General features: G+C 63.2%; 51 protein-coding genes. 30 read left to right on the top strand and 21 right to left on the bottom strand.

Annotation, left to right across the window (positions count from 1 at the left end; translation table 11 throughout):
- Positions 1-2 precede the first annotated feature (2 nt).
- Positions 3-1,004 (bottom strand): GlxA family transcriptional regulator, encoded by a 1,002-nt coding sequence (locus GR167_RS01365; protein ID WP_212769790.1) that lies wholly within the window; start codon positions 1,002-1,004, stop codon positions 3-5.
- Positions 1,005-1,175: 171 nt separating this feature from the next.
- Between GR167_RS01365 and GR167_RS01360 the strand changes: the two genes are divergently transcribed.
- The 11 genes from GR167_RS01360 to phoB all read left to right on the top strand — a co-directional run bounded on the left by GR167_RS01360 (position 1,176) and on the right by phoB (position 12,288).
- Complete coding sequence (locus GR167_RS01360) at positions 1,176-2,543, top strand: class II 3-deoxy-7-phosphoheptulonate synthase (protein ID WP_160971643.1); 1,368 nt, start codon at positions 1,176-1,178, stop codon at positions 2,541-2,543.
- Between the two features lie 192 nt (positions 2,544-2,735).
- Positions 2,736-3,614 (top strand): YicC/YloC family endoribonuclease, encoded by an 879-nt coding sequence (locus GR167_RS01355; RefSeq protein WP_160971642.1) that lies wholly within the window; start codon positions 2,736-2,738, stop codon positions 3,612-3,614.
- Positions 3,615-3,623: 9 nt separating this feature from the next.
- Positions 3,624-4,265 (top strand): guanylate kinase, encoded by a 642-nt coding sequence (gene gmk / locus GR167_RS01350; RefSeq protein WP_160971641.1) that lies wholly within the window; start codon positions 3,624-3,626, stop codon positions 4,263-4,265.
- The gene (locus GR167_RS01345) at positions 4,262-4,792 is read left to right on the top strand and encodes a gamma carbonic anhydrase family protein (RefSeq protein ID WP_160971640.1); all 531 of its coding nucleotides are present in this window, start codon (positions 4,262-4,264) and stop codon (positions 4,790-4,792) included. Before gmk ends, GR167_RS01345 begins: the two co-directional genes overlap by 4 nt.
- Positions 4,793-4,799: 7 nt before the next feature.
- Positions 4,800-5,843: an ATP-binding protein gene (locus GR167_RS01340; RefSeq protein ID WP_160971639.1), complete on the top strand. Its 1,044-nt coding sequence runs from the start codon at positions 4,800-4,802 to the stop codon at positions 5,841-5,843.
- A gap of 251 nt (positions 5,844-6,094) precedes the next feature.
- Positions 6,095-7,135 carry a substrate-binding domain-containing protein gene (locus GR167_RS01335; protein WP_160971638.1) on the top strand — a complete coding sequence of 347 codons (1,041 nt, stop codon included), beginning with the start codon at positions 6,095-6,097 and terminating at the stop codon, positions 7,133-7,135.
- 77 nt (positions 7,136-7,212) lie between these two features.
- A complete protein-coding gene (gene pstC / locus GR167_RS01330) occupies positions 7,213-8,673 on the top strand; it encodes a phosphate ABC transporter permease subunit PstC (protein ID WP_160971637.1) in 1,461 nt (486 codons plus the stop codon).
- Positions 8,670-10,025, top strand: coding sequence for a phosphate ABC transporter permease PstA (gene pstA, locus GR167_RS01325; protein WP_160971636.1), 1,356 nt, complete (start codon positions 8,670-8,672; stop codon positions 10,023-10,025). The genes pstC and pstA overlap by 4 nt, the downstream gene beginning before the upstream one ends.
- A 22-nt stretch (positions 10,026-10,047) precedes the next feature.
- On the top strand, positions 10,048-10,845 hold the full coding sequence (gene pstB, locus GR167_RS01320) for a phosphate ABC transporter ATP-binding protein PstB (protein ID WP_160971635.1): 798 nt from the start codon (positions 10,048-10,050) through the stop codon (positions 10,843-10,845).
- A 31-nt stretch (positions 10,846-10,876) separates the two neighbouring features.
- Positions 10,877-11,593 carry a phosphate signaling complex protein PhoU gene (gene phoU / locus GR167_RS01315; RefSeq protein ID WP_160971634.1) on the top strand — a complete coding sequence of 239 codons (717 nt, stop codon included), beginning with the start codon at positions 10,877-10,879 and terminating at the stop codon, positions 11,591-11,593.
- Between the two features lie 5 nt (positions 11,594-11,598).
- On the top strand, positions 11,599-12,288 hold the full coding sequence (gene phoB, locus GR167_RS01310) for a phosphate regulon transcriptional regulator PhoB (protein WP_160971633.1): 690 nt from the start codon (positions 11,599-11,601) through the stop codon (positions 12,286-12,288).
- A 6-nt stretch (positions 12,289-12,294) separates the two neighbouring features.
- Here phoB and GR167_RS01305 read toward each other — a convergent pair whose 3' ends face one another.
- Positions 12,295-13,203: a LysR family transcriptional regulator gene (locus tag GR167_RS01305; RefSeq protein ID WP_370741223.1), complete on the bottom strand. Its 909-nt coding sequence runs from the start codon at positions 13,201-13,203 to the stop codon at positions 12,295-12,297.
- Positions 13,204-13,309: 106 nt separating this feature from the next.
- Between GR167_RS01305 and GR167_RS01300 the strand changes: the two genes are divergently transcribed.
- The gene (locus GR167_RS01300) at positions 13,310-14,530 is read left to right on the top strand and encodes an acyl-CoA dehydrogenase (RefSeq protein ID WP_160971631.1); all 1,221 of its coding nucleotides are present in this window, start codon (positions 13,310-13,312) and stop codon (positions 14,528-14,530) included.
- Between the two features lie 68 nt (positions 14,531-14,598).
- Here the strand turns inward: GR167_RS01300 and GR167_RS01295 are convergent, their stop codons facing one another.
- From GR167_RS01295 to GR167_RS01280, 4 genes are all read right to left on the bottom strand, one after another.
- Positions 14,599-15,945 carry a ferredoxin reductase family protein gene (locus GR167_RS01295; RefSeq protein ID WP_160971630.1) on the bottom strand — a complete coding sequence of 449 codons (1,347 nt, stop codon included), beginning with the start codon at positions 15,943-15,945 and terminating at the stop codon, positions 14,599-14,601.
- A 386-nt stretch (positions 15,946-16,331) separates the two neighbouring features.
- Complete coding sequence (pcaF, locus tag GR167_RS01290) at positions 16,332-17,537, bottom strand: 3-oxoadipyl-CoA thiolase (protein ID WP_160971629.1); 1,206 nt, start codon at positions 17,535-17,537, stop codon at positions 16,332-16,334.
- On the bottom strand, positions 17,537-18,214 hold the full coding sequence (locus GR167_RS01285) for a 3-oxoacid CoA-transferase subunit B (RefSeq protein WP_160971628.1): 678 nt from the start codon (positions 18,212-18,214) through the stop codon (positions 17,537-17,539). The genes pcaF and GR167_RS01285 overlap by 1 nt, the downstream gene beginning before the upstream one ends.
- Positions 18,214-18,933 carry a 3-oxoacid CoA-transferase subunit A gene (locus GR167_RS01280; protein ID WP_160971627.1) on the bottom strand — a complete coding sequence of 240 codons (720 nt, stop codon included), beginning with the start codon at positions 18,931-18,933 and terminating at the stop codon, positions 18,214-18,216. Before GR167_RS01280 ends, GR167_RS01285 begins: the two co-directional genes overlap by 1 nt.
- A gap of 106 nt (positions 18,934-19,039) precedes the next feature.
- On the opposite strand from GR167_RS01280, the gene GR167_RS01275 reads away from it, so the two are divergent.
- From GR167_RS01275 to GR167_RS01265, 3 genes are all read left to right on the top strand, one after another.
- Complete coding sequence (locus GR167_RS01275; protein ID WP_160971626.1) at positions 19,040-19,798, top strand: IclR family transcriptional regulator domain-containing protein; 759 nt, start codon at positions 19,040-19,042, stop codon at positions 19,796-19,798.
- A 215-nt stretch (positions 19,799-20,013) separates the two neighbouring features.
- Positions 20,014-20,769, top strand: a complete 756-nt coding sequence (locus GR167_RS01270) for a helix-turn-helix transcriptional regulator (protein WP_160971625.1) — start codon at positions 20,014-20,016, stop codon at positions 20,767-20,769.
- A gap of 246 nt (positions 20,770-21,015) precedes the next feature.
- Positions 21,016-21,771, top strand: coding sequence for a helix-turn-helix transcriptional regulator (locus GR167_RS01265; protein ID WP_160971730.1), 756 nt, complete (start codon positions 21,016-21,018; stop codon positions 21,769-21,771).
- A gap of 426 nt (positions 21,772-22,197) precedes the next feature.
- On the opposite strand, the gene tsf is transcribed toward GR167_RS01265, so the two are convergent.
- Complete coding sequence (gene tsf / locus GR167_RS01260) at positions 22,198-23,073, bottom strand: translation elongation factor Ts (protein ID WP_160971624.1); 876 nt, start codon at positions 23,071-23,073, stop codon at positions 22,198-22,200.
- A gap of 81 nt (positions 23,074-23,154) precedes the next feature.
- The gene (gene rpsB / locus GR167_RS01255; RefSeq protein ID WP_160971623.1) at positions 23,155-23,922 is read right to left on the bottom strand and encodes a 30S ribosomal protein S2; all 768 of its coding nucleotides are present in this window, start codon (positions 23,920-23,922) and stop codon (positions 23,155-23,157) included.
- Between the two features lie 327 nt (positions 23,923-24,249).
- Between rpsB and GR167_RS01250 the strand changes: the two genes are divergently transcribed.
- From GR167_RS01250 to GR167_RS01240, 3 genes are all read left to right on the top strand, one after another.
- The gene (locus GR167_RS01250; RefSeq protein ID WP_160971622.1) at positions 24,250-25,143 is read left to right on the top strand and encodes a PfkB family carbohydrate kinase; all 894 of its coding nucleotides are present in this window, start codon (positions 24,250-24,252) and stop codon (positions 25,141-25,143) included.
- A complete protein-coding gene (locus tag GR167_RS01245) occupies positions 25,140-26,045 on the top strand; it encodes a pseudouridine-5'-phosphate glycosidase (RefSeq protein ID WP_160971621.1) in 906 nt (301 codons plus the stop codon). The genes GR167_RS01250 and GR167_RS01245 overlap by 4 nt, the downstream gene beginning before the upstream one ends.
- Positions 26,046-26,150: 105 nt before the next feature.
- Positions 26,151-26,858 (top strand): DUF502 domain-containing protein, encoded by a 708-nt coding sequence (locus GR167_RS01240; protein WP_160971620.1) that lies wholly within the window; start codon positions 26,151-26,153, stop codon positions 26,856-26,858.
- Between the two features lie 141 nt (positions 26,859-26,999).
- On the opposite strand, the gene GR167_RS01235 is transcribed toward GR167_RS01240, so the two are convergent.
- Positions 27,000-27,773 (bottom strand): 3-hydroxybutyrate dehydrogenase, encoded by a 774-nt coding sequence (locus GR167_RS01235; protein ID WP_160971619.1) that lies wholly within the window; start codon positions 27,771-27,773, stop codon positions 27,000-27,002.
- A 265-nt stretch (positions 27,774-28,038) separates the two neighbouring features.
- On the opposite strand from GR167_RS01235, the gene GR167_RS01230 reads away from it, so the two are divergent.
- Together GR167_RS01230 and GR167_RS01225 are read left to right on the top strand one after the other, a co-directional pair.
- A complete protein-coding gene (locus tag GR167_RS01230; RefSeq protein WP_160971618.1) occupies positions 28,039-29,853 on the top strand; it encodes an extracellular solute-binding protein in 1,815 nt (604 codons plus the stop codon).
- A 4-nt stretch (positions 29,854-29,857) separates the two neighbouring features.
- The gene (locus GR167_RS01225) at positions 29,858-29,971 is read left to right on the top strand and encodes an entericidin EcnA/B family protein (RefSeq protein WP_160971617.1); all 114 of its coding nucleotides are present in this window, start codon (positions 29,858-29,860) and stop codon (positions 29,969-29,971) included.
- Positions 29,972-30,100: 129 nt separating this feature from the next.
- On the opposite strand, the gene mntR is transcribed toward GR167_RS01225, so the two are convergent.
- Positions 30,101-30,526 (bottom strand): manganese-binding transcriptional regulator MntR, encoded by a 426-nt coding sequence (gene mntR, locus GR167_RS01220; protein ID WP_160971616.1) that lies wholly within the window; start codon positions 30,524-30,526, stop codon positions 30,101-30,103.
- A gap of 168 nt (positions 30,527-30,694) precedes the next feature.
- On the opposite strand from mntR, the gene GR167_RS01215 reads away from it, so the two are divergent.
- The gene (locus GR167_RS01215) at positions 30,695-31,984 is read left to right on the top strand and encodes an Nramp family divalent metal transporter (protein WP_160971615.1); all 1,290 of its coding nucleotides are present in this window, start codon (positions 30,695-30,697) and stop codon (positions 31,982-31,984) included.
- 7 nt (positions 31,985-31,991) lie between these two features.
- Here the strand turns inward: GR167_RS01215 and GR167_RS01210 are convergent, their stop codons facing one another.
- On the bottom strand, positions 31,992-32,618 hold the full coding sequence (locus tag GR167_RS01210) for a helix-turn-helix domain-containing protein (protein ID WP_160971614.1): 627 nt from the start codon (positions 32,616-32,618) through the stop codon (positions 31,992-31,994).
- Between the two features lie 62 nt (positions 32,619-32,680).
- Between GR167_RS01210 and GR167_RS01205 the strand changes: the two genes are divergently transcribed.
- The 5 genes from GR167_RS01205 (at position 32,681) to GR167_RS01185 (ending at position 37,452) form a co-directional block, all read left to right on the top strand.
- Positions 32,681-34,198 carry a class I adenylate-forming enzyme family protein gene (locus tag GR167_RS01205; protein WP_160971613.1) on the top strand — a complete coding sequence of 506 codons (1,518 nt, stop codon included), beginning with the start codon at positions 32,681-32,683 and terminating at the stop codon, positions 34,196-34,198.
- A gap of 114 nt (positions 34,199-34,312) precedes the next feature.
- Entirely contained in the window at positions 34,313-34,957 is a 645-nt protein-coding gene (locus GR167_RS01200; RefSeq protein ID WP_160971612.1) for a DsbA family oxidoreductase, read from the top strand.
- 136 nt (positions 34,958-35,093) lie between these two features.
- Complete coding sequence (locus GR167_RS01195) at positions 35,094-36,308, top strand: multidrug effflux MFS transporter (protein ID WP_160971611.1); 1,215 nt, start codon at positions 35,094-35,096, stop codon at positions 36,306-36,308.
- Positions 36,309-36,425: 117 nt separating this feature from the next.
- Positions 36,426-37,040 carry a YitT family protein gene (locus tag GR167_RS01190; RefSeq protein WP_160971610.1) on the top strand — a complete coding sequence of 205 codons (615 nt, stop codon included), beginning with the start codon at positions 36,426-36,428 and terminating at the stop codon, positions 37,038-37,040.
- 76 nt (positions 37,041-37,116) lie between these two features.
- On the top strand, positions 37,117-37,452 hold the full coding sequence (locus GR167_RS01185; protein WP_160971609.1) for an SMR family transporter: 336 nt from the start codon (positions 37,117-37,119) through the stop codon (positions 37,450-37,452).
- Between the two features lie 18 nt (positions 37,453-37,470).
- Here GR167_RS01185 and GR167_RS01180 read toward each other — a convergent pair whose 3' ends face one another.
- Positions 37,471-38,343 (bottom strand): NAD(P)-dependent oxidoreductase, encoded by an 873-nt coding sequence (locus tag GR167_RS01180; RefSeq protein WP_160971608.1) that lies wholly within the window; start codon positions 38,341-38,343, stop codon positions 37,471-37,473.
- An 80-nt stretch (positions 38,344-38,423) separates the two neighbouring features.
- On the opposite strand from GR167_RS01180, the gene GR167_RS01175 reads away from it, so the two are divergent.
- From GR167_RS01175 to GR167_RS01165, 3 genes are all read left to right on the top strand, one after another.
- On the top strand, positions 38,424-40,889 hold the full coding sequence (locus GR167_RS01175) for a penicillin acylase family protein (protein WP_160971607.1): 2,466 nt from the start codon (positions 38,424-38,426) through the stop codon (positions 40,887-40,889).
- 318 nt (positions 40,890-41,207) lie between these two features.
- Entirely contained in the window at positions 41,208-43,148 is a 1,941-nt protein-coding gene (locus tag GR167_RS01170) for a hybrid sensor histidine kinase/response regulator (RefSeq protein WP_160971606.1), read from the top strand.
- Positions 43,149-43,249: 101 nt separating this feature from the next.
- Positions 43,250-44,086 (top strand): alpha/beta hydrolase, encoded by an 837-nt coding sequence (locus GR167_RS01165; RefSeq protein ID WP_160971605.1) that lies wholly within the window; start codon positions 43,250-43,252, stop codon positions 44,084-44,086.
- Positions 44,087-44,102: 16 nt separating this feature from the next.
- On the opposite strand, the gene hflX is transcribed toward GR167_RS01165, so the two are convergent.
- The 4 genes from hflX to trkA all read right to left on the bottom strand — a co-directional run bounded on the left by hflX (position 44,103) and on the right by trkA (position 48,660).
- Complete coding sequence (hflX, locus tag GR167_RS01160; protein WP_160971604.1) at positions 44,103-45,380, bottom strand: GTPase HflX; 1,278 nt, start codon at positions 45,378-45,380, stop codon at positions 44,103-44,105.
- A gap of 2 nt (positions 45,381-45,382) precedes the next feature.
- Positions 45,383-45,619, bottom strand: a complete 237-nt coding sequence (gene hfq / locus GR167_RS01155) for an RNA chaperone Hfq (protein WP_058242056.1) — start codon at positions 45,617-45,619, stop codon at positions 45,383-45,385.
- 146 nt (positions 45,620-45,765) lie between these two features.
- A complete protein-coding gene (locus GR167_RS01150; RefSeq protein ID WP_160971603.1) occupies positions 45,766-47,280 on the bottom strand; it encodes a TrkH family potassium uptake protein in 1,515 nt (504 codons plus the stop codon).
- Between the two features lie 3 nt (positions 47,281-47,283).
- Entirely contained in the window at positions 47,284-48,660 is a 1,377-nt protein-coding gene (trkA, locus tag GR167_RS01145; protein WP_160971602.1) for a Trk system potassium transporter TrkA, read from the bottom strand.
- A 124-nt stretch (positions 48,661-48,784) separates the two neighbouring features.
- Between trkA and GR167_RS01140 the strand changes: the two genes are divergently transcribed.
- Positions 48,785-49,255 (top strand): hypothetical protein, encoded by a 471-nt coding sequence (locus tag GR167_RS01140; RefSeq protein WP_160971601.1) that lies wholly within the window; start codon positions 48,785-48,787, stop codon positions 49,253-49,255.
- Here the strand turns inward: GR167_RS01140 and ntrX are convergent, their stop codons facing one another.
- The 5 genes from ntrX to dusB all read right to left on the bottom strand — a co-directional run bounded on the left by ntrX (position 49,256) and on the right by dusB (position 56,497).
- On the bottom strand, positions 49,256-50,668 hold the full coding sequence (ntrX, locus tag GR167_RS01135) for a nitrogen assimilation response regulator NtrX (RefSeq protein WP_160971600.1): 1,413 nt from the start codon (positions 50,666-50,668) through the stop codon (positions 49,256-49,258).
- A 21-nt stretch (positions 50,669-50,689) separates the two neighbouring features.
- Positions 50,690-52,948 carry a sensor histidine kinase NtrY-like gene (locus GR167_RS01130; RefSeq protein WP_160971599.1) on the bottom strand — a complete coding sequence of 753 codons (2,259 nt, stop codon included), beginning with the start codon at positions 52,946-52,948 and terminating at the stop codon, positions 50,690-50,692.
- 101 nt (positions 52,949-53,049) lie between these two features.
- Positions 53,050-54,420: a response regulator gene (locus GR167_RS01125; protein ID WP_160971598.1), complete on the bottom strand. Its 1,371-nt coding sequence runs from the start codon at positions 54,418-54,420 to the stop codon at positions 53,050-53,052.
- Positions 54,420-55,517, bottom strand: coding sequence for a two-component system sensor histidine kinase NtrB (locus GR167_RS01120; RefSeq protein ID WP_160971597.1), 1,098 nt, complete (start codon positions 55,515-55,517; stop codon positions 54,420-54,422). The genes GR167_RS01125 and GR167_RS01120 overlap by 1 nt, the downstream gene beginning before the upstream one ends.
- The gene (gene dusB / locus GR167_RS01115) at positions 55,514-56,497 is read right to left on the bottom strand and encodes a tRNA dihydrouridine synthase DusB (protein ID WP_160971596.1); all 984 of its coding nucleotides are present in this window, start codon (positions 56,495-56,497) and stop codon (positions 55,514-55,516) included. The genes GR167_RS01120 and dusB overlap by 4 nt, the downstream gene beginning before the upstream one ends.
- Between the last annotated feature and the right edge of the window lie 107 nt (positions 56,498-56,604).

The raw sequence follows: 56,604 nt of genomic DNA, 5'->3' as shown, positions 1-56,604 counted from the left end.
GCTCACCCGGCCGGCGAGGCATGGCTGCCGCGTTCGCGGTAAGGCGTGGTGTTGTAATGCGCCCGGTAGCATTTGGAAAAATGCGACGGCGAGGCGAAACCGCAGGCCAGCGCCACGTTGATCACGCTCATGTCGGTCTGCATCAGCAGGTTGCGCGCCTTCTGCAGACGCAGCTCCATGTAATAGCGTTTCGGGCTGCGGTTGAGGTACCGGCGGAACAGCCGCTCCAGCTGCCGCGTCGACATGCCGACCTGCTGCGCCAGAACCGAGGGGCTGATCGGTTCCTCGATATTGGCCTCCATGTCGCGGATCACCCGGCTCAGCTTGGGGTGGCGCACGCCGATGCGCGACGGCACCGACAGGCGCTGCGTATCCTGGTCGGTGCGGATGGTGGAATAGATCATCTGGTCGGCCACCGCATTGGACAGGTCCGCGCCGTAATCGCCGGCGATCCTGTTCAGCATCATGTCGATCGCCGAGGTGCCGCCGGCGGCGGTCATCCGGTTGCCATCGACCACGAAGACCGACTTGGTCAGTTCCACCTCGTCGAATTCCTCGATGAAACTGTCGTGGTTTTCCCAGTGGATCGTGGCGCGCTTGCCGTCCAGCAGCCCGGCCTTGGCCAGCGCATAGGTGGCGGTGCAAACCCCGCCGATCATGATTCCCTTGCGCGCTTCGCGGCGCAGCCAGGACAGCAGTTTCTTGCTGGTGGCCTTCTGCACGTGTTCGCCGCCGCACAGGATCAGCGTGTCGTCGCGGGTCAGTTCGTCCAGCCCGCCATCGAGCTTGAATTCGGTTCCCGCAGAACAGCGCACGCTGTCGCCACCTTCACCGATCAGGATCCAGTCATAAAGCTGCTTGCCCGACATCCGGTTGGCAAGGCGCAGGCATTCGAGCGCCGCAGAGAAGCTCATCAGCGTGAAATTTTCCATCAAAACAAAGACAAAGCGACGGGGCCTGCTGGTGACGCCCGACACTTCGACGGCCTTGCGAGATGTATCCATGGCTGCGATCCTTTGCCAGAATGGGGGTGAGCACAGCAGCTTTTTGAACGCCGCGCAAGGGCCGGGGCCCCGCGACCATGCCATATATGAAGTTTTTGAATCGGTTATGGTCAGGGACCGACGGGTTCTATATAGGAAAACGACATTAGTTGACGAACCGGAGTTACGACCATGAGCGAGTGGCAAAAAACCAATTGGCGTTCGAAGCCTAGGGTTCAGATGCCCGATTATACGGATCAGGCCGCGCTGAACGCCGTCGAGGCGCAGCTGTCCAAATATCCGCCGCTGGTCTTCGCCGGTGAGGCGCGCAAGCTGAAAGCTGCCCTTGGCGCCGCCTCGCGCGGAGAAGCCTTCCTGCTGCAGGGCGGCGACTGCGCCGAAAGTTTTGAGCAATTCAGCGCCAACGCGATCCGCGACACTTTCAAGGTGATGCTGCAGATGGCGATGGTGCTGACCTATGGCGCCAAGGTGCCGGTGGTGAAGGTCGGCCGCATGGCCGGTCAATTCGCCAAGCCCCGGTCTGCGCCGACCGAAACCGTGGGCGAGGTGGAACTGCCCAGCTATCGCGGCGACATCATCAACGAACTGGCCTTCACCCCCGAGGCGCGGATCCCCGATCCGAACAAGATGCTGCAGGCCTATACCCAGGCCGCGGCGACGCTGAACCTGCTGCGCGCCTTTTCCACCGGCGGCTATGCCGATGTGCACCAGGTGCATTCCTGGACGCTGGGCTTTGCCGAGGGCGAAAAGGCTGCAAAATACCGCGACATGGCCAACCGGATCAGCGACACGCTCGATTTCATGAAGGCCGCCGGGCTCGACAGCGACCGTGAACCCTCGCTGCAGACGGTGGATTTCTACACCAGCCACGAAGCGCTGCTGCTGGAATACGAAGAGGCGCTGTGCCGGATCGATTCCACCTCCGGCAAGTGGCTGGCGGGCTCGGGTCACATGATCTGGATCGGCGACCGCACCCGGCAGCCCGACGGCGCCCATGTGGAATTCTGCCGCGGCGTGCTGAACCCGATCGGGCTGAAATGCGGTCCCACCACCACCGCCGAGGACCTCAAGGTGCTGATGGCCAAGCTGAACCCGGAAAACGAAGAGGGCCGTCTGACCCTGATCGCCCGTTTCGGCGCCGGCAATGTCGGCGATCACCTGCCGCGGCTGATCAAGGCGGTGCAGGAAGAGGGCGCCAAGGTGCTTTGGACCTGCGACCCGATGCATGGCAACACGATCAAGTCGGCCACCGGCTACAAGACCCGGCCGTTTGAATCGGTGCTGCGCGAGGTGCAGGAATTCTTCGCCATCCACCGCGCCGAGGGCACCATCCCGGGCGGCGTGCATTTCGAAATGACCGGCCAGGACGTGACCGAATGCACCGGCGGCGTGCGCGCGGTGACCGAAGAGGACCTGTCGGCGCGCTACCACACCGCCTGCGACCCGCGCCTGAACGCCAGCCAGTCGCTGGAACTGGCTTTCCTGGTAGCCGAGGAACTTTCGGCGCTGCGCGAAAACAGCCAGGCCAAGGCGGGCTGAGTAATCGGGGCGCGCCCTTGCCGGGCCGCCCCCACTTCTTCTGTTCAAAAATATCCCGGGGTGAATTGGCCAAGGGCCAAGAGGGGCAGCGCCCCTCCATTCCCCCACCGCCGGTTGCGCTGGCCTCACGGGGCAAACTGGGCTAAGCCCAAGGAAAATCTCACGCGGGGGGAGGGGCCTTTGATACAGTCGATGACAGGGTTCGCGTCCGGCACCGGCGCCCATGCGCCGTTCAGCTGGACCTGGGAAATGCGGTCGGTCAACGCCAAGGGGCTGGACCTGCGGCTGCGCGTACCCGACTGGATCGAGGGGCTGGAAACCGCCTTGCGCGCTCGTCTGGGCAAGGCATTGGGCCGCGGCAACGTCACCCTTACGCTCAGGGTGCAGCGCGAAGAGATGGGCAGCGAATTGTCGGTCAACGACGCGGTGCTGGCTTCGGTCCTCTCGGCTTTGGCGACGGTCGAACACAAGGCCAAGGAACGCGGGCTGTCGCTGGCCCAGACCACGGCGGCCGATCTGCTGTCGGTGAGGGGCGTTTTGGAACAGACCTCGCCCGAGCAGGAAACCAAGGAGCTGGCGGCGGCGCTGATCGCGGATTTCGAACCGCTGCTGGCGCAGTTCCTGGCGATGCGCGCCTCCGAGGGCGAGGCGCTGCACGCGGTGCTGACCCGGCAGACCGGCGAGATCGAAACGCTGGTCGCACAGGCCGAGGAAGCGGTGGCGGCGCGCCGGTCGGAAATGGCGGCGGCGTTGCGCAATGCGCTGGACCGGGTGACCCAGAACACCGACGCGGTGGATGAACAGCGCATCGCGCAGGAACTGGCGCTGATCGCGGTGAAATCGGACGTGACCGAGGAACTCGACCGGCTGAAGGCCCATATCGGCGCGGCGCGCGGGCTTTTGCAGGAACGCAATCCGGTGGGGCGGAAAATCGATTTCCTCATGCAGGAATTCAATCGCGAAGCCAACACGCTGTGTTCCAAGTCGCAAAATGCCGATCTTACGCGGATCGGGCTGGACCTGAAGACCGTGATCGATCAAATGCGCGAACAAGTGCAGAATGTGGAGTAACCCCGGACAATGAGCCAGCGACGCGGCCTTCTGATCATCCTGTCCTCGCCTTCGGGCGCGGGAAAATCGACCCTGACCCGCCGGTTGCGCGACTGGGACCCGACGATCCGGTTCTCGGTCTCGGCCACCACCCGCGATCCGCGCCCGGGCGAAGTGGATGGGCAGGATTACCATTTCCTGACCGAGGAAAAGTTCAAGCGCGACGTGGCCGATGGCGAGATGCTGGAACACGCCCATGTGTTCGGCAATTTCTACGGCTCGCCCAAGGGGCCGGTCCAGGCCGCCATCGACAACGGCCAGGACGTGCTGTTCGACATCGACTGGCAGGGTGCCGAACAGATCCGCAACTCGGCCTTGGCCGCGCATACCTTGTCGATCTTCATCCTGCCCCCCTCGATCAAGGAACTGCACCGCCGTCTGGTGACCCGCGATCAGGACAGCGCAGAAGTGATCGCCAAGCGGATGCAGAAAAGCTGGGACGAGATCAGCCACTGGGGCAGCTACGATTACGTGCTGATCAACGACGATCTGGACAACACGGCGCAGGATCTGAAAACCATCGTGCAGGCGACCCGCCTGCGGCGGCTGCAGCAACCGGCGCTGGTCGAACATGTGCGCAACCTGCAAAGCGAATTCGAGGACATATCATGACCCTTTACGCATTGGACGGCAAAGCGCCGGTCACCCCCGAAAGCGGCGATTTCTGGGTCGCGCCGGATGCCAACGTGATCGGCAACGTGGTGCTGGAAGAGGCATCCTCGGTCTGGTTCGGCTGCACGCTGCGCGGCGATAACGAGGAAATCCGCATCGGCGCGGGCAGCAACGTGCAGGAAAACACGGTGATGCATACCGACAAGGGTTTCCCGCTGACCATCGCGGCGGGCTGCACCATCGGCCACCGGGCGATGCTGCATGGCTGCACCATCGGCGAAAACAGCCTGATCGGCATGGGTGCGACGGTGCTGAACGGCGCCAAGATCGGCAAGAACTGTCTGATCGGGGCCAATGCCTTGATCACCGAGGGCAAGGAAATCCCCGACGGGTCGCTGGTGATGGGGGCGCCGGGCAAGGTGGTGCGCCAGCTCGACGAGGACGCCATCGAAAAGCTGCGCTGGAGCGCCAGGCACTATCAGGACAACATGCGCCGCTTCCGCGCGGGGCTGCAAGCGATCGACTGAGACCGACATGACGCAGGATGCCATCCAGGGGCTGATCGACGCCCTGCCATTGCCCACGCTGATGGTCACGCAGGGCGACAGGATCGTCGGCGCCAATGCCCGGGCGGAAAAGCTGCTGGGGCAGGGGCTGGCGGGCCGCCACCTGGTCACCGTGCTGCGCCACCCATCGGTTCTCGACGCGATCGAGGCCTGCGCGACCTCGCGCAAGCCCAAGACCACCCGCTACCTGACCAGCGCCGACCGCAATGAAATGACCTATCAGGTTCATTGCGGTTATATCGACCTGGCCGAGGGGCATGGCGTGCTGGTCAGTTTCGAAGACATCACCCATGTCGAGGCGATCAGCCAGATGCGGCGGGATTTCGTCGCCAATGTCAGCCACGAACTGCGCACGCCGCTGACCGCGCTGATGGGGTTCATCGAAACCCTGCAGGGCCCGGCCAGCAAGGACCCGGCGGCGCAGGAACGTTTCCTGGGCATCATGATGAACGAAGCGGGGCGGATGAACCGGCTGGTCAGCGACCTGCTGTCGCTGAGCCAGGTGGAATCCGAAGAACGCATCCGCCCGTCGCAAAGCACCGACCTGACCGAACTGATCGGATCGACCCTGCGCCGCATCGCGCCGGTGGCGGAAAAGTCGCGGGTCACCCTGCAGGACGAATTGCCCTCGACCCCGGTGCTGGTGCCCGGCGACGAAGACCAGCTGCGCCAGGTCTTCACCAACCTGATCGAGAACGCGATCAAATACGGCGGCACCGATCAGACGGTGACCGTTCGGCTGACCCAGATGCAGCGCGATCCGGCGCTGCGCGGACCCGGGGTGCGGGTCGAGGTGCGCGATACCGGGTCGGGCATCGACCAAGTGCATCTGCCGCGGCTGACCGAACGGTTTTACCGCGTCGACAGCCACCGGTCGCGCGAAATGGGCGGCACCGGTTTGGGGCTGGCCATCGTCAAGCATATCGTCAACCGGCACCGCGGCCGGCTGAAGATCGAAAGCACCGCCGGAGAGGGCAGCCGCTTCACCGTGATTCTTCCGGCGCTAGACTAACGGCGTCACTTGTCTATCTGGCGGCCTGCGGCGGGTTTTTCTGCGTGCAGCATTTCCGATAAATAAAATGATTTAAAACAAGGGGTAAGCATTATTCCTTGTTTCAGTGTGACGATCTGCCGGCAATTAATGGCCGGTTGTCATGTAACTGTTACATAGCTGTCACAAAAGCATCGTGTGAACCCGATAGGCCGCCTTTTGAGATCATCAAAATGGATGATCCTGCACAAAACGAAATCAGGAGTTTCCCTATGTCCTTCGTGAAACTGACCGCCTCGGCTCTAGCGATCGCTGCCGTTTCCGCAACCGCTGCTTCGGCCCGTGATCAGATCCAGATCGCCGGTTCGTCGACCGTTCTGCCCTACGCAACCATCGTCGCCGAAGCCTTCGGCGAAAACTTCGACTTCCCGACCCCCGTCGTTGAAGGTGGCGGTTCGGGTGCCGGCCGTAAGAAAATGTGTGAAGGTGTCGGCGAAAACACCATCGACATCGCCAACTCGTCCTCGCGCATCAAGCAGTCGGATATCGACCTGTGCGCCAGCAACGGCGTCAACGAAATCATGGAAGTCCGTATCGGCTATGACGGCATCGTCTTTGCCTCGGACATCAACGGCCCGGAATTCGCCTTCACCCCGGCCGACTGGTACAACGCTCTGGCCGCTCAGGTCGTCGTCGACGGCAAGCTGGTCGACAACACCAACAAAACCTGGGCCGACGTGAACGGCGACCTGGCCGACCAAGCCATCCTGGCCTTCATCCCGGGCACCAAGCACGGCACCCGCGAAGTCTTCGACGTGAAGGTTCTGGAAGCCGGCTGTAAAGCCACCGGCGCCTATGATATCTACAAAGAAGCCAACGGCGGCGACAAGAAAAAGGCTGCGAAAGCCTGCTACACCCTGCGCACCGACGGCGTTTCGGTCGACATCGACGGCGACTACACCGAAACCCTGGCCCGTCTGGAAGCCAACCCGCAGGCCCTGGGCGTCTTCGGTCTGTCGTTCTACGAAAACAACACCGACAAGCTGCGCGTTGCCACCATGGGCGGCATCGTACCCTCGACCGAATCGATCGCAACCGGCGAATACCCGGTGTCGCGCCCGCTGTTCTTCTACGTGAAGAAAGCGCACCTGGGTGTGATCCCCGGCCTGCAGGAATACATCGACTTCTTCGTGTCGGATGAAATCGCAGGCCCCGACGGCCCGCTGGCCGAATACGGTCTGGTTTCGGACCCGGAACTGGCCAAGACCCAGGAAATGGTCGCCAACGGCGTTCCGATGGGCGCGCTGAACTAAGCGTCTGATCCAGCAGGTGGCGCCGATCCGGCGCCACCTGTCTCTACCTCCCAAACATTTTCCGCGATGGAGCCATCATGAGCGCCGGCCTCATTATTCTTGTCGTCCTACTCATCGCTTGTGCCGGTTTCTTTGTGGGCCGCTCTCGCGCAATCGCAACTGCAGGCGGCGATATCCGCAACCTGCATTCCCGCCCGAATTATTACGGTCTGACCGTCGCTCTGTTCAGCGCCGCGCCGGCGCTGATGATCGCGGTTCTCTGGCTGTTGCTGCAGCCCCTCTATATCGAAGGCCAGGTGTCGGAGATGATCGCGCCGGCCGATATTCCCGAGGGCGGCTCGCTCAGCCTGGTGATGACCGATGTCCGGCGCATCGCCGACGGTCTCGACGTGGCCGTCGATGCCGGAACCCTGACCGAAGACCGTATCGAGGACATGCGCGCCGACCTGTCCGACCTGCGGACCCGCCTGGGCGAGGTTGGCATCGCCGTCGCTTCGGAAGTCCGCCAGAACGTGTTCATGGCGGCCAAGACCTATCGTGAACTCGCTGCCAAGCTGCGCCTTGCCATGGCGGTGATCGTGATCGGGGCCAGCCTTGCCGGCGCGGCCTTCTCGCTGCTGCGGATCAATCCCGACTATCGCGCCCGCAACGTTTCGGAACACGCGATCAAGGCGCTGCTGATCCTGTCGTCCTCGGTGGCGATCCTGACCACCGTCGGGATCATCTTTTCGCTGCTGTTCGAAACGCTGCATTTCTTCCGGCTCTACCCGGCGAAGGATTTCTTCTTCAGCTCGATCTGGAACCCGCAGTTCCAGGGCGGGTCCGACCTGGGCATCCTGCCGCTGCTGTGGGGCACGCTTTACGTGTCCTTCGTGGCGCTGATCTTCGCGGTGCCGATCGGGCTTCTGGCCGCCGTGTACCTGTCCGAATATGCCAGCAAGCACGTGCGTTCCTTCGCCAAGCCCGCGATCGAGATCCTGGCCGGTATCCCGACCATCGTCTACGGTCTGTTTGCGCTGATCACCGTGGGTCCGCTGCTGCGCGATTATTTCGCCGAACCGCTGGGGCTGGGCAATTCGTCGTCTTCGGTGCTGACCGCGGGCGTGGTGCTGGGCATCATGCTGATCCCCTTCGTGTCGTCGCTGTCCGATGACGTGATCAACGCGGTGCCGCAGGCGATGCGCGACGGGTCCTACGGGCTGGGCGCGACCAAATCCGAAACCATCAAGCAGGTGATCCTGCCCGCCGCATTGCCCGGCATCGTCGGCGCCGTGTTGCTGGCCGCCAGCCGCGCCATCGGCGAAACCATGATCGTGGTGATGGGGGCAGGGGCCGCCGCCAAGCTCAGCCTCAACCCGTTCGAGGCGATGACGACGATCACCGTGAAAATCGTCAGCCAGCTGACCGGCGACACCGAATTCGCCAGCCCTGAAACGCTGGTGGCCTTCGCGCTCGGCCTGTCGCTTTTCGTTGTCACTCTGGGGCTGAATGTCCTCGCGCTCTACATCGTGCGCAAATACCGGGAGCAGTATGAATGACCGACGCGTCCATGCCCGAAACCTCGCCGAGCAGCAAACATACCAGTTCGCTTCTGCAGCAGGATGTGCGCACCAAGAAGCGCAACGCTTCCGAGGCTCGCTTCAAGGCCTATGGCGCGATTGCCATCGGCATCGCAATCCTGGCGCTGGTCGCGCTGATGACGTCGATCCTGGCGAACGGGTCCTCGGCCTTCAGGCAGACCTTCATCTCGCTCGACGTCTATCTTGATCCGGCGAAGCTGGACAAGGACGGCACCCGCGATCCCGAAGCGATCGCCAAAGTGTCGACCTTCGGCTACGCGCCGCTGATCAAGGCCGCTTTCGATAAGGAATTCGAAAAGCCCGAAATCGGCCTGGAAGGCATGAAGTCGAGCGAAGCCGCCAAGATGATTTCCAAGGAAGGCCCGGCCGAGCTGCGCCGCTACGTTCTGGAAAACCCCGACATGATCGGCGAAACGGTGCGGTTCGACTTCCTCGCCGGGGGCAGGATCGACGGCTATTTCAAGGGCCGGGTGACGATGGAAAGCGCCGAGCGGGACAAGAACGTGTCGCCCGAGCAGCTGCAACTGGCCGACCAGCTGAAAGCGGCGGGCCTGCTGAAAACCAAGTTCAACTGGGGCTTCCTGACACGCGCGGATGCGTCGGAAAACCGGCCCGAGGCCGCCGGTCTGGGCGTGGCGATCCTGGGATCGTTCTACATGATGATCGTGGTGCTGGTGCTGGCGCTGCCGATCGGTGTGGCGGCCTCGATCTACCTTGAGGAATTCGCGCCGAAGAACTGGTTCACCGACATCATCGAGGTCAATATCTCGAACCTCGCCGCGGTGCCGTCGATCGTGTTCGGTATCCTTGGCCTGGCGATCTTCATCAACTTCGCACATCTGCCGCAATCGGCCCCGATCGTGGGCGGGCTGGTGCTGACGCTGATGACGCTGCCGACGATCATCATCGCCACCCGCGCCTCGCTCAAGGCGGTGCCGCCGTCGATCCGCGACGCGGCCCTGGGCATCGGCGCTTCGAAAATGCAGTCGGTATTCCACCACGTGCTGCCGCTGGCCGCGCCGGGCATCCTGACCGGCACCATCATCGGACTGGCCCAGGCCCTGGGCGAAACCGCGCCGCTGCTGCTGATCGGCATGGTCGCCTTCGTGCGCGACTTCCCGTCGGCGCCGCCGGAAGGGTTCTTCGATCCCGCCGCCGCGCTGCCGGTCCAGGTCTATAACTGGACGCAGCGGTCCGACCCGGCCTTCGTCGAACGGGCCTCGGGCGCCATCATCGTCCTTCTGGTGTTCCTGCTGATCATGAACGCCATCGCCATTATCCTGCGCCGCCGTTTCGAACGCCGCTGGTAAGCTGTTACAAGGGAAGTACCCAATGTACGATACACTCATTCCGGAGAACGCCGTGGACCAGAAAGAAATCAAGATCAACGCCGAGGACGTTCAGGTTTACTACGGCGACACCCACGCGATCAAGGACGTCTCGGTCAAGATCGAGGACAAGACCGTCACTGCCTTCATCGGCCCGTCGGGCTGCGGCAAATCCACCTTCCTGCGTTGCCTGAACCGGATGAACGACACGATTGACATCTGCCGGGTCGAGGGCAAGATCCTGCTGGACGGCGAAGACATCTACGACAAGAAGGTCGATCCGGTGCAGCTGCGCGCCAAGGTGGGCATGGTGTTCCAGAAACCGAACCCGTTCCCGAAATCGATCTATGACAACATCGCCTATGGTCCGCGCATCCACGGGCTAGCCAAGAACAAGGCCGATCTGGACGTGATCGTCGAAAAGTCCCTGCGCCGCGGCGCCATCTGGGACGAGGTCAAGGACCGTCTGGATCAGCCCGGCACCGGGTTGTCGGGCGGCCAGCAGCAGCGCCTTTGCATTGCCCGCGCGGTGGCCACCGAACCCGAGGTCCTCTTGATGGACGAACCCTGTTCGGCGCTCGACCCGATCGCCACGGCCCAGGTCGAGGAACTGATCGACGAGCTGCGCCAGGATTATTCGGTGGTGATCGTCACCCACTCGATGCAGCAGGCGGCCCGGGTCAGCCAGAAGACCGCCTTCTTCCACTTGGGCAACCTGGTGGAGTTCGGCGAAACCAGCCAGATCTTTACCAACCCGGTGGACCCGCGCACCGAAAGCTACATCACCGGCCGCATCGGTTGATGCATCGGACCATGATTGAGGACTCCGTATTATGACCGAATCACATATCGTAAAATCCTTCGACCGCGACCTGGAGGCCGTGCAGGCCCAGATCATGAAGATGGGCGGGCTTGTCGAGGAGGCGATCCTGAAAGCGTCGCAATCGCTTGAGGAACGCGACGAGGAACTGGCCGAGCGGGTGCGCAACGGCGATCACGCGATCGACGAGCTGGAAACCCTGATAAACGAAAACACCGCCCGGCTGATCGCGCTGCGGGCGCCGGCGGCGTCGGACCTGCGGGTGATCCTGAGCGTGATGAAGATCGCCGGTAATCTGGAACGGATCGGCGATTACGCGAAAAACATGGCCAAGCGGACCGGCGTGTTGGTGCAGATGTCGCCGATCAACGGGTCGCACGCGGCGCTGCGCCGGATGGCGCGCGAAGTGCAGCTGATGCTGAAAGACGCGCTTGACGCCTATATCCAGCGCGACGCCGAGCTTGCGATGGACGTGATCCACCGCGATGAAGACGTCGACCAGATGTATAACGCGCTGTTCCGCGAATTCCTGACCTTCATGATGGAAGACCCGCGCAACATCACCGCCTGCATGCACCTGCATTTCATCGCCAAGAACACCGAACGGATGGGCGATCACGTCACCTCGATCGCCGAACAGGTGATCTATCTGGTCAAGGGCGAGATCCCCGACATGAGCCGCCCGAAGGGCGACCAGACGTCGGTTGATCCGAAGCTTGGAAAGGTCTGAGTAAGGTGTCGACTACACAACCTACCGTCCTGGTGGTCGAGGATGAACCGGCGCAGCGCGAAGTGCTGGCCTACAACCTCGAAGCCGAGGGGTTTCGCGTCGTCAAGGCCGAGAACGGCGAAGACGGCCTGATCATGGTGGACGAAGAAAACCCCGACATCATCGTGCTGGACTGGATGCTGCCCAGCGTGTCGGGGATCGAGGTCTGCCGCCGTCTGAAGACCCGGCCGGAAACCCGTTCCATCCCGATCATCATGCTGTCGGCCCGGTCCGAGGAAGTCGACCGGGTGCGCGGGCTGGAAACCGGCGCCGACGATTACGTGGTGAAACCCTATTCGCTGGTCGAACTGATGGCCCGGGTACGCGCGCAGCTGCGCCGGACCCGTCCCGCCACGGTGGGCGAGCGGCTGGAATACGAAGACATCGTGCTGGACGCGGAAACCCACCGGGTAACCCGCGACGGCGAGGCGCTGAAGCTGGGGCCGACCGAATTCCGGCTGCTGTCGACCTTCATGGAAAAGCCCGGCCGGGTATGGAGCCGCGAACAGCTGCTTGACCGGGTCTGGGGCCGCGACATCTATGTCGATACCCGCACCGTGGACGTCCATATCGGCCGGCTGCGCAAGGCGCTGACGCGCCATGGCGGTTCCGATCCGCTGCGCACCGTGCGCGGCGCCGGCTACGCCTTGGGCTGAGGCGGATCAACGGGGCAGGGGGTCTTCGTCCTCTGCCCGGGTCGCCAGCCAGTCGCGGAAGGTTTTCAGCGCGCTGTCGCCGGATTTCGCCACCGGCCAGACCAGGTAATAGGCCCCCAGGGGTCGGGTCGGGCCGCCATAGGCCACCACCAGATTGCCATCCGCCAGGTCCTGCTGCACCAGGTAATCGGGCAGCAGCGCCACGCCCAACCCATGCACCGCCGCCTGCAGGATGGTGGAAAACTGGTCGAACAGGGTGCCGCTGATGCCGCTGGCATCCACCCCGTAGCTTTCGAACCATTGCGCCCAGGCCTTGGGCCGGGTTTCGATGTGTAAAAGCGGCATGTCCAGCATGTCGCGCGGATGGGCGATGGTCACGTCGCGCAGCACCTTGGGGGCACAGACCGGCAGCAGGTTTTCCGTCTTCAGCTTCAGGTTCTCGGTGCCGGGCCATTCGGCGTTGCCGAAATGGATCGCCGCGTCGAAAGGCTCAGACGCGAAATCGAAGGGTTTCAGCCGGGTCGCCATGTTGATGGTGATCTCGGGGTGGCGGGCCGCGAAATCGGGCAGGCGGGGCACCAGCCAGCGCATCCCGAAGGTGGGCAGGATCGCCAGGTTCAGGCTGCCGCCGCGCGGGTTGATCTGCACCTTCAGCGACGCCTGCGCGATCACCTGCAGCGCGCCGCGGATCGTCGCGGCATATTCCGCCGCCGCCGGGGTCAGCCGCATGGTCTTGCGTTCGCGGACGATCAGCGTGGTGCCCAGCTGGCTTTCCAGCGCCTGCAACTGACGGCTGACCGCGCTTTGGGTCTGGTTCAGCTCCTCCGCGGCCGCGGTGGCGCTGCCCAGACGGTCCAGCGCTTCCAGCGCGCGCAGCGAGGCGATCGAGGGGAGCAGGCGTCTTTGCGGCGCGATCATGCGGTTAACTCATGAAGTGATGCGAAATATTCGCTGTTTTCGCAGGCCTGTTTGGCGTATTGCCTGATGGAACGCAAGAAAAACTCATGAGGAGGACCCCGTCATGACCGATCGCCCCGAACTGCGCGCCAAGGATGCGCCCGACCTGAATGCCTTCGACTGGGCCGACCCGTTCAAGTTCGACGCTCAGCTGAGCGAAGACGAACGGATGATCCGCGACAGCGCCCATGCCTATTGCCAGGAAAAGCTGCAGCCGCGCGTGCTGAAGGCTTTCGAGGAAGAACAGACCGATCCGGAGATCTTCCGCGAAATGGGTGAAATGGGCCTCTTGGGCGTCACCGTGCCGGAACAATACGGCGGCATCGGCGCGGGCTATGTGTCCTACGGCTTGGTCGCGCGCGAGGTCGAGCGGGTCGATAGCGGCTACCGGTCGATGATGTCGGTGCAATCGAGCCTGGTGATGTACCCGATCTATGCTTATGGCAGCGAAGAACAGCGGCAGAAATACCTGCCGAAACTGGCCAGCGGCGAATGGATCGGCTGTTTCGGCCTGACCGAACCCGATGCCGGTTCGGACCCGGCGGGCATGAAAACCCGCGCCACCAAGACCGAAAACGGTTACGTGCTGACCGGGTCGAAGATGTGGATTTCCAACAGCCCGATCGCCGATGTTTTCGTCGTCTGGGCCAAGTCGGATGCGCATGGCGGCAAGATCCGCGGTTTCGTGCTGGAAAAAGGCATGAAGGGGCTGAGCGCACCGAAAATCCAGAACAAGATGAGCCTGCGCGCCTCGATCACCGGGGAAATCGTGCTGGACAACGTGGAAGTCGGCGAAGACGCTTTGCTGCCCTTTGTCGAGGGTCTGAAAGGTCCGTTCGGCTGTCTGAACCGGGCGCGCTACGGCATCAGCTGGGGCGTTCTGGGCGCGGCCGAATTCTGCTGGCATGCGGCGCGGCAATACGGTTTGGACCGGCACCAGTTCAAGCGGCCGCTGGCGCAGACGCAGCTGTATCAGAAGAAGCTGGCCGATATGCAGACCGAAATCGCGCTTGGCCTGCAGGCATCGCTGCAAGTGGGCCGCCTGATGGACAAGGCCGAAGCGGCGCCGGAGATGATCAGCATCGTCAAGCGCAACAACTGCGGCAAGGCGCTGGATATCGCGCGGATGTCGCGTGACATGCATGGCGGCAACGGCATCAGCCTGGAATTCGGCGTCATCCGCCACATGGTGAACCTGGAAACCGTGAACACCTATGAGGGCGCGCATGACGTTCACGCGCTGATCCTCGGCCGGGCGCAGACCGGGCTGCAGGCGTTCTTCTGAGGAATGAAGGGCAGGGGGCGCGGTTGCGACCGCGCCCCCTGCCAATGCTCGTCAAAACGGGCCCAAGGTCAGCGCATTTCGAACAGTTCCTGGTGGAAGCGCTTGTCCACATCCATGCCTTGTGCGGCGAAATCGGCGCGCAGGCTCTTGCCGAAGCCGCTTGGTCCGCAGAACCACAGGCTGGCCTCGCTCCAGCCCGGCACGGCTTCGCGGATGCGTTCCGCGCCAAGAAAGCCGTCGCGTTCATCGATCAGCACATGCAGCCGGACATTCGCGGCGCGCGCATCGGCGGCGATGCGTTCCAGCGCAGCCTCGTCGATTTCGCGCGTCGAATGGAACAGATCGATTTCCGGGCACGGGGCATCGGGATCGGCGATCGCCATTTCCTTGAGCCGGGCCAGGAACGGCGTGATGCCGATGCCCGCGCCGACCCAGATTTGCCGCGGCAGCCCGTCATCGAAGGTGAAGCAGCCATAGGGGCCTTCGACCTTCACCTGCTGCCCGATCTGCAGCTTTTCAGCGAGATCCGAGGTATGATCGCCCAGTTCCTTGGTGACGAAGGCGATCTTGGGATCGATGGGATTCCAGGCCGAGGCGATGGTATAGGGATGCGCGCCCTCGAACCGGTTCGAGGTCACGAAGGCGAATTGCCCGGCCTTGTGCCCGGGCCAACCGGTGCCGATCCTGATTTCGGTTTCGAGAGAACGGACACCGGGATATTCATGCATGGCGGTGATTTCGCCGGTGACCCGGCGCTTGTAACCGATGGCGCCGACCAGAGAAACCAGCGCGCCATAGCTGCCCGCGATCATCAGCAGTGCCAAGACGATCCCGAGCGGCGTGACCCACATGTCATAATCGACCAGGATCACGCTGTGAAACACCAGGGCGAGATAGGACAACGGCAGAACGCGGTGGCTATAGCGGAACAGCCGGTAGGGGACCAATTTCACCAGCGCGATCACCAGCAGGATCACCACCGCATAGAAGGCGATTTCGCCCAGTTCCTCGGCGGTGCCGCGAAACGACCCGAGATAGGCGCGCACCGGATCGGTGATTTCCGGGCGCGGACCGCGCTGTGGCCGTTCCAGCAGACCGGCACCGACGGCCCATTTCGGCGCTTCTGACCACAGCCAGTGAAAGATCGAAAGCCCAAGCGCCCCGATGCCGATCCATTTATGAAGCCGGTACATCTTGTCGAGCCCGTCAAGGCGGGCCTCAAGCCAGCGCGAGCGCAGCGACAGGATCATCGCCACGCTCATCGCGGCGATGGCAAGAACGCCGGACCACTGCATGATGAACTGGCGAAGCGCAAATACGCCCGAGGCCGAGAATATGTCGAAGTTCAGGACGAGCCAGAGCGCGCCGATCGCGATCCAAAAACCCCAGAAAATTCTTAAATTGGTCCGCGTCATGATCTTTCCTTTCCCAACCGGCGAAGGCGGATGTCGATATGCTAACGCCGATTATACGCGCGGGTTCAGGGATTTCGTCGCGGTCAAAGTCTTTTCGTTGGGTCAGTTTCGTCTCATCCGACAAACAGGCGGCTGTGAAAGGGACGTTCAATTTGACCGGCCACGTCGATGCTTGACTGGAATGGCAGGTGGCCAAAATAACGGTCTCAGTAGAAACGGGGCGAGCGCAGACAATGGCGTTGGCTGCCCGGATACGTAATTCGCATAATCGGTATTATGTTAATATTATGTTGTGGTGAGAGGGCGAGGATTTTATAAATCCTCAATATTTATCAAATCCCTGCCGATAAGTGCTCAGGCCGGGCTTTGCGCCCGGCCTTTTCACGTTACACCGCTTCCAATGCGATGGCGATGCCCTGGCCCACGCCGATGCACATCGTCGACAGCGACCGCTTGCCGCCATTCAGCTTCATCTCCAGCGCCGCCGTTCCGGTGATCCGCGCGCCCGACATGCCCAACGGATGGCCCAGCGAAATCGCGCCGCCGTTCGGGTTCACCCGCGGATCGTCATCGGCAACGCCCAGATCGCGCAACGTGGCGAGCCCCTGGCACGCGAACGCCTCGTTCAGCTCGATCACGTCGAAATCGCTTTGGCTCAGACCCAGCCGCGCCATCAGTTTCTTCGAGGCCGGCGCCGGACCGATCCCCATGATCCGCGGCGGAACGCCGGCCGTGGCGCCGCCCAGAATACGTGCAATCGGCGTAAGCCCATGTTTCTTAATGGCGTCTTCGCTGGCGATGATCAGCGCGGCGGCGCCGTCATTGACGCCGCTGGCATTGCCTGCGGTGACAGAACCGCCATCGCGGAACGGCGCGCGCAGCTTGCCCAAGGCCTCGATCGTGGTTGCGGGACGCGGATGTTCGTCGGTATCCACGACGATCGGATCGCCCTTGCGCTGTGGGATGGTCACAGGCGTGATTTCCCGGCTCAGACGACCGTTTTCCTGCGCGATGCCGGCTTTCTGCTGCGACCGGACCGCAAAAAGGTCTTGATCTTCGCGGCTTACGTTGAATTCCTCAACCACGTTTTCAGCGGTTTCCGGCATTGAGTCGACGCCATATTGCGCCTTCATCAGCGGATTGATGAAGCGCCAGCCGATGGTGGTGTCATAGATCGCGTTGGCGCGTGAAAACGCGCTTTCCGCCTTGGGCATCACGAAGGGCGCGCGCGACATGCTTTCAACGCCGCCCGCGACGATCAGGTCGGCTTCGCCCGCCTTGATCGCACGCGCGGCGGTGATCACTGCGTCCATCCCCGATCCGCACAGACGGTTCACGGTGCTGCCCGGAACGCAATCCGGAAAACCCGCCAATAACAGTGACATACGGGCCACGTTTCGATTGTCTTCACCGGCCTGGTTGGCGCAGCCCAGGATCACTTCCTCGATCGCGGCAAGGTCCATTGCGGGGTTGCGCTCGGCCAGCGCCCTCAGTGGGATCGCGCCCAGGTCGTCGGCCCGCACCGAGGCCAGAGACCCGCCGAAACGGCCAATGGGCGTGCGGATATAATCGCAGATATAGACGTCTTTCATCAGGTCAGCTCCGGTGTGATGAGATCCCCGACCGCGCCGTCTGTATGCAGCGGCGCGCCGGTCAGGGATTGCAGGTTATCCATTGAAATATCGGGGATTTTTTCGCGCAGGACGAAATGGCCGTCTTCGATGTCGACCACCGCCAGCGAGCTATAGATGCGGGTCACGCAGCCAACGCCTGTCAGTGGGAAGGAACAACGCTCGACCAGTTTCGGCTTGCCGTCCTTGGTGGTGTGTTCGGTGACCACGGCCACGCGCCCTGCCCCATGCACCAGGTCCATCGCGCCACCCACCGCCGGAATGCCCGACGTTCCGATGCGCCAGTTGGCCAGGTCGCCGTTCTGTGCCACCTGGTAGGCGCCGAGGATCGCCACGTCCAGATGGCCGCCGCGCACCATGGCGAAACTGTCGGTATGGTGGAAGATCGAGGCCCCGGGATTGAGCGTCACCGCCTTCTTGCCCGCGTTGATCAGGTCCCAGTCTTCTTCGCCCTCGGGCGGCGCTTCGCCGAAGCCGAGGATGCCGTTTTCGCTGTGATAGATCACGTCGCGGCCTTCGGGCGGGTATTTGGCGACCATTTCCGGGAAGCCGATGCCCAGATTGACGTAAGCACCGTCTTCGATGTCCTGCGCCGCGCGCCAGGCGATCTGCGCGTTGGTCAGTTTCTGCCAGCTCATCAATGCACCTCCCCGGCGCGGATCAGGTCTTCTTCCTGTTGCGGATTGGGCACCTCGACGATGCCGCTGACGAAGATGCCTGGCGTGATCACATCGACCGGATCGATCCCGCCCAGCGGCACCGCGCTGCTGACCTGTGCGATGGCGGTGTCGGCGGCCATGCACATGGTCGGGTTGAAGTTGCGCGCCGCCAACCGGTACGTCAGGTTGCCATGCGGATCGCCCAGTTCCGCCTTGATGAGGGCGAAGTCGGCCTTCAGCCAGCGTTCCATCACATAAGGTTTGCCGTCGAATTCCTGGATCTGCTTGCCCTCGGCAAGGTCGGTGCCATAGCCGGTCGGCGTGAAGAAGGCAGGAATGCCAGCGCCGGCGGCGCGGATGCGTTCCGACAGCGTGCCCTGCGGCACCAGTTCCAGTTCAAGTTCGCCGGACAGGTATTTGTTCGCAAAGGATTCATGATCCTTGGTGCGCGGATAGGAACAGATGATTTTCCGCACCATCCCGGCATCGATCATCGCCGAGATTCCGATCTTTCCGGTACCGGCATTGTTGTTCACCACCGTCAGGTTCCCGGGCGATCCGGTAGCGCGGTAGCGGTCGATCAGCGCGTGGATCAGCTCGATCGGCGCGCCCGATCCGCCGAAACCGCCGATCATCAAAACGGCCCCGTCGGGAATGCCCGAAACCGCCTCGGCCAGGCTTGCAATGGTCTTGTCCATGAACTCCTCCGTATCCTCCGCAATTTAGATAGGACAGAATGGCGCTTGCCCTAAGGGTTTTGTGCGAATAGTGATTTTTGTTCATATCCCGTCCGAAAATGTGCGCATGATGAACAAAACCACCGATCACATCCATTCCCTCGCCAAGGGGCTGCGGGTGCTGGAATGTTTCCGCGCCGATGCCCCGCGCCTGTCGATTTCGCAGGTGGCGCAGGACACCGGGCTGGACCGGGCCACCGCGCGGCGCTGCCTATTGACGCTGCATGCCGAAGGTTATGCCGATTACGACGGCAAGTATTTCACCCTGACGCCGCGGGTTTTACGGCTGGGCATGGGGGCGATCGCGTCGCTTCCCTTGCCGCAGATCGTACAACCCTGGCTTGATCAGCTGACCGAACAGATCGGCGAAAGCGTTTCGGTGTCGATCCTCGATGGTACCGAAATCGTCTACCTGGCGCGGGCGGCGCAGAAACGGGTGATGTCGATCGGTCTGATGCCGGGATCGCGGCTGCCGGCGCATTGCACCTCGATGGGGCGGGTGTTGCTGGCCGCCCTGCCCATCGACCAGGCCCGCGCCATTATCGACGCGTCGGACCTGACGCCGCGCAGCCCGCGCAGCCTGACCGATCCGGATGACATCATGGCCGAAATCGCAAAGGTGCGCGACCAGGGCTATGCATTGAACGATCAGGAAATCGAAACCGGGCTGCGGTCGCTGGCGGTGCCGCTGCGCGACGGGCGCGGCACGACGGTGGCGGCGCTGAACACCGGCATGGCGGCGACACATGGCGATCCGCAACAGGTGGTGGAGCAGTATCTGCCAGCGCTCAGGAAGGTGCAGACCGGGCTGAGCCGGGTGCTCTGACCCCCGCAGACCCGCCCGCCCGCAGGCCCATGCGGATGAACGGATGCATATCACTGAATTCAATTTTTGATTGCATTCCCGCTGCGGATTTAAATATATAGCTTTGCGTCTGTCGACAGAATAACAAAGTTTCAGATAATGTATGTTTTATTGCATTATTTGCTCGTCAGAAGGTCGAACGCGCAATACGGGCGAACCGGCAAGAAGAGGATGGGATGGCATTTACCCAATATCTGAAAGCGATCACCAATGCGCAAAGCATCGGCGAGCTTTGGGATATGCATACCCGGAAAATGGCCGAATATGGGTTCGACCGTCTGATCTATGGGTTCACGCGCTACCGGCACAACACGTCGTTCGGCGATCCCGAAGATTGCATCGTGCTGACCAATCACAAACCCTCCTACACGGATGTGTTCATCGGCGAAGGTCTGTATTTTCAGGCGCCGATGACGAAGTGGGTTCTGGAAAACGAAGGCGCCTGCAGTTGGAACATCCTGCAGAAGATGATGGCAAGCGAAACGCTGAGCGACAGCGAACGCCGGGTGATCGACTTCAACATCTCGCAGAACGTGCTGGCGGGATACACGATCAGCTTCAAGTCCATTTCACCGCGCTCTAAGGGGGTGATCGGGCTGACCGCCCAGGCCGATATCAGCCAGCAAGAGATCGACAAGCTCTGGGCGGAACACGGCGACGACATCGTGTTGATGAACAATATCGCGCATCTCAAGATCATGACCCTACCCCATATCGGCACCGGCCGCAGCCTGACCAAACGGCAGAAAGAAGTGCTGGAATGGGTCGGCGACGGAAAAACCACCCAGGATATTGCGCTGCTGATGGGGCTGACCCCGGCAACGGTGGAAAAGCATCTGCGCCTTGCGCGCGAAGCGCTGAACGTGGAAACGACCGCGCAGGCGGTTCTGAAGGCGGCGCTGAAGAACCAGATGTTCATCTTTGAGGTTTGATCGAACGTTTGAAAAGGGTCAGGGCTTGGGGATCCGCCCTGCCCCAGGCGGGCTGATCAACCGAGGATGACAGCAGCGAAATAGGCATTTCGCTGAAAGTTGCGGCTGAACGACATTTTTTAAAACATATCTTAGCCGCTATCGACACTCCCATTCATTAAAGTTAAAAATGGGCATTAGAGTTGTTTTTACATGGCCGGACTCGCCTGCTTTTTTGGCGCGTGGAGCCGGAATAATGGGGATGGGATGAGCCTCAGGAAGTATCTGAAAGCGATGACCAATGCGCAAAGCATTGAAGAGCTTTGGGATATGCATACTCGGAAGATGGCCGAGTATGGTTTCGACCGGCTGCTCTATGGCTATACCCGTTATCGTAGCGGCACCTCCCTGGGAGATCCCGAGGACTTTATCGTCCTGACCAATCATTCCCCGGCCTATACCGACGTCTTCATGGGGGAAGGTCTGTATTTTCACGCCCCGATGGTGAAATGGGTTCTGGATAACGAAGGCGCCTGCAGTTGGAACATCCTGCCGAAGATGATGGAAAGCGGTACTCTGAGCGAAGCCGAGCGCCGGGTGGTCGACTTCAATCTGTCTTTGGATGTACGGGCTGGCTACACCGTCAGTTTCAAATCGATCTCACCGCGGTCCAAGGGGGCGATCGCGCTGACGGCGCAGGCCGATATCTGCCAGGATGACGTCGATGCACTGTGGGAGCGGCATGGCGACGATCTCATCGTGATGAACAATGTGGCCCATCTGAAGATCATGACCCTGCCCTACTCGGGAGCCGGCCGCAGTCTTACCAAGCGCCAGCGCGAGGCACTGGAGTGGGTGGGCGACGGCAAGACCATGCAGGATATCGCGCTGCTGATGGGGCTGACGCCCGCTACAGTCGAAAAACATCTGCGCCTTGCGCGCGAAGCGCTGAATGTGGAAACAACCGCACAAGCGGTTCTGAAAGCTGCGTTACAGAACCAGATGTTCGTGATCGAAGTCTAAACGCCTCAAAAAATAATAAAATTCAATAATTTACCGGACACTATCCGAAAAGGTAGGGAATCCCTTACTTTTTTATCCGACGGTAAAAGTGCACACTTAAAGCGTTCCGTGAGTGGTGGCTTTAGCCAGGGAACAATCGGATAGGAACCTTGCGATTCCAGGGCTCTTCTTTCCGACCGGTCCTACCGGACGCTGGCTTGCGGTCAATATAGTCGGACCGTAAGTCAGCACTGGATGCGCCCCTTCTCATCCCCAATCTTGAGGGGCGCATCCGATATTTGGAGCGGTGCCTTGAAAAAGGCACCGCTCTTTTTTGTGCCGCCTCGAAATGCGGGCCGCCTCACCACCGGACGCTCCGGGCAGCGCGCATAAAAAAACGCCCCGCCGTATGGCAGGGCGTTTCGATTCTTTCGCAGATCGCTGGGATCAGCCCTGAACGACCTTGGCCACTTCAGCTGCGAAATCTTCTTCTTTCTTCTCGATCCCCTCGCCCACTTCCAGGCGCACGAAACCGGTGATTTCGACGCCGGCTTCCTTGGCGGCGGCTTCGACGGTCAGGTCGGGGTTCACGACGAAAGCCTGGCCCAGCAGGGTGCTTTCGGCGATGAATTTCTTCATCCGGCCTTCGATCATCTTCTCGATCACCTGCTCGGGCTTGCCCGATTCACGCGCGATGTCGATCTGGATCGAACGTTCCTTTTCGACGATCGCCGGGTCCATGTCGGCTTCGCCCAGAGCGGCCGGGTTGGCGGCTGCGATGTGCATCGCGACCTGCTTGCCGAACTCTTCGTTGTCACCCGACAGCGCGACCAGAACGCCGATCTTGCCCATGCCGCCGGCAACGGCGTTGTGGACATAGGACACCACGTTGGCACCTTCGACCGACGCCATGCGGCGCACGCCCATGTTTTCGCCGATGGTGGCGATCTTGTCGGTCAGGGTGTCGGCAACGGTCTTGCCGCCCAGATCGGCCGCGACCAGAGCTTCGACATCGGCCACGTTCAGCGCCGCACCGGCGATGGCTTTGACCATTTCCTGGAATTCGGCGTTCTTGGCGACGAAGTCGGTTTCGGAGTTCACCTCGACCGCAACACCCTTGCCGCCTTCGACGGCAACAGCCACCAGGCCCTCGGCCGCGGTGCGGCCCGATTTCTTGGCCGCGGTGGCCAGACCCTTGGTGCGCAGCCAGTCGATTGCGGCTTCCATGTCGCCGTCGGTTTCGGTCAGCGCTTTTTTCGCATCCATCATGCCCGCGCCGGTCGCGACGCGCAGCTCTTTCACCTGTGCAGCAGTGATCGCCATGATTGGCTCTCCTCGGAATAAGTATTGTAGGTCCCGGGGCGGGAAATAGCCCGCGCCCGGTATCAGTTTCGTGACAGAAGCTTAGGCTTCGGCCGCTTCTTCAGCAGCTTCCTCGACCGGGGCCTCTTCCAGGGCGCCCAGGTCGACGCCAGCCGCGTCCATCTGTGCCGACATGCCGTCCAGAGCGGCGCGGCTGACCAGATCGCAATACAGCGAGATCGCGCGCGATGCGTCGTCGTTGCCGGGGATGATATAGTCAACGCCGTCGGGCGAGCAGTTGGTATCGACCACGGCCACAACCGGGATGCCCAGCTTGTTGGCTTCGGCGATTGCCAGCGATTCTTTCTTGACGTCGATCACGAACAGCAGGTCCGGAACGCCGCCCATGTCGCGGATACCGCCCAGCGAAGCCTGCAGCTTCTGCTGGTCGCGTTCCATGTTCAGGCGTTCTTTCTTGGTCAGGCCTTCCGCGCCCGACTGCAGCTGCTCGTCGATGGTCTTCAGACGGTTGATCGACTGCGAAACGGTCTGCCAGTTGGTCAGGGTGCCGCCCAGCCAGCGGTGGTTCATGTAGTACTGCGCGCATTTCTCGGCGGCTTCCGCGACCGGGGCCGAAGCCTGACGCTTGGTGCCGACGAACAGAACCCGGCCGCCCTTGGCGACGGTGTCACGAACGGCTTTCAGGGCCTGGTCCAGCATCGGAACGGTCTGGGTCAGGTCCAGGATGTGGATGCCGTTGCGCGAGCCATAGATGAACTCGCCCATGCGGGGATTCCAGCGTTGGGTTTGGTGACCAAAGTGAACGCCAGCTTCGAGCAGCTGACGCAGAGTGAATTCAGGAAGCGCCATGTCCATTTTCCTTTTCCGGTTTGCGCCTGAGCGGGGCTTTTAGGGCATTCGCCCAACCGGTGGACCGTTACGGGATGTCTCCCCGCAAGGACCAACCCCGCCTGTGAAGTGAGCGCGCGTTTAAGGGATATTCGCGGCCTTGGCAACCCCCGAGCGCCGCAATTGCGGGGTTAGACGCGCAAAATACCCGCCAAATCGTGACTTCCCCCCCTCTTAGGGGATTCCCGATGGCCCCGGCCTGTCGCCTGCGCAATCCTTTTGCGGGCCTTTAGCCATGGTTGCAATAGGCTCTTGAAGCGTCGCATTTTTCAGTGTCAAAGCGATGCCATGACGATTTCCCCGAATATCTTATGCATCGGATCGGTCCTGTGGGACGTGATCGGCCGCTCGGCCACCGAAATGCGGCAAGGCCAGGACATGCCGGGCCGGATCGAACGGTTGCCCGGCGGCGTCGCGATGAATATCGCCGTCACCCTGGGCCGGTTCGGGATGACGCCCTCGGTGCTGACCGCCATCGGCCACGATGCCGAGGGCGACGAATTGCTGGCAGCCTGCGCCGGGCTCGGTGTCGATACGCGCCATGTCTACCGGTCCCACGACCTACCCACCGACCGTTACCTGGCGGTCGAGGGCGCCAACGGGCTGATCGCGGCGATTGCCGACGCGCATTCGCTGGAAGCGGCGGGCATCAATATCCTGCACCCGCTGATCGAAGGCCCGCTGGGCAGCCATGACAGCCCCTACGAGGGACCGATCGCGCTGGACGGCAACCTGACGGTGTCGCTACTGGAAGAAATCGCCACCCACGCCGCCTTCGCCCGCGCCGACCTGCGCGTGGCCCCGGCCTCGCCGGGCAAGGCCGATCGGCTGCTGCCCTTCCTGCGCCATCCCCGCGCGGTGCTTTACGTCAACCTCGAAGAGGCCGGCATCCTGTGCCGAACAACCTTCGACAACGCCGCCGATGCCGCGCAGGCGCTGCTGCGTCACGGTGCGGCGCGGGCGCTGGTCACCGATGGCGGCAGGTCCGCCTGCGACGCCAGCGCCGAGGGCGTGGTGGTTGCCGCGCCGCCCGCGGTGCATGTGTCCCGCGTCACCGGCGCGGGCGATACGTTCATGGCGGCCCATATGGCCGCCGAAACCCGAGGCGCGGCCCGCGAACAGGCGCTGGACCGCGCGCTCGCCGCCGCCGCCGCCTATGTTTCCGGAGCAAAACCGCAATGACCTACGCCCCGATCCTGTCCCCCGAAGTCGCCGAAGCCAAGGCCGAGGGCCGCCCGATGGTGGCGCTGGAAAGCACCATCATCACCCATGGCATGCCCTATCCGCAGAACCTGGAAACCGCCCGCCGGGTCGAGGACGAGGTCCGCGCCGCCGGCGCCACACCGGCCACCATCGCGGTGATCGGCGGGCAATTGCATGCCGGTCTGACCGATGAACAGCTCGAAGCGCTGGCCCAGGCGCAGGGCGTGGCCAAGCTCAGCCGCGCCGACCTGGCCGCCTGCATGGCCTCGGGCGGCACCGGTGCCACCACCGTGGCGGCGACCATGATCGGCGCGCACCTGGCCGGGATCAAGGTCTTCGCCACCGGCGGCATCGGTGGCGTGCACAAGGGCGCCGAGGACAGTTTCGACATCTCCGCCGACCTGCGCGAATTGTCGGAAACCCCGGTCACCGTGGTGGCCGCCGGGGCCAAGGCGATCCTCGATCTGCCAAAAACGCTGGAAGTGCTGGAAACCTACGGCGTGCCGGTCATCGCCTATGGGCAGGACGCCTTCCCGGCCTTCTGGTCCGCCGTCTCGGACCTGCCCGCGCCTCTGCGGATGGACAGCGCTTCCGAAATCGCCGCCGCGCACAAGATGCGCGCGCAGCTGGGCCTGCCCGGCGGTCAGCTGATCGCCAATCCGATCCCGGCCGAGGCAGAGATCGCGCAATCGGTGATGGGCCCGATCATCGCCCAGGCCACCGGCGAAGCCACGGCGCAGGGCATCACCGGCAAGCAGGTGACGCCCTTCCTGCTGCAACGGATCTTCGAGCTGACCGAGGGCCGATCGCTCGACGCAAACATCGCGCTGGTGCTGAACAACGCCCGGCTGGCCGCCGCGATCGCCCGCGAATTGGGCTGAGGGTGAAATAACCGGCGCGGCGGCGCATCACAGTCATTGTGACGGGTCCTCAAAGCGCCTATCTAGACGCTGTCGCTTACGAAACCTTCGCGGGACCAGACAGATATGAACACGCCGTTCACCCCAGAAACCCCGCCCCGCCGTCCGGGGCTGTTCGCCCGGCTGCGTTCCAGCTTCCTGACCGGGATCGTGGTGATCGCGCCGGTGGGCCTGACCATCTGGTTCCTGTGGAGCTTCGCGGGCTGGGTCGACGGTGTCGTGCTGCCGCTGGTGCCTGAACGGTTCCAGCCGGAACAATATATCGGCATCAACCTGCGCGGCGTCGGCATCGTCTTCTTCCTGTTCTTCACCATCCTGGTGGGCTGGATCGCCAAGGGGCTGATGGGCCGCTCGCTGATCCGCTTCGCGGAATCGCTGGTCGAACGGATGCCGGTGGTGCGCTCGATCTATTCCGGGGTGAAGCAGATCGCCGAAACCGTCTTCGCCCAGTCCGAACGCAGCTTCGAGAAAGCCTGCATGGTGGAATATCCGCGCAAGGGAATCTGGGCCATCGGCTTCGTCTCGACCGAAGCCAAGGGAGAGGTGGCGACCCGCGCCGGTTACCCCGATGACGAGGATCTGCTCAGCGTCTTCGTGCCGACCACGCCGAACCCGACCTCGGGCTTCCTGCTCTATTTCCCGCGCGCCGACGTGATCGAGCTGGACATGACCGTCGAAGACGCCGCCAAGCTGGTGATCTCGGCCGGGCTGGTCTATCCCAACCCCAAGAAACCGGCCCAGGCGGCGGACAAGAAATCCAAGCCCGCGACCTGACCCGCGCGGACCGCCCGCCCGGATTTCTCCCACCAGTCCTTCTTCTGTTCATAAATATCCTGGGGGTGAATTGGCCTGAAAGGCCAAGAGGGGGCAAAGCCCCCTCCCCTTTTTCCAAATCGAACTCAAGTCGAATTCAGATCAAAGCGCGGTCCAGCCGCCATCGACGCTGATCGTGGTGCCGGTGATCTGCGCCGCCGCGTCCGAACACAGGAATACGGTGGTGCCGCCCAGCTGTTCCACGGTGGCGAATTCGCGGCTCGGCTGGCGTTCCAGCATCACCTTCTTGATCACCTCTTCGCGACCCATGCCGTATTTTTCCATCGTGTCGGGGATCTGCGCCTCGACCAGCGGGGTCAGCACGTAGCCCGGGCAGATCGCGTTGGCGGTGATCGGCTCCTCCGCGGTTTCCAGCGCCGTCACCTTGGTCAGCCCCACGACGCCGTGCTTGGCCGCGACATAGGCCGATTTGAAGGGCGAAGCGGTCAGCCCGTGGGCGGACGCGATATTGACCACCCTGCCCCAGCCCGCGGCGCGCATCACCGGCAAGGCGGCGGCGGTGGTGTGGAAGGCCGAGGACATGTTGATCGCGACGATCGCGTCCCATTTTTCGACCGGAAAGTCGTCGATCGGCGCCACGTGCTGGATACCGGCATTGTTGACCAGGATATCGCAGGCCCCGGCCTTTTCGATCAGCGCCCGGCAATCGGCCGCCTTCGACATGTCGGCGGCGATATAACGCGCGGTGACGCCGAATTCGGTCCCAAGCGCCTCTGCCAGCGCGTGATCTTCATCCCGGTCGGTGAAGGAATTGAGCACGATATTAGCGCCCGCCCGCGCCAGTTCCCGCGCCACGCCCAGCCCGATCCCGGAATTCGACCCGGTCACCACGGCGGTTTTTCCCTGCAATGTCATGGAGCTCTCCTCTGCCCGATTGTGCGGGCGCAGAATATCCAATGCCGGGGGGATTGCGAGTCAGGAGAAATACGCAAAAAAAACGCCGGCACGAAGCCGGCGTTAAGTTATTGAGGCAGGTTTCATACAGGCAAGAAACCTATCGAGCAGTGACTCCTTTATAAGCAATCAAGCGCCACCTTCCAAGCTAAAAAATTGAATTGGCCTGAATCCCCCCCTAGGCTAAGTCCAAAGAAAATAAAGGCAGAGTAGGATTGTTGCCGCAATGAGATCAGAGATTTTCCGATCCTTGACACGGGTCATGGGGGCCGCGGCGCTTGTTTTATTGGGGTCCCACGCGCAGGCCGGTCCCAGTCACGGAATCGCGATGTATGGCGAACCGGCGCTGCCGGCTGATTTCAGCGCATTGCCCTATGTCAACCCGCAGGCGCCCAAAGGAGGCCGCCTGGTCGAGGGAACGACGGGCGGATTCGATTCGCTGAACCCGTTCATCCGCAAGGGAACGGTTCCCTGGTTACAGAGATTCCTGAGTTACGAATCGCTTATGGGCCGGAATTGGGACGAACCTTTTTCGCTCTACGGGTTGCTGGCGGAATCGATCGAGGTGCCAGAGGACCGCTCCTGGGTCGCATTCACCCTGCGCCCCGAAGCGCGGTTTTCCGACGGCAGCCCGGTCACGGTCGAGGACGTGATCTGGTCCTATGAAACGCTCGGGCGCTCGGGGCATCCGCGCTATCTTGGATTTCACAACAAGATCGACAAGATCGAACAGACCGGGCCGCGATCGCTGAAGATCAGCTTCAACGTCGAAGACCGTGAACTGGCGCTGATCGCCGGGCTGCGCCCGATCCTGAAAAAGGCGCAATGGGAAGGCCGGGATTTCGCCAACTCCAGCCTGCAGGACATCCCCATCGGTTCGGCCCCCTATGTGGTGGGAGACTATGAACAGGGCCGCTTCGTCACCTTCCGCCGCAATCCCGATTACTGGGGCAAGGACCTGCCTTTGCGACGCGGGGTCGCCAATCTCGATGAAATCCGGCTGGAGTTCTTCGGCGACGAATCCGTGCTGTTCGAAGCCTTCAAGGCCGGCATCCTGACCGCGCAGCGGGAATTCAACGCGGAAAAATGGGCGTCGCAATATGATTTCCCCGCTGTGTCTTCCGGCGCGGTGGTGAAATCGGAAATCGAAAACCGCCGCCCCACCGGCATGACCGGCTTCGCGATGAATACCCGCAAGGCGCTTTTTTCCGACTGGAGGGTGCGCGAAGCGCTGCTGCTGGCGTTCAATTTCCCCTATATCAACGCCACCCTGACCGGCGGGCGGCAGGCGCGCATCACCTCCTATTTCGCCAATTCCGAACTGGGCATGCGTCCGGGACCCGCGACCGGCAAGGTGCGCGATCTGTTGTTACCGTTCGAAGCCGATTTGCTGCCCGGCACGCTGGAAGGCCCCGAATTGCCCAAGGGCGACGAGGCCGCGCGCAACCGCCGCGACCTGCGCCGCGCGGTCGAATTGCTGGACCAGGCGGGCTGGTCGGTGCGCGACGGGCAGCTGGTCAATGCCGACGGAACCGCCTTTCGCTTCGAGGTGATGCTGCGCCAGGGCGATCGCGGCGGCCAGGCGGCGATGGAAATCTACCGGGCGGCGCTGCAACGGCTGGGGATCGACATGTCGATCGCCACGGTCGACAACGCCCAATACGCCACCCGTGAACGCGCGCTCGATTTCGACATGATCCGCCTCCGCCGCGATCTGTCGCTCAGCCCCGGCAACGAACAGCGCTATTACTGGGGCTCTGCGGGCGCCGACCTGGACGGCACCCGCAACCTGGCGGGCGTCAAGAACCCGGCCATCGACGCGATGATCGACACCATGCTGACGGCGCGCAGCAGCGATGATTTCACCGCCGCGACACGCGCGCTCGACCGGTTGCTGACGGCCGGGCGTTATGTAATCCCGATCTGGGGCTTCGGCCCCGACCGCATCGCCCATTCAAAGGCGTTGCATTTTCCGGCCAACACACCGATCTATGGCGCACGGCTGACCTGGATGCCGGATGTCTGGTGGTACGAGGAATGAACCGATGAAGAAACTAACCCTTGTTTTGCTGATCGCAACCCTGGCCAGCTGCGCCACGGTCGATGGGATCGGCCAGGATATCTCGGGCGGCGCGCGCCGGGTTCAGACCTGGTTCTGAGCTTCTTCTGTTCAGAAATATCCCCGCCGGAGGCAAGCCCGAGGCGGCGGCCGCAGGCCAGAGCCGAGACAAACATGCGTGCGCCCCTTGGGGCGCAGCCTTTCTCGCAATGATGCCACGCTCCGCGCGTCAGCCCTTCGCCAGGTAGGTTTCGAACGCCGCCAAGGTATGTTCGGACACGTGGTGTTCGATCCCTTCGGCATCCATCTCGGCCACCTCTTCGGGCACGCCGACCGCGACCAGGAAGGCCACGACGGTTCTGTGCCGGTCGCGCACCCGGTCGGCCAGCGCGGCCCCTTGCTCGGTCAGGAACACGCCGCGATAGGGGCGCGACGTCGCCAACCCCTCGCGCTTGAGCCGCGCCACCGCCTTGGTCGCCGTCGGCTGCGCCACCCCCATCCGTTCGGCGATATCGGCCACCCGCGCTTCGCCCAGCTCGGTGTGGAGATCGCCGATCATCTCGACATAATCTTCCAGCAAGGCAACCGACTGCGCCTCGCGGGCGCGGGCGAAACGGTCGGCTTGTTCCTGAGCGGGGATCGGGGTGTCCGGCATTGATCTGACGTCCTTTGGTCGGAATGGGAAGACTTTATAGCCATGGCTTATCAATTTCACCAGCAGGAAATCCCCTGCGACAAGTCGAGGCAATTTCAGTTTTCCGATTGCAGGAAATATAGCAATGGCTATAAATCGGCGCAAAGTGAATGCAAGCCCGAATCCGCCATGCAGAACCTCACCCAAAAGACCCGTAGCGGTATCTCCGCCGTCCTCAGCGGCGAACGCCGCGGCTGGCGCAGCAAGCTGCTGTTCGCCGGACCGGCGATCATCGCCTCGGTCGCCTATATGGACCCGGGCAATTACGCCACCAATATCCAGGCCGGGGCCGGTTACGGCTATACCCTGCTGTGGGTGGTGCTGCTGGCCAACCTGATCGCGATGCTGTTCCAGGCGCTGTCTGCGCGGCTGGGCATCGTCACCGGCAAGAACCTGGCCGAGCTGTCGCGCGACAATTTCCCCAAACCGGTGGTCTGGATCATGTGGGCGATCAGCGAAGTGGCCGCGATGGCCACCGACCTGGCCGAATTCCTTGGCGGTGCGATCGGGCTGGCGCTGCTGTTCAACCTGCCGCTGATGGTCGGCATGGTGATCACCGCCATCGTGACCTACGCGATCCTGATTTTCGAACGCCAAGGGTTCCGCCCGATGGAAATGATCATCGGCGCCATGGTCGGGGTGATCGGGCTGTGTTACCTGGCCGAACTGCTGATCGCCCCGGTCGACTGGGGCGCGGCCGGGATGGGCATGATGCAGCCCGCCCTGCCCGATGCCGCCGCGCTGACCATCGCCGTCGGCATTATCGGCGCCACCGTGATGCCGCACGCGATCTACCTGCATTCGGGTCTGACCCAGTCGCGCGCCGAGATCCGCCACGACGAGGACCGCCGCAAGGTGCTGCGCTTTTCCAATGTCGAGGTGGTGCTGGCGCTGGCGGTGGCCGGGATGGTCAACATGGCGATGGTGATGATGGCGGCCAGCGCCTTCCACCAGGGCCATGCGGAGGTGGCCGAGATCGAAACCGCCTATCACACCCTGACGCCGCTGCTGGGCGCGGCGGCGGCGGCGATGTTCCTGACCTCGCTGATCGCCTCGGGCATATCCAGTTCCGTCGTCGGCACCATGGCCGGTCAGATGATCATGCAGGGTTTCCTGCATGTCCGGGTGCCGATCTGGCTGCGCCGCCTGGTGACGATGGTTCCGGCCTTTGCCGTTGTCGGCATGGGCGTCAACGCCACCGAGGCGCTGGTGATGAGCCAGGTGGTGCTGTCCATCGCCCTGCCGGTGCCGATGATCGCGCTGATCATCTTTTCCTCGCGGCGCGACATCATGGGCGATTTCATCGCCGGGCCGCTGATCCGCGTGCTGGCCGCCCTGGGGGCCTGCGCCGTGCTGGGGCTGAATTTCGTGCTGCTGGCGGAAGCCTTCGGCGTCCCGATCCCGTTCCTCGCCGGCTAGGCGGGGATCACGCCAGCGAGGTCACCCACAGGATGGTGGCGTCGTCTTCGCTGACCGACACCACGTTGTGGCCCATGGTGGCATCGTAATAGGCGCTGTCGCCGCGGCGCATCTCGACCGGTTCGTAGAATTCGGTGTAAAGCCGGATCACCCCGGTCAGCACATACAGGAACTCCTCGCCGTCATGGCGCACCCAGCCGTCGAATTCCTCCATGCTGCGGGCGCGCACCCGGGCGCGATAGGGCAGCATCTGCTTCTTGGTCAGGCCGGAGGACAGCAATTCATGCTCATAGGTGGCGGTGGCCTGCGCCACGCCTTCGTCGGATCGGGTCACGGTCATCCGGCCGTTGACCTTTTCGCGCATCGGCGGGGTGAACAGCTGCGGCACCGAAATTTCCAGCCCCGTCGCCAACTTCTTCAGTGCCTCGTAGGTGGGCGACATCTGGCCGTTTTCGATCTTCGACAGGGTCGAGCGCGCCAGCCCGGCCTGATTGGCGGCCTGTTCCAGCGTCAGACCGCGCGATTTGCGCAGCTCGCGCACCCGTTCGGGCAGGTCGAGAGGTTCCGGCGCGATCTCCGGCCCGGTTTCGCGGGCGATGCGGATCAGGGATTTGGGGTCGCGGTTTTGGTTCATGCCCCTTCATAGCAGCGCCGCGATTTCTTGCAACGGGGGCGCGGCTTGCGTAGATCATGCTCATGGAAGCGATATTCGATGACGGCGCGCCCGCGCCCTGCCCCGCCCCGTTCAACATGGCCGCCCATGTGCTGGCCCATGCCGATGCCCTGCCGGACAAGATCGCGCTGGCGGTGCTGTCGCCGACCCGGTCGGATCGTTGGAGCTACGCCAAGCTGAAATCGGCCGTTCTGGGCACCGCGACGGGGCTTAAGCAGGCGGGGTTCAAACCGGGCGACATCCTGCTGATGCGGCTGGGCAATACCGTCGAGTTCCCGATCGCCTACCTGGCGGCGATCGCCGCCGGGATGGTGCCGGTGCCGACCTCGTCGATGCTGACCGCGCCGGAAGTGGCCAAGATGGTGGCGCAGCTGTCGCCCGCCGGTATCCTGCGCGATCAGGATGTGGCCTGCCCGGATGACACCGGGTTGCCGGTGATCGGCACCGACGACCTGCTGAAAATGCGCGACCTGCCGCCGTCTGAGTATGACATGGGCGATCCGGACCGGCTGGCCTATATCATCTACACCTCGGGCACTTCGGGCAACCCGCGCGCGGTCTGCCATGCGCACCGGGCGATCTGGGCCCGGCGGATGATGCACCAGGGCTGGTACGGGCTGGGCCCCGACGACCGGCTGCTGCATGCGGGCGCGTTCAACTGGACCTTCACCCTGGGCACCGGGCTGATGGACCCGTGGTCGGTCGGCGCCACCGCGCTGATCCCCGCCAAGGACGTGCCGATCGAGGCGCTGCCGCTGCTGCTGAAACGCCATGACGCGACGATTTTTGCAGCGGCCCCCGGGGTTTACCGCAAGCTTCTCAATCACCATGACACGCTCGACCTGCCCAAGCTGCGCCACGGGCTGGCCGCCGGGGAAAAGCTATCCGAGGCGCTGCGGCGCCGCTGGGCCGAGGCCACCGGCGGAAAGCAGATATTCGAGGCCTACGGCATGTCGGAATGTTCCACCTTCATCTCCGCCAGCCCGGCCAGTCCTGCAACGGGCGGATCGCTGGGCCAGCCGCAACAGGGCCGCCGCATCGCCATCCTCGGCCCCGACGGGCCGGTTGCGCGCGGCGAGGAAGGCGTCATCGCCATCGACCGCCGCGATCCCGGGCTGATGCTGGGCTATTATGGCGCCGAAGACGAAACCAGGGCCCGGTTCCAGGGCGATTGGTTCCTGACCGGCGATCATGGCGTGATGCGTGAAGACGGGCAGATCGATTATGCCGGGCGCGGCGACGACATGATGAACGCGGGCGGCTACCGGGTGTCGCCGCTGGAGGTGGAAACCGCGCTGCATCACTGCCCCGGCATCCGCGAAATCGGCGTGACGGATGTGGAGATCAAACCCGACACATACATCATCGTGGCCTTCTACACCTCGGACGCGCCGCTGGACGAGGCCGCGCTGAACGGTTTCGCACAGGACAACCTGGCCCGCTACAAGCAGCCGCGCGCCTGGGTGCGGCTGGACCATCTGCCGACCAATCCCAACGGCAAGCTGTCGCGCAAGGCGCTCAAATCGCTGTTTCCAGGCTGATCGAGAGGGGGGACGCGATCGCACGATCGCGTCACAAGCGGGCGTGCGCCCGCTTGCCCTTCCATCCCGCCCGGTTTCGCCCTAGGTAGACGGCTGAACGAAAGGAACCCGATGATGGAAAAAGCGGTCAAGCTCGACATCCTGTCCGACCCGATCTGCCCCTGGTGCTATATCGGCAAGACCTATCTCGACCGGGCGCTGGAACAGCGGCCGGACCATCCTTTCGTGATCGAATGGCATCCGTTCCAGCTGAACCCCGACATGCCGCGCGAAGGCATCGACCGGCGCGCCTATCTGGAGGCCAAGTTCGGCGGCAAGGAACAGGCCGTTCAGGCCTATCTGCCGGTGGTCGAACACGCCGAACAGGCCGGGCTGAAGATCAATTTCGACGCCATCGCCCGCACCCCCAACACCCTGGACGCGCATCGGCTGATCCGCTGGGCCGGGATCGAGGGGCGGCAGACCGCCATCGTGTCGTCGCTGTTCCGGGCCTATTTCCAGGACGGGCGCGATATCGGCGACCGTGACACGCTGGCCGATATCGCCGACAGCTGCGGCATGGACGCCGCGATGGTGCGCCGCTTGCTGGCCACCGATGCCGATGAACAGGACATCCGCGACCGCGACGCCGCGGCGCGGCAGATGGGGGTGAATTCGGTGCCCACCTTCATCGTCGCCAGCCAGCACGCTGTGCCCGGCGCCCAGGCCACCGATCTGTGGCTGAAGGTGATCGACGAAATCATGGCGACCGAAGACTGACGAGCGGCCATCTGCCCGCCGCGGGCTGAGCTGAGCGCATGGCGGATATGCGCCAGCGTATACCGTGTTTCCCCTGTCTGGCCTTTCCCCGGGGCGCATGTTAGCGGCTGACAGCCGTCACCAGTTCAGGTTGCACATGTCAAGATCCGCCCCGTTGTCCCGTGCCGAATTCATCGCGCTTCTGGCGATGCTGTTCGCCACCGTCGCCTTTTCCATCGATTCGATGCTGCCCGCCCTGCCCGAGATCGCGGCGCAGCTCAGCCCGGACAATGTGAACCGCGCGCAGCTGGTGCTGACCAGCTTCGTTCTTGGCATGGGGGTCGGCACCTTCTTCACCGGGCCGCTGTCGGACCGGTTCGGACGCAAGCCGGTGATCCTGGTGGGGACCGGGCTTTATATCACCGGCGCTTTCCTGGCCTATATCGCGCAGGGGCTGGAACTGGTGCTGGCGGCGCGGGTGATCCAGGGGCTGGGGGCTGCGGCGCCGCGCGTGGTCGGTCTGGCCATCGTGCGTGACCTTTATTCGGGGCGCGAAATGGCGCGGATCATGTCCTTCGCGATGATGGTGTTCACGCTGGTGCCCGCGGTGGCGCCGCTGATGGGGTCGTGGATCATCGCGCTGTCGGACTGGCGCGGGATCTTCATCGCCTTCATCCTGTTCGCGCTGTTTTCGTCGGGCTGGCTGGCGCTGCGGCAATCCGAAACCCTTCCCCCCGAATCCCGCCGACCGCTGCATCTGGGCACGCTTTGGGCCTCGGTGAAGGAAATGTTTTCCCATCCCACCGTGCGCTATTCGATCATGGCGCAAACCCTGTGTTTCGCGCTGCTTTTCATGGCGATCAGCCTGATCCAGCCGATCTTCTTCGACGTGTTCGGCAAGGGCGACAGCTTCCCCTACTGGTTCGCCGGGATGGCGCTGGTGTCGGGATCGGCCAGCCTGCTGAATGCCGCGCTGGTGATGCGGTTCGGCATGCGGTCGCTGGCATCGCTTGCGCTCGGGGTGCAGGTGGGCCTGTCACTCGCGATGACCGCGATCTGGCTGGTCGGGCTGCGTGGCGATCCGATGTTCTATGTCTTCCTGTTCTGGATGACCTCGGTGTTTTTCCAGACCGGGCTGACCTTGGGCAACCTCAACGCCATCACGATGGAACCGCTGGGCCATATCGCGGGCACCGCGGCCAGCGTCAGCGGCGGCGTGGCCACGGTGATCGGCGCGGGCATCGCGGCACCGGTGGGGCTGGCCTTCAATGGCACGCCGCTGCCGCTGTCGATCGGCATCGCGGTCGCGGCGGCGATTGCCTGGGGCGCGCTGCAATATATGCGCAGGCTCGAGGATCGCGGCTTCGCTTGATACCAGCCGCGTCGCTGCGCTGCGGCAGAAAATCGGCCGCGAGCTTTGCATCTGCAGCATTCCCGCTTTGCGTCCAGCGATATGGACGGATCGGCTTGCCTGTGCCAAATTTAGGTCATGAAAGCTGACCAAATATCATCGCCGCATTACACCGTATTGGAAGACCTGCAGGGCCTGTTCCTCAGCACGGTCCAATGCGCCCTTGGCATCCATGTGCTGCGCGCCGCGGGTCTGGTGACCGGCGGCACGGCGGGGCTGGCGCTGCTGCTGTCCTATTGGGGCGGCTGGGGCTTCGGGCCGGTGTTCTTCCTTGTCAACCTGCCGTTCTATTTCTTCGCCTACTTCAAGCGCGGCTTCGTCTTCACGCTGAAAAGCTTCGTCACCGTCACCGCCGTGTCCCTGCTGGCCGATGCCCTGCCGCCGCTGCTGCCGCTGGGCGCGGTACCGGCCTGGGTGTCCGCCATCCTGTTCGGGGTGGTCGCGGGGGTTGGCCTGCTGGGTCTGTTTCGTCACAGCGCCAGCCTGGGCGGGGTGTCGATCGTGGCGGTCATCCTGCAGGATTGGCTGGGCATCCGTGCCGGTCTGGTCCTGCTGGGCTGGGACCTGAGCCTGTTCGCCCTGTCGCTGCTGGTGCTGGCGCCGCCTTTGGTGGTCTGGTCGCTGCTGGGGGCGCTGATCCTGAACTTCGTGATCGCGGTGAACCACCGGCGCGACTGGTACGTGGTCAGCTGAGACGCGAAGGCAGGCTTGACCGCCCCGAACGGCCGTAGGAAACAGGACCATCCCCTGTCCTGCGGAAAGCGATGCGATGCTCAACACCTACCTGATCCTGCTGGCGGCGGTGGCCGCCGAAACCATCGGAACCACCGCGATGCAGGCCAGCCAGCAATTCACCCGGCTTGGCCCGACCCTGCTGGTCATCGTCGCTTATGGTGTGAGCTTCTGGCTGTTGTCGCTGACGCTGAAGGTGATGCCGGTGGGCGTCGTCTATGCGCTGTGGTCGGGCCTGGGCATCCTGCTGATCGCGCTGATCGGCTTTGCCGTGTTCGGCCAGAAACTGGACCTTGCCGCGATCCTGGGCATGGGCCTGATCCTGGCCGGGATCGTGGTCATCAACCTGTTTTCGAACGCGGCGCATCACTGATGCGCCGCGCCTATTGGATTACGACAGCGCGCGCAGCCGCTTGATCAGGCTCGAGGTATCCCAGCGGCCGCCGCCCAATGCCTGAACGTCCTTGTAGAACTGGTCGATCAGCGCGGTGACCGGCAAAGTCGCGCCGATCTCATCGCCGGTGGACAGGCAGATATTGAGGTCCTTGCGCATCCAGTCGACCGCGAACCCGTGTTCGAACTTGTCGTCGATCATGGTTTCGTAGCGGTTCACCATCTGCCAGCTGCCCGCAGCGCCGCCGCCGATCACCTCGATCACCGCGCGACCGTCGAGCCCCGCTTTTTCGGCGAAGTTCAGCCCCTCGGACAGGGCCTGCACGAGGCCCGCGATACAGATCTGGTTGACCATCTTGCACATTTGCCCGGCGCAGCTGTCGCCCAGACGCCGGCAGACCTTGGAAAAGGCGCCGATTACCGGTTCGGCCTTGGCGTAGGCGTCTTCGTCGCCGCCGCACATCACCACCAGCTGGCCGTTTTCCGCGCCCGCCTGGCCGCCCGATACCGGCGCGTCGACGAAGCTGACGCCGATTTCCTTGGCTGCCGCGTAAAGTTCCGCCGTCACCTTGGCCGACACGGTGGTGTGATCGACGAAGATCGCGCCCTCGGACATGCCCGCGAATGCGCCGTCGTCGCCCAGGCAGACCGCGCGCAGGTCGTCATCGTTGCCGACGCAGGACATCACGAAATCGCATCCCTCGGCCGCTTCGCGCGGCGTCGCGCCCATCGACCCGCCATATTCGGCCACCCATTTATCCGCCTTGGCGGCGGTGCGGTTGTACACCGTCACCTCGTGACCTGCCTTTTGCAAGTGCCCCGCCATCGGATAGCCCATGACACCGAGCCCAAGAAACGCAACTTTAGCCATTACAGCCTCCCAATCATTTGTCTTTCGCCAAGTTTGTGGCTAGCTATCGGGCCAAAGGCAAGGGCGAACGGGAATTGAGCATGGCAATCGTCTTCAAATGGCTGCTGCGACTGACCGGCGGGATGATTTTGCTGGCGCTGCTGGCGCTGCTGTCGGTCTATTACCTCGCCTCGCGGTCGCTGCCCGATTACAGCAAGGACCTGAAGGTCGCCGGGATCAGCGCGCCGGTCGAAATCGTGCGCGACCACGCCAACGTGCCGCATATCTTCGGGCAGTCGGACGCAGACGTGTTTTTCGGCCTCGGCTATGCCCATGCGCAGGACCGGCTGTGGCAGATGGTGACGCAGCGCCGCACCGTGCAGGGTCGCCTGTCCGAAGTCTTCGGCCCGCGCACCGTCGCCAGCGACAAGATGATGCGGCGGCTCGACCTCTACCCGCTGGCGCAGAAATCGCTGGCGGTGCAGGACGCGCGCACCCGCGCGGCGCTGCAGGCCTATGCCGACGGGGTCAATGCGCGGCTGGACGAGATCAACCGCGATGCATTGGGGCGCGGCGCGCCGGAAATGTTCCTGTTCAACATGCCGGTGGCACCCTGGCAACCGGCGGATTCGATCGCTCTGGTCAAGCTGATGGCGCTGAAGATGACCGGCCAGATCGACAACGAGGTGCTGCGCGCCCGCGCCTCGATCCTGCTGCCCGATCCCGAAAGGTTGTCCGATCTTCTGCCCGACGCGCCGGGTGCGGGCATCGCCGCGCTGCCCCGCTATGCCGATCTGTTCGACGCGCCGCTGCCTAAATTTGCCGCGACGAAACCGCTGCCCGATCACCCGCTGTCGCCGTTCCGGCACCGCGATTTCGCCGGCGCCTCCAACGCCTGGGCCGCCGCCGCCAGCCGGTCCGCCGCGGGTGGCACGCTGATCGCCAACGATCCGCATATGGATTTCACCGCACCAGGCACCTGGTATCTGGCCCGGTTGGACCTGGTCGAAGGCGGCGCCATCGGCGCGACGATCCCGGGCATCCCGGCGATCCTGTCGGGCCGGTCCGCCGAGCTGGGCTGGGGCATCACCGCCTCCTATCTCGACGATCAGGACGTGTTCATCGAGAAACTGAACCCCGACAACGCCGAGGAATACCTGACGCCCACCGGCTACAAACCCTTCGTCACGCGCAAGACCATCGTTGGCGTGGCGGATGACAAACCGTTGACCCTGACCCTGCGCTGGACCGAAAACGGCCCGGTCCTGCCCGGGTCAATGTTCGACCTGGCCGCGATCACGCCCAAGGATCACGTCACCAGCCTGTCCTGGACCGCGCTGAGCCCCGAGGACAGCTCGATCAGCGCGCTGATCGGGCTGATGTATGCCAAGACCGTGCAGCAGGCGATCGCCGAGGGCGAGAAGATGATCGCGCCGTCGCTGAACCTGACCGTGGCCGATGGCGAACAGATCGCGCTGAAGACGCTGGGCGCGATGCCGCGCCGCTCGGCCGATCACCAAAGCCAGGGCCGCCTGCCCTCGCCCGGCTGGATCGACGACAACCGCTGGCAGGGCCGGCTGTCCTATGCCGCCAATCCCGAATTCGTCAATCCGATCGGCGGCATCGTCGGCAACACCAATAACAAGATCGTCGACCGCCCCTTCCCGCTGCACCTGTCCTTCAACTGGGGCGACACGCAGCGCATCCAGCGCTGGCAGAAGCTGATGCAGTCGCGCCAGGTGCATACCCGCGACAGTTTCATCGAAACCCAGCTTGACACGGTCAGCCCCGCCGCGCGCACGCTGCTGCCGCTCATTGGCGCCGACCTGTGGTTCACCGGCGAAGCCGCGCCCGAGGGCACGCCGGAACGCCAGCGCCAGCGCGCCCTGTCGCTGCTGGCCAATTGGAACGGCGAAATGAACGAACACCTGCCCGAACCTTTGCTTTACGCGGCCTGGGTGCGGGCGCTGCAGGATCGCCTGATCCGCGACGACATCGGCCCGCTGGCCGACCAGTTCCTGCATGTCGAACCGCTGTTCATCGAACGGGTGTTCCGCGACGTGAACGGCGCCTCGGTCTGGTGCGACGTGATCCAGAGCGCGCCGACAGAGACCTGCACCGACATGGCGCGGCTGGCGCTGGACGACGCGCTGCTGTGGATCGACGAGGAATATGGCAAGCAGCTCGAAAGCCTGCGATGGGGCGACGCGCACCAGGCCACCCACGATCATCCGGTGTTGGGCGAGGTGCCGGTGCTGAAAAGCTTCGTCAATATCCGCCAATCGACCTCCGGCGGCGATCAGACCCTGATGCGCGGGCTGACTGGCGGCAGCGCCGAGGCGCCGTTCCGCAACGTGCATGGCGCGGGCTATCGCGGCGTTTACGATTTCGCCGATCCCGACAGTTCGGTCTTCATCACCGCCACCGGCCAATCGGGGCATTTCCTGTCGCGCCATTACGACGATCTGGGCGAATTGTGGCGGCGCGGCGAATACATCCCGATGTCGCTGGACGAAGACCTCGCCCGCGCGGCGGCCGAGGGGATCACCCGGCTCAATCCGCAATAGATTTCTCAATGTCGCTTGCAATCCGTTTCGCATGCGGCTAGGTCCCGTCGCGAATTTTTTGACGAGTCGCCTGCGCTACGGATCGTTTGACGCAGGCCAACCAATAAAACAAACTTAACAGGGCAACACGTATCCGACGTCGCTCCCCCACCGGGGGGCAGCGGCAATGTTTCTGTGTTCCCTGATTCCTGCCGTCTCGGCGCGTGGGAGAAAGATCGCGGTTAACGTTTTGAATAGACTGAACAGACTTGAATTCGGCCTTCGCCATCGACCGCTTGGTCCCGAAAATTTCGGGACCCGGTTGAAGGAGGATGCGTCGTGACATCTTCTGACAACCAGCACATTCTAGCATCGGTCAGATCGGCGCTGGAACATATCGAACAGGGTATTTCCGTGTTCGACGCGAATCTGAAGCTTGTTGCGCTGAATGCACGATTTCTGGAATTGCTCGGAATGCCCGCCGAATTGGGCGAACCGGGCACCGATTTCGCCGAATTGACCCGTTTCAACGCGATAAACGGCGAATATGGCGAGGGCGATATCGAGGAACTGGTGGCCGAACGGGTCGCGCAGGCGCGCAAGTTCGAAGCCCATTCCTTCGACCGGGTCCGCCCCGATGGCAGTATCCTTCATATCACCGGCACGCCGCTGCCCGAGGGCGGTTTCGTCACCGTCTACACCGATGTCACCAAGCCCCGCCAGCGCGAGGCGGAGCTCGAATACCGGGTGCAGGCCCGCACCGAGGAATTGCGCCGCAACCAGGCGCGGCTGACGCTGATCGCCAATGAGGTGCCGGCCGGGATCGCGCTGCTGGATAAACACCTGGTGTTCAAATACGCCAACCGGGGCTTCGCGATGGCCTATGGGCTGAACTCGGACCTGATCGTTGGCAAGAAGGCCGAAGATGTGTTGTCGCCCGCGACGCTGACAACCGCCCTGCCCTGGTTCAAACGGGCGCTGGCCGGTGAATCGATGGCCTTCGACCTCGAAGCGGACCTGCCCGATCACGGCGATATCTTCGTCCGCTGCTATGCCCGTCCCGAGATTTCGGATCAGGGCGAGGTGACCGGCTTTTACCTGCTGACCGTCAACATCACCCGGCAACGGGAATCCGACCTGGCGCTGATCCGGGCCCAGAAGATGGAAGCCCTGGGCACGCTGTCAGCGGGGATCGCGCATGATTTCAACAATCTGCTGACGATCATCCTGGGCAACCTGGTCCCTCTGGAAGACGCGATGGAGAACGAGGGGCTGAAGCAGGAATACCTGGTGCCGGCGATTGCCGCGGCCAGCCGGGGCAACGACCTGACCAACCGCCTGCTGAGCCTGACCAAGCAAAGCAAGGCCGTGGTGCGCCCGCTGCGTGCCTATGACGCGATCTCCAACACGCTCAAGATCCTGACCGCGTCGCTGCCTAGCGAAATTACCCTCGAAGGTCCCGAAGACCCCTGCGCGCCCTGGATACAGGTCGACCGCGGGCAGCTGGAAATGGCGCTGATCAACCTGGCTGTGAACGGCAGCGAAGCGATCACCGGCCCCGGGCGGATCAGATTTTCCTGCGACGAGACCGCGCTGGACCGGGCCGAGGCCAAGGCGCTGAAGCTGCATCCGGGCCGCTATTGCCGTATCCGCGTCGGCGATACCGGCCACGGGATGAGCGAAGAGGTGATGCAGCGGATTTTCGATCCGTTCTATTCGCGCAAGCCGGACAAGGGATCGGGGCTGGGGCTGGCGATGGTCTATGCCTTCGCCGACCTGTCGGGCGGCGCGATCGCGGTGTCCAGCGTCGAAAACGAAGGATCGGTCTTCACGCTCTACCTGCCCGCGATCGACCCGCAGGACGACGTGCACGACCAATGCGACGCCATCGAGGACGTCGCGGCGGACCTGTCCAGCGCACAGGTGCTTCTGGTCGAGGACAACCCGCTGGTGCGCGACGTGGTGCGGCGACAGGTACAGGCGTTTGGCGCGCAGGTCGGCGAAGCGGCCTCGGCCGAGGAAGCGATGCTGATGATCGAGGCCGAAACCCCCTTCGACCTGGTGCTGTCGGATATTTCGCTGACCGGCAGGATGACCGGGATCGACCTGCGCTGCGAACTTGGCAAGAAACGCCCCGAACTGCCGGTGATCCTGATGACGGCGCATGGCGCCGCCGACATCCTGGGCCCGGATGGCGGGCCGGGGCTGGTTCTGCAGAAACCGTTCCGCAAGAAACAGCTGGAAACGGCGCTGGCCCACGCGCTGCAGCGAACTCAGTGACCGCCTGAGCTTCGCGCCCGCGTGCTGAACGGAGACCTCTTGCATCCGCGCGAAAAGCCGACAATGGTTTTGATGTAAATTTCAAACCACCTTGGATTGTAATGAAAACCTTGTCGGGATTCCTGAGCGGACTTCTGTTCGTTCTTGTTCTGAGTATCGGCGCGAGCCTGTTTTCCGAACAAAGCGATAGCAGCGCTATCGTGGCCCTGCCCGTGCTGAAACCTCAGCCGGACGGCAATCCTCTGGGCAATTACGTCTATGTGCAGCGGCCCGGCCTAAGCGCCGAGCAACCCGACACATACGACTATGCGCCGTCTGAAGACATCCGGCGGGCGGCCGTAATGCACAACGCCTTCGGCAGGACCTGGTACAGTTTCGTGCCGCCCGGGCAAAGCCCCACCGCCGCCGTCCTGTTGTTCCACGGGACCGGACGCAGCGGGCTTTCCATGCTCGAAATGTGGCGTCCCGTCGCCGAGGAAAAGCAGATCGCCCTGATCGCGCTGGAGGCAAAGGAGCCGAACTGGCAGCCGGATGATCTCAGCCAAACCCTGCTTGACAGGATGCTGTCCGAGTCCAACAGCCAGCGACCGGTCGACCCGGACCGGATCTATCTGTTCGGCCATTCCGCCGGGGCCATTTACGCGTCGGTTCTGGTCAACCGGTTTCAGGGACCGTGGAAAGCCGCCGCGCTCCATGCCGGGTTTGCGCCGGCGGAAACATTCAAGCCGGTCGAAAACGCCAAGCCGCTTCGGATCTATCTTGGCGAACAGGAACACATCTTCACGCCCGACAAGGCGTTGGACACGGCAAAGTCGCTTGCCGCGGCCGGCCATAACGTTACGCTTCAGATGATCCCGGGCCATACCCACTGGTTCTACGAAATCGGCCCCAGCATCGCGCGCGACAGCTGGGCCTGGTTCGCCTCTCTCGAGAAATAGCCGCGCGGGCTGTGCCCTACAGGTCGCGGAAGCGCTTTTCCTGCCGCGCGGTCCAGCGCACCGTCAGGTCGAACCCGGTTTCGGTCTGGGTTTCCGCCTCGACCAGGTCCTGTTCGAACAGCCAGGCCCGCTTGCGCCCTTCGGCGAAGGTCAGCGTCACCTGGCTTTCATGGGTTTCCGAGGCCAGTTTGCTGGCCACTTCCTGCATCAGGTCGGGGATGCCTTCGCCGGTCACCGCGGAGATGGCGAAGATGTTTTCATCCCGCGCCGCGCGCTGCTGCAGGGCGCTGCGGTCTTCCTCGGGCAGCAGGTCGATCTTGTTCCAGACCTCCAGCACCGGGGTGTCCCGGTTCACCCCGAGAGAGTCCATGATCTCCAGCACGTTGGCGCATTGGCCTTCGGTTTCGGGATGGGAAATGTCGCGCACATGCAGGATCAGGTTGGCGCTCAGTACCTCTTCAAGCGTGGCGCGGAAGGACGCGACCAGCTCGGTCGGCAGATCGCTGATGAACCCCACCGTGTCGGACAGGATCACCTCGCCGCCGCCCTCGGGCAGTTCGACCCGCCGCATGGTCGGGTCCAGCGTGGCGAACAGCATGTCCTTGGCCATCACCTCGGCCCCGGTCAGCCGGTTGAACAGGGTCGATTTGCCCGCGTTGGTATAGCCCACCAGCGCGACCACCGGGAACGGCACCTTGGCGCGGGCGGCGCGGTGCAATTCGCGGGTCCTGACCACCTTGTCCAATTGCCGGCGCAGCCGCACCAGCTGTTCGTCGATGGCGCGGCGGTCGGCCTCGATCTGGGTTTCGCCGGGGCCGCCGACGAAGCCAAGCCCGCCACGCTGGCGTTCCAGGTGGGTCCAGGCCCGGACCAGCCGGGTGCGCTGATATTTCAGCGCCGCCATTTCGACCTGCAGCACGCCTTCGCGGGTGCGCGCGCGGTCGGAGAAGATTTCAAGGATCAGACCGGTTCGGTCCAGCAGCTTGACGTCCCATTCCTTTTCCAGGTTGCGCTGCTGCACCGGCGTGACGGGGCCGTCGATCAGAACCAGATCGACCTCGGCCTCCTGAATGCGCTGTTTCAGCTCGGCGATCTTGCCGGTGCCGAACAGAAGCCCCGGATGCGGCCGTTGCAGGCGCACGGATTCGGCCCCGACCACTTCGAGATCGGGCAAGGCCGCCGCCAGCGCCACCGCCTCTTCCAGGGCGTAATCGGCCATGCGGCGGTGTTGATCGGATTTCAGGTCGGGATGCAGGACCCAAGCGCGGGTCGGTTCCCTTTCATGTATTTCCAAGCTTAGCTTTCTTCGCCATCGTAAAGGTTGATGGGTTGCGCCGGCATGATGGTCGAAATCGCGTGCTTATAGACCAACTGCGATTGACCGTCGCGGCGCAGCAGGACGCAGAAATTGTCAAACCAGGTGATGACGCCCTGAAGTTTAACACCGTTAATCAAAAAAATGGTCACCGGAATCTTCGTCTTCCGTGTGTGATTCAAAAACGCGTCTTGCAGGTTTTGCTTATCGGAAGCCATTCAATCTTACCTTTGTTCTTGTTCTCGTGCCGCGTCCGGAGCCGCGGCCGGTGTCCCTGTACAGCTATTGCCCCTACTATGTCTTGGCTATTGCGGAGTTTCCAGCCCAAAAATCAGCCTGTTAAAGCGGTTAGACGCAAGAAATTCTAACGCCGCCAGATGTCGCTGCTGAGAAGCGCAATGATGGCGAGCATTTCCAGCCGCCCCAGCACCATGCCGCCGCAGAACACCAGCTTGGCCGCCGGCGCCAGATCGGTCAGCACGATTTCGGTTTCCGGCGCCAGCGAAATCAGTGGCCCGGTGGTGGACAGAGCCGCGACGGAGATCACCAGCGCGTTCTCGAAACTCGACCCGAAGGCGGCGAAGACCAGCGAAAACGCGGTCAGCGACAGCGCGAACAGCATGAAGAAGATCCAGGCGATATAGGCGCCCTGCTTGCGCACGCGGCGCGAATTGCCGACCGAATGCCCGACCGAGGACGGGTGGACCAGCTTTTCCATTTCCCGCAAGCCGTTGAGGTAGAGCGCCCAGACCCGCAGCAGCTTGACCCCGCCCGCGGTGGTGGCGACGCCGCCACCCACCATCGCCAGCCCCAGGAAGATCAGCCCCGGCGTGTTCAGCCCCGACCAATCCCGCGCAGTGCCCCATTCGGCGCTTTCGAACCCGGTGGTGGTCAGGAAGGACAAGGTGGTGAACACCCCGCCCCACAGCGCCCGCAGCGCCAGCAACAGGTTCTGTTCCTCGTCCATGCTGTAGGATCCCAGCCAGTGGCGCAGGAACAGCAACAGCGGCACCCCGATCACCATCAGGATGCCCAGGCGGAATTCGGGATCGGTCGGAATGCCGCGTTGCTTGGAATTCAGCGTGTCGGTGGAAAAGGTCAGCCGCGACAGGGCGAACAGCATGAACATCGCCATCACCACCTCGCCGGTGATGGCCGATCCGTGTTCCTGCACGCCGCCGATCGGGGAAATGCCGCTGGTCGCCATCACCGACATCGCGTGGCACAGCGCCACCAGCGGCCGGTCGCCGCTGACCGCCAGCATGATCCACAGCGCCAGCGTCAGCCCGGCATAGATCGGGAACAGTTTCGCCGTCACCCGCAGGATGCGCCGTTGCGGATCGGCGCGTTCGAACCGGCCGTGCAGGATGTCGCTTTGCCCCGGTGCCGCGGTCGCCGTCACCTCGAAGCCGCCAAGGTTCAGCGGCGCCAGGATCGCCGCCGCCGCCACCCACATCAGCAGCCCGCCCAGCCAGCCGACCATCGCCCGCCACAGGTGCAGCGTCGGGCTCAGCCGTTCGGGTTCGAACAGCGTGGCGCCGGTGGTGCTGAGGCTGGAGACCATTTCGACATAAGCGTTGAGGTAACTGGTGGTGCGCAGCGCCTCGTAGAACGGCAGCGCCAGCAGCAGCGGCAGCAGGCTGAACCCGGCGAACAGCGCCAGCAGGTTGCCCATCTCGCCGCGCTTGCGCTGGCGCGACGACATCGCAAGCCCGACCATCACCACCACCAGAAAACCCAGCAGCCCGGCATAGAAGAACGACCGCGCCTCGTAATGGCTGCCCAGCAGCGTCGCATGTGCCGCGGGCACGAACATCGCCAGCGACCCGATGCCCATCAGCAGCAGGAACAGGGGTTGGTTGAGGATACGATCCGTCATCGCTCAGAAGAAATCGATCGACACCTGAAGCAGGCGTTCGACCTCGGGCACATCGTCGGCCATCGAGAACAGCGCGATCACGTCGCCCTCCTCGATCCGCGTATCGGCGCCGGGTTTGATCACCTTCTCGCCCTTCAGGATGCCGCCGACCAGCACGCCTTCGGGGAAGTCGATGTCGCGGACCTTCTGCCCCGCGATGGGCGAGGTCGACAGCACCTCGGCCTCGATCATCTCGGCCTCGGCATCGCCGATGGAATAGACTTCGCGCACCTTGCCGTGGCGGATATGGCGCAGGATCGAGCTGACCGTGGTGGCGCGCGGGTTGACGAAGGCGTCGATCCCCAGCGGCGCCATCATCGGCGCCAGCGTCGGGTCGTTGACCAGCGCGATCGCCATCGGGCAGCCTTCGGCCTTGGCACGAACCGCGGCCAGCATGTTGGTCTTGTCGTCGTCGGTGACGCAAAGAACCGCGTCGGCACGGTCGATATTGGCCTCGGCCAGCAAAGACGCGTCGAGCCCGTCACCATGCAGCACGATGGTCTTTTCCAGCGCATCGGCGGCCTTTTCGGCGATCTTGCGATTGCGTTCGATCACCTTGGCGCGAATGCGGCTGGTCTGTTCCTCCAGCGCGCGGGCGACCGACAGGCCGACATTGCCGCCGCCGATGATCACCACCCGTTCGCGTTTCTTCGACACCTTGCCGAAGATTTCCATCGTGCGCGGGATGTCTTCGTTGACGGTGAAGACATAGCATTCGTCGCCCGGGAAGATCTGATCGCTCGGTTCCGGCGCGAACAGCCTTCCATCGCGGCGGATGCCAACAACGATGGTGCGCAGGGTCGAAAACAGATCGGTCAGCTGGCGCAGCGGCGTGTTCACGATCGGGCAGCTGTCATTGATTGTGATGCCCAGAAGATGTGCCCGCCCGCCGAGGAATTTTTCGGTGTCGAAGGCCGCGGGCGAGGCGATCCGCTGCAGCGCGGCCTCGGCCACTTCGCGTTCGGGGCTGATCACCACGTCGATCGGCAGGTGATCGCGGCGATAGAGGTCGGAATAGATCGCGGTCAGATAGCTTTGCGAGCGCAGCCGCGCGATCTTGCGCGGGATCGAAAACACCGAATGCGCCACCTGGCAGGTCACCATGTTGACCTCGTCTGAATAGGTGGCGGCGATGATCATGTCGGCGTCGCGCGCACCCGCCTGTTCCAGCACGTCCGGGTAGCTGGCAAAGCCTGCGATCCCCTGCACATCCAGCGTATCGGTGGCACGGCGCACCAGTTCGGGATTGTTGTCGACCACGGTGACATCGTTCTTTTCGCCGGACAGATGCCGCGCGATTTGCCACCCGACCTGACCTGCGCCGCAGATGATGACTTTCATTGTCCCCGGTCCCCTGGTTTCAGAAGGCTTGGATCGCATGACCCCGCTAAATGGTCAATTGATTTGTCAGAAATCAAAGACGCGTTAACTCTGACCCGGAATACTGCCGGAAAAGGAGGCCACCATGCCACGATCAAAGCTGTTGTCGCTTGCCGCCCTCGCCTTGCTGTCGGGCTGTGGTCCGTTAGGGCTGTATTACCGCGAAGGGGTCGCCGTATCGCGGATGAACAGCGACCTGACCGATTGCGAGGTCAGCGCGCTGCAGAAAGTACCCGTCTCGCAACAGATCAGGTACACGCCGCTGCGGATGGTCCCGGTTCGCATCTGCGATTCACACGGGAAAAACTGCGTGGTCACCTATGAAATGGAAGGCGGCGATCCCTATACGGTCGACGTCAACAAATCGCTGCGCAAGAAGGTCGAGGCGCAATGCATGACCGCCAAGGGCTATGAATGGGTCGAACTGCCGCTCTGCCCCACCTCGGTCGCCGGGGCGGCGCCGAAGACGGTGACCACGGTTATGCCACCGCTGACGCCCAAATCCTGCGCGATCCAGCGCGGCGGCGGCCGCTGGCAGATCGTGACGCCGGGCTGATTACTCGGCGTCTTCCTCGACCTGTTCGACCCGCGCCACCCGGGCGCCGGATTTGCTGGTGGTCACCACGCCCAGCGATTTCAGCTTGCGGTGCAGCGCGCTGCGTTCCATGCCGACGAAATTGGCGGTGCGGCTGATATTGCCGCCGAAGCGGTTGATCTGGGTCAGCAGGTATTCGCGTTCGAACACCTCGCGCGCCTCGCGCAAAGGCAGGGTCGCCAGGGTGCCGCTCAGCACCGCGCCGTCGCTGTCTTCCGTGCCCTCTTCGCTGCTGGGCAGTTCCCTGGCCTCGATCGGCCCGTTGCCGTCGCCGAGGATCAGCACCCGTTCGATCAGGTTGCGCAGCTGGCGCACGTTGCCGGGCCACACCATGGTCTGCATCAGCGCGACGGCGTCCTCGCTCAGCTCGCGCAGCGGCAGGCCCTGGGTCTTGTTCAGCGTCTCGATGAAATGCGATGCCAGGACGGGAATGTCTTCGCGCCGCTCGGCCAGCGACGGCACCGCCACCGGCACCACGTTCAGCCGGTGATAGAGTTCCTGCCGGAACCGCCCGGCGGCGATTTCGGCGTCCAAGTCGCGGCTGGTCGATGAAATCACCCGCAAGTCGACCCGTACCTTGTCGGTGCCGCCGACGCGCTGGAATTGCTGATCGACCAGCACCCGCAGGATCTTGGATTGCGACCCGGGCGGCATGTCGGCCACCTCGTCGAAGAACACCACGCCGCCATGGGCCTGTTCCAGAAGACCCGGATCGATGCCCCGTTCGGGGGTTTCGCGGCCGAACAGCACCTCCTCCATCCGGTCGGGTTCGATGGTGGCGCAGCTGACCGTGACGAAGGGCCCCGAGGCGCGGTTCGATTGCGCGTGGATATAGCGTGCGGCGACTTCCTTGCCGACGCCCGAGGGCCCCGACAACATCACCCGCCCGTTCGATTTCGTCACCTTGTCGAGCTGACCAAGCATCGCCCGGAACGACGCCGAATTGCCGACCATTTCGGCGGTCTGCACGTCCTTGCGCCGCAGTTCCTGGTTTTCCCGCCGCAGCCGCGAGGTTTCCATCGCGCGCCGGATCACCACCAGCAGCTGGTCGATATTGAACGGCTTTTCGATGAAGTCGTAGGCGCCTTGCTTGATCGCGGCGACGGCGATTTCGATATTGCCGTGACCGGAAATGATCACCACCGGCACGTCGGGATTGTCGCGCTTGACGGTTTTCAGGATGTCGATCCCGTCCATCTTGCTGTCTTTCAGCCAGATATCGAGGATCAGAAGCGCCGGCGGTTCGTCGTTGATTTCGCTCATCGCCTCTTCGGAATTGCCGGCAAGGCGGGTGGTGTACCCTTCGTCCTCAAGGATATCCGAAATCAGTTCCCGGATGTCGCGTTCATCGTCGACGATCAAAATGTCACTCATGTCATCCTCAATCTTATCTTGCTATTCCGCGGCCTTGTCCCGGATCGCGGCGCTCAGCGTCAGCCGGATCACCGCCATCGCGCCCGCATGGGCGTCGGCGGCTTCGCTATCGAAGACCGGCGCATCCTCAAGACTGAGAGAGCCGCCATGTTCCTCGATGATCTTCTTGACGATCGGCAGGCCCAGTCCGGTGCCTTCCGAGCGTGTCGTCACATAGGGTTCGAACAGCCGGGTGCGATCCTCGGGCAGGCCGATCCCGTTATCGGCGATCCGCAGGATCGCGCTGCGGCCTTCCAGTTCGGTGCTGACGCGGATGATCCCCTTATACTCATCCAGCCCCTGCTTTTCCTTATAGGAAACAATCGCTTCGCCCGCGTTCTTCAGCAGGTTCGTCAGCGCCTGATTGATCATCGTCGCGTCGAGCTCCGCCAGCAGCGGGTCCTCGCTCAGATCGCTGACGATTTCCACATCGGGCTGGCCCGCCTGCTGCAGCAACACCGCGTCGCGCACCAGCTTGGTCAGGCTTTCGGGGCGGCGTTCGGGTTCCGGCATCCGGGCGAATTTGGAAAATTCGTCAACGATGCGGCGCAAGTCGTTGGTTTGACGGACAATAACCTCGGTCAGCTGTTCCAGGCTTTCGGCCTCATCCTCGCCCAGGTGGCGGGTGAACTTGCGCTTGATCCGTTCCGCCGACAGCTGGATCGGGGTCAGCGGGTTCTTGATCTCGTGCGCGATGCGGCGGGCCACGTCGCCCCAGGCCGCCATCCGCTGCGCCGCCACCAGGTCGCTGACATCGTCGAAGGCGACCACGTAGCCTTCCAACTCGCCGTCTTCGCTGAACCGCGGCGCCATCCGCACCAGCAGGTTTTCCAGCCGCCCGGCCCGCGTCACCTTGATTTCTTCCTGCACGGTCTGCAGCCCGTCGCCCTGCAGCCGGTCGAACAGCGCGCTGAATTCCGGCACCGCGACGGACAGCGCCAGCGATTGCTGATCCTCGCCCCAGTCCAGCAGACGCTCGGCGGAGCGGTTGACGAAGGTCACCCGCCCGTCGGGATCAAGCCCGACAACCCCCGAGGTGACCGAGCTGAGCACGGAATCGAACAACCGGCGGCGGCGTTCGATCTGATCGGTATTCTGCAACAGGGTCTGGCGCTGCGCCTTCAACTGCCGGGTCATCTGGTTGAAATAGCGGCCCAGCATGGCGATTTCGTCGTCGCCCTCGTCTTCCATCACCCGCACGTCCAGATCGCCCGACCCCACGCGCTGCGCCGCGCCGGTCAGCCGCCCGACCGGGCGCGACAGACGTTCGGCGAACCACAGGCCCAGCCAGATCGCCGCCAGGATCAGGATCACCGCGAAACCCAGATAGATCAGGCCGAATTCGAACAGCACCCTGCCCCGTTCGCTTTCCAGCTGCTGATAGAACTGCGCGGTTTCCTTGGTGTCGTCCAGCAGGCTCAGCAATTCGCCGTCCACCTCGCGGCTGACATAAAGGAACCGGTCGACGAAGGCATCCAGCCGCACCAGCGCGCGGAATTCGTTGTTGTCCCAGTCCTCGATGATCTGCACGCCCTCGGTGCCGGCCTTGTCCAGCTGCTCCGCCGTGGGGCGTTCAAAATCAAACAGATAGGACCGGTCGCCGCGGGCGCGGATTTCGCCGGTGCCGTCGATCACGTAAGCTTCGCGAAGCCCGCGCTGAATCTGCGTCTGCCCGGAGGTCAGCACCTGCCGGATATCGGCGTCGGTCATGAAAAACGTGGTCTTGCGCGTCTGGTTGATATGCGCGGCAAGGGCGGTGACGTCGACGGTCAGGTCGCGGCGGTGTTCGCCCTCATAGGCCTGAGCGGCCTCAAGCGACGATCCAACCACCTGGCGCACCCGGTCGGAAAACCAGCCCTCGAGCCCGATATTCACCGTCAGCGCGGCAAAGATCGCCACCGTGACGGTCGGGATCAGCGCGATGGTGGCAAAGGCCCCGGTCAGCCGCAGGTGCAGCCGCGATCCGGCGGATTTCGCCCGCCGCGCCGAAATCAGCGCCACGACCCGCTGCAGCACCAGCGCCGCCACCACCAGAACATAGACGAAATCGGCCAGCAGGATCATCCGCAGGCTGGTCGCCGCCGCGCCCTTGTCCAAAGGCCCGAGGATCAGGAAGGTCGCCATGGCCAGAACCGGCCCCAGAACCACCAGCCCCATTGTGGCGGTGGTCTGAACCCGGCGCAGCCGGCGCAATCGGCTGATTTTCGCCCAATTGCGCAATTTATGTGCCCGGGTTGCCACCCGCTGCCCCTCTTCCTGATGTGCCGCTTTGCGCGGCTTACCGCTAAATATTGTTGGCAAATGCATGCTAGACACACATTTGCCACGTTATTGTTGCGATTTTACATCAACTTGCGGCGGCGTGTCACGCGAATATCCAGATCGTTGATCTTCTTACGCAGCGTATTGCGGTTGATGCCCAGAAGGTCGGCGCATTTCGCCTGATTTCCGCCGGTCGCTTCCAGCGCGATTTCAATGAGCGGCAGCTCAACTTCGCGCAGGATACGGGCATAGAGCCCCGGCGGCGGCAGCATGTTACCGTGCAGATCGAAATAGCGGCGCAGGTGGCGGCCGACCGAGGCCGACAGCTTTTCGCTGTCGCCGCCGCCCAGCACCGGTTCCATCTCGGGCTGGTTCCCCAGCACCGATTCGACTTCGGAGCGGCTGATTTCCTCGGCGCGCGAGGTCAGCACCAGCCGCCGGATCGCGTTTTCCAGCTGCCGCACATTGCCCGGCCAGCTATAGGCGCGCATCAGTTCCAGCGCCTCGGCCGACAGGGTGCGCGACGGCGCGCCGTCGCGTTCGGCGCGGACCAGGAAATGTTCCGCCAGCAGCGGAATGTCCTCGACCCGTTCGCGCAAGCTGGGCACCTGGATCGTCGCACCGCTCAGCCGGTAATAGAGGTCCTGGCGCATCGCGCCCTTGTCCAGCGCGTCGGACAGGTCGCCTTGGCTGGTCGCCATGAAGCGCGGCGAATGTTCGCCGGGATTGTCCATCATCCGCACGATGCGGGCCTGGATTTCGGCATCGACATCGCCGATCTCATCGAACAGCACGGTGCCGCCCTTGACCCGGGCCAGCACCCGCGCCGGGCCTTCGAGATCCTGCAGCTCGGCCGCGGTGACGGTGACGAACGGCAGCGTGCGGCGGTCGGAAAAATCGTGGATCGCGCGGGCGATCAGCGATTTGCCGGTGCCGGATTCACCGGCAATCAGAACCGGCAGGTCGGTGTTCATCACCTTTGCCACCAGACGATACAGCGATTGCATCGCAGGCGTCCGCCCCACCAGAGGCAGGTCGTCGGGCCGTTCCTTTTCTTCCTCAGCCGGGGCCGAGGGTGCGGCGTGCCGGCGCTGTTCCAGCGCTTTGGCGGTGCGCTTCATCAGGTCGGGCAGATCGAAGGGCTTGGGCAGATAATCATAGGCTTCCGCCTCGGCCGCCTGGATCGCCGTCATGATGGTGTTCTGCGCCGAAATCACGATCACCGGCAGACCGGGACGGTCCTCGGCGATCTTGGGCAGCATTTCCAACCCGTTACCGTCGGGCATCATCACGTCGGTGATCACCACGTCGCCCTTGCCTTCGCCGACCCACCGCATCAGCGTGGTCAGCGACGAGGTCGCGTGTACCTTGCATCCGGCCCGTGTCAGGGCCTGGGTCAAAACCGTGCGGATCGTGCGATCGTCATCAGCAACAAGAACCGTGCCGTCCATCAGTTGCTCTCCTTTTTACTTCGCCGCTTGGGATCGGGCGCCATCGGTAGGGAAATCTTGAACACCGTCCGCCCGGGGACGGAATCGACGGAAATCCAGCCGTCGTGATCGGAAATGATCTTGCTGACCAGGGCCAGGCCCAGTCCGGTGCCGTTTTCTCGGCCCGACACGAAGGGGTCGAAGATATCGCCCTTGATGTCGTCCGGCAGCCCCGGACCGTCGTCGATGATTTCGATCTGCAGCGGCAGGGATTGCCCGGTGCCATCGGCCCGGCGCAGCCGGAACGAATGTTCGTAGAAGGTGTGCAGGCGGATGGTTCCGCCTTCCTTATCAGCCGCTTGCGAGGCGTTCTTGATCAGGTTCAGCACGACCTGAAGCAGCTGATCGGGGTCGCCAAGCGCCAAGGGCAGCGAGGGGTCGTAATCCTCGACGATCTTCATATGCGCGCCGAAACCCAGCAGCGCCGAGCGCCGCGCGCGGTCCAGCACGTCGTGGACATTGACCGGCACCCGGTGCGGTTCGCTCAAGTTTCCGAACTGTTCCACCTGTTCCAGCAGTTTCACGATGCGGCGGCTTTCCGACACGATCAGGTCGGTCATTTCCATGTCCTCGGCGCTGAGGTTCATCGACAGAAGCTGAGCCGCGCCGGTGATGCCCGCCAAGGGGTTCTTGATTTCATGGGCCAGCATTTCGGCCATGCCGATGGCCGATTTGGCCGCCGATTTCACCGAATGGCTTTGCGTCATCCGCCCCGCCAGTTCGCGCGGCGAGATCAGGAAGATCATGTAACCCGGCTTGCCCTGCAAGGGCGCGATCGACAGGTTGCAATGCAGCGGCGCGCGGGTGCCGGTGCCGACATCGACATCGTTGACGAAGAGCGGCGAATTGGTGTCGCGGGCGCGGGTGAAGGCTTCTTCCAGCGGCGCGTCGATCATGATCCGGTCCCAGACCGGTTCATCGCGGATGGTCTTTACGGAAGTGTTCAGGAACCCTTCGGCGGCCGAGTTGATGTCGCAAATCTTGTCCTGCGGATCGACGATCACGCCGGGGATCGGCAGCGAGGACCAGATCATCTTGTCGTCGGTATCTTCGGTCATGCCGCGGCCCGTTCCGGTTCCAGCAGCGCCGCGGGCAGCTGCGCGATCACCCCTGCTGGGTCGCGTTCGGTCAGCACGGCACGCCGCGCGATCGGCCCGGTGCCCGCTTCATCCATGTACCAGCCCAGATGTTTGCGCGCCACGCGCAGGCCCAGGTCGGGGCCGTAAAAGTCCAGCATCGCCTCGTAGTGCGCGATTACCATATCTGCGAGTTCCTCATTTTCGGGCACTTTCGGTGCCTCTTTTCCAAACAGCTCTGCCGCCACCTGCGCCAGAAGCCAGGGTTTTCCCTGTGCGCCGCGTCCGATCATCACCCCGTCGGCGCTCGACAGTTTCATCGCTTCGGCCGCGTCTGCCGCCGAACAGATGTCGCCATTGGCGATGACCGGGATCGTCACGGCGTCTTTCACCTCGCGGATCGCGGCCCAATCGGCGCGGCCCTTGTAGAACTGGCACCGGGTGCGGCCGTGGATGGTGATCATCTTGATGCCCGCATTTTCCGCCCGCTTTGCCAGGTCGGCCGCGTTCAGCAGATCGTCGTCCCAGCCCAGCCGGGTCTTCAGCGTCACCGGCAGGTCGACCGCCTCGACCACCGCCTCGATCAGCGTCAGTGCGTGGTCGAGGTCTTTCAGCAAAGCCGAGCCGGAATAGCCATTCACCACCTTCTTGGCCGGGCAGCCCATGTTGATGTCGATGATCTGCGCGCCGTTGTCCTGGACCATCTGGGCCGCACGGCGCATCCATTCGGCATCGCGCCCGGCCAGCTGCACCGCCGTGTTGGCCTTGCCGAAACCCAGTTCGGCCCGTTCGCGCACGCCGGGCTTGGCCTGGACCATTTCCTGGCTCGCCACCATTTCGCTGACCACCAGCCCGGCGCCGAATCCCGCGACCAGGTCGCGGAACGGCAGGTCGGTGATTCCGGCCAGAGGGGCCAGGAATACCGGGGGTGTGAGGGTGTTGTCAGCGAGTGTGAGGGACACGTGCCTAATCCTTGAGCAGTTGCCTCTGGCTAACCCAGAGGAGGGCTGGCTTCAATGAAACCCGCCCAGTTTTGAACCTGCTTCGTTACATATGCCTATTTTTTAAT

The organism is Thalassovita mangrovi (genome assembly GCF_009857745.1).
Classification (GTDB): Bacteria; Pseudomonadota; Alphaproteobacteria; order Rhodobacterales; family Rhodobacteraceae; genus Thalassobius; species Thalassobius mangrovi.
Note: the sequence above shows the minus strand (reverse complement) of the source record. Positions and strands in the feature narration are given on the sequence as shown.

What these genes read in the sequence shown, in the direction of transcription:
- GR167_RS01365 (WP_212769790.1), bottom strand. Translation starts at nt 1,004, where the DNA reads ATGGATACATCTCGCAAGGCCGTCGAAGTGTCGGGCGTCACCAGCAGG.
- GR167_RS01360 (WP_160971643.1), top strand. Translation starts at nt 1,176, where the DNA reads ATGAGCGAGTGGCAAAAAACCAATTGGCGTTCGAAGCCTAGGGTTCAG.
- GR167_RS01355 (WP_160971642.1), top strand. Translation starts at nt 2,736, where the DNA reads ATGACAGGGTTCGCGTCCGGCACCGGCGCCCATGCGCCGTTCAGCTGG.
- gmk (WP_160971641.1), top strand. Translation starts at nt 3,624, where the DNA reads ATGAGCCAGCGACGCGGCCTTCTGATCATCCTGTCCTCGCCTTCGGGC.
- GR167_RS01345 (WP_160971640.1), top strand. Translation starts at nt 4,262, where the DNA reads ATGACCCTTTACGCATTGGACGGCAAAGCGCCGGTCACCCCCGAAAGC.
- GR167_RS01340 (WP_160971639.1), top strand. Translation starts at nt 4,800, where the DNA reads ATGACGCAGGATGCCATCCAGGGGCTGATCGACGCCCTGCCATTGCCC.
- GR167_RS01335 (WP_160971638.1), top strand. Translation starts at nt 6,095, where the DNA reads ATGTCCTTCGTGAAACTGACCGCCTCGGCTCTAGCGATCGCTGCCGTT.
- pstC (WP_160971637.1), top strand. Translation starts at nt 7,213, where the DNA reads ATGAGCGCCGGCCTCATTATTCTTGTCGTCCTACTCATCGCTTGTGCC.
- pstA (WP_160971636.1), top strand. Translation starts at nt 8,670, where the DNA reads ATGACCGACGCGTCCATGCCCGAAACCTCGCCGAGCAGCAAACATACC.
- pstB (WP_160971635.1), top strand. Translation starts at nt 10,048, where the DNA reads ATGTACGATACACTCATTCCGGAGAACGCCGTGGACCAGAAAGAAATC.
- phoU (WP_160971634.1), top strand. Translation starts at nt 10,877, where the DNA reads ATGACCGAATCACATATCGTAAAATCCTTCGACCGCGACCTGGAGGCC.
- GR167_RS01300 (WP_160971631.1), top strand. Translation starts at nt 13,310, where the DNA reads ATGACCGATCGCCCCGAACTGCGCGCCAAGGATGCGCCCGACCTGAAT.
- GR167_RS01295 (WP_160971630.1), bottom strand. Translation starts at nt 15,945, where the DNA reads ATGACGCGGACCAATTTAAGAATTTTCTGGGGTTTTTGGATCGCGATC.
- pcaF (WP_160971629.1), bottom strand. Translation starts at nt 17,537, where the DNA reads ATGAAAGACGTCTATATCTGCGATTATATCCGCACGCCCATTGGCCGT.
- GR167_RS01285 (WP_160971628.1), bottom strand. Translation starts at nt 18,214, where the DNA reads ATGAGCTGGCAGAAACTGACCAACGCGCAGATCGCCTGGCGCGCGGCG.
- GR167_RS01280 (WP_160971627.1), bottom strand. Translation starts at nt 18,933, where the DNA reads ATGGACAAGACCATTGCAAGCCTGGCCGAGGCGGTTTCGGGCATTCCC.
- GR167_RS01275 (WP_160971626.1), top strand. Translation starts at nt 19,040, where the DNA reads ATGATGAACAAAACCACCGATCACATCCATTCCCTCGCCAAGGGGCTG.
- GR167_RS01270 (WP_160971625.1), top strand. Translation starts at nt 20,014, where the DNA reads ATGGCATTTACCCAATATCTGAAAGCGATCACCAATGCGCAAAGCATC.
- GR167_RS01265 (WP_160971730.1), top strand. Translation starts at nt 21,016, where the DNA reads ATGAGCCTCAGGAAGTATCTGAAAGCGATGACCAATGCGCAAAGCATT.
- tsf (WP_160971624.1), bottom strand. Translation starts at nt 23,073, where the DNA reads ATGGCGATCACTGCTGCACAGGTGAAAGAGCTGCGCGTCGCGACCGGC.
- rpsB (WP_160971623.1), bottom strand. Translation starts at nt 23,922, where the DNA reads ATGGCGCTTCCTGAATTCACTCTGCGTCAGCTGCTCGAAGCTGGCGTT.
- GR167_RS01250 (WP_160971622.1), top strand. Translation starts at nt 24,250, where the DNA reads ATGACGATTTCCCCGAATATCTTATGCATCGGATCGGTCCTGTGGGAC.
- GR167_RS01245 (WP_160971621.1), top strand. Translation starts at nt 25,140, where the DNA reads ATGACCTACGCCCCGATCCTGTCCCCCGAAGTCGCCGAAGCCAAGGCC.
- GR167_RS01240 (WP_160971620.1), top strand. Translation starts at nt 26,151, where the DNA reads ATGAACACGCCGTTCACCCCAGAAACCCCGCCCCGCCGTCCGGGGCTG.
- GR167_RS01235 (WP_160971619.1), bottom strand. Translation starts at nt 27,773, where the DNA reads ATGACATTGCAGGGAAAAACCGCCGTGGTGACCGGGTCGAATTCCGGG.
- GR167_RS01230 (WP_160971618.1), top strand. Translation starts at nt 28,039, where the DNA reads ATGAGATCAGAGATTTTCCGATCCTTGACACGGGTCATGGGGGCCGCG.
- GR167_RS01225 (WP_160971617.1), top strand. Translation starts at nt 29,858, where the DNA reads ATGAAGAAACTAACCCTTGTTTTGCTGATCGCAACCCTGGCCAGCTGC.
- mntR (WP_160971616.1), bottom strand. Translation starts at nt 30,526, where the DNA reads ATGCCGGACACCCCGATCCCCGCTCAGGAACAAGCCGACCGTTTCGCC.
- GR167_RS01215 (WP_160971615.1), top strand. Translation starts at nt 30,695, where the DNA reads ATGCAGAACCTCACCCAAAAGACCCGTAGCGGTATCTCCGCCGTCCTC.
- GR167_RS01210 (WP_160971614.1), bottom strand. Translation starts at nt 32,618, where the DNA reads ATGAACCAAAACCGCGACCCCAAATCCCTGATCCGCATCGCCCGCGAA.
- GR167_RS01205 (WP_160971613.1), top strand. Translation starts at nt 32,681, where the DNA reads ATGGAAGCGATATTCGATGACGGCGCGCCCGCGCCCTGCCCCGCCCCG.
- GR167_RS01200 (WP_160971612.1), top strand. Translation starts at nt 34,313, where the DNA reads ATGGAAAAAGCGGTCAAGCTCGACATCCTGTCCGACCCGATCTGCCCC.
- GR167_RS01195 (WP_160971611.1), top strand. Translation starts at nt 35,094, where the DNA reads ATGTCAAGATCCGCCCCGTTGTCCCGTGCCGAATTCATCGCGCTTCTG.
- GR167_RS01190 (WP_160971610.1), top strand. Translation starts at nt 36,426, where the DNA reads ATGAAAGCTGACCAAATATCATCGCCGCATTACACCGTATTGGAAGAC.
- GR167_RS01185 (WP_160971609.1), top strand. Translation starts at nt 37,117, where the DNA reads ATGCTCAACACCTACCTGATCCTGCTGGCGGCGGTGGCCGCCGAAACC.
- GR167_RS01180 (WP_160971608.1), bottom strand. Translation starts at nt 38,343, where the DNA reads ATGGCTAAAGTTGCGTTTCTTGGGCTCGGTGTCATGGGCTATCCGATG.
- GR167_RS01175 (WP_160971607.1), top strand. Translation starts at nt 38,424, where the DNA reads ATGGCAATCGTCTTCAAATGGCTGCTGCGACTGACCGGCGGGATGATT.
- GR167_RS01165 (WP_160971605.1), top strand. Translation starts at nt 43,250, where the DNA reads ATGAAAACCTTGTCGGGATTCCTGAGCGGACTTCTGTTCGTTCTTGTT.
- hfq (WP_058242056.1), bottom strand. Translation starts at nt 45,619, where the DNA reads ATGGCTTCCGATAAGCAAAACCTGCAAGACGCGTTTTTGAATCACACA.
- GR167_RS01150 (WP_160971603.1), bottom strand. Translation starts at nt 47,280, where the DNA reads ATGACGGATCGTATCCTCAACCAACCCCTGTTCCTGCTGCTGATGGGC.
- trkA (WP_160971602.1), bottom strand. Translation starts at nt 48,660, where the DNA reads ATGAAAGTCATCATCTGCGGCGCAGGTCAGGTCGGGTGGCAAATCGCG.
- GR167_RS01140 (WP_160971601.1), top strand. Translation starts at nt 48,785, where the DNA reads ATGCCACGATCAAAGCTGTTGTCGCTTGCCGCCCTCGCCTTGCTGTCG.
- ntrX (WP_160971600.1), bottom strand. Translation starts at nt 50,668, where the DNA reads ATGAGTGACATTTTGATCGTCGACGATGAACGCGACATCCGGGAACTG.
- GR167_RS01125 (WP_160971598.1), bottom strand. Translation starts at nt 54,420, where the DNA reads ATGGACGGCACGGTTCTTGTTGCTGATGACGATCGCACGATCCGCACG.
- GR167_RS01120 (WP_160971597.1), bottom strand. Translation starts at nt 55,517, where the DNA reads ATGACCGAAGATACCGACGACAAGATGATCTGGTCCTCGCTGCCGATC.